The sequence below is a fragment of the Leptospirales bacterium genome, from assembly GCA_019694655.1.
Classification (GTDB): Bacteria; Spirochaetota; Leptospiria; order Leptospirales; family Leptonemataceae; genus SSF53.
In genome coordinates this window covers 616,522-674,192 of sequence record JAIBBN010000001.1, presented here as the reverse complement: position 1 = coordinate 674,192, position 57,671 = coordinate 616,522, and the positions used below count along the sequence as shown (strand labels likewise).

49 protein-coding genes (2 of these 49 only partly in view) are annotated in these 57,671 nt (G+C 59.8%); 18 read left to right on the top strand and 31 right to left on the bottom strand.

Going from position 1 to position 57,671, the window contains the following annotated elements:
* Positions 1 to 1,150: the 3' portion of a 4-alpha-glucanotransferase gene (gene malQ, locus K1X75_03175; GenBank protein ID MBX7057042.1), read on the top strand. The gene continues 1,124 nt to the left of window position 1, outside the view; the window shows 1,150 of its 2,274 coding nt (coding positions 1,125-2,274); its start codon lies beyond the left edge, outside the window; it ends in the stop codon at positions 1,148 to 1,150.
* 97 nt (positions 1,151 to 1,247) lie between these two features.
* Here malQ and K1X75_03170 read toward each other — a convergent pair whose 3' ends face one another.
* Together K1X75_03170 and fliN are read right to left on the bottom strand one after the other, a co-directional pair.
* The gene (locus K1X75_03170) at positions 1,248 to 2,093 is read right to left on the bottom strand and encodes a flagellin (protein ID MBX7057041.1); all 846 of its coding nucleotides are present in this window, start codon (positions 2,091 to 2,093) and stop codon (positions 1,248 to 1,250) included.
* Positions 2,094 to 2,316: 223 nt separating this feature from the next.
* The gene (gene fliN, locus K1X75_03165) at positions 2,317 to 2,883 is read right to left on the bottom strand and encodes a flagellar motor switch protein FliN (protein ID MBX7057040.1); all 567 of its coding nucleotides are present in this window, start codon (positions 2,881 to 2,883) and stop codon (positions 2,317 to 2,319) included.
* A 46-nt stretch (positions 2,884 to 2,929) separates the two neighbouring features.
* On the opposite strand from fliN, the gene K1X75_03160 reads away from it, so the two are divergent.
* On the top strand, positions 2,930 to 4,141 hold the full coding sequence (locus K1X75_03160) for a hypothetical protein (GenBank protein MBX7057039.1): 1,212 nt from the start codon (positions 2,930 to 2,932) through the stop codon (positions 4,139 to 4,141).
* A 58-nt stretch (positions 4,142 to 4,199) separates the two neighbouring features.
* Positions 4,200 to 5,480, top strand: a complete 1,281-nt coding sequence (locus K1X75_03155) for an AarF/ABC1/UbiB kinase family protein (GenBank protein MBX7057038.1) — start codon at positions 4,200 to 4,202, stop codon at positions 5,478 to 5,480.
* 27 nt (positions 5,481 to 5,507) lie between these two features.
* On the opposite strand, the gene rdgB is transcribed toward K1X75_03155, so the two are convergent.
* From rdgB to K1X75_03135, 4 genes are all read right to left on the bottom strand, one after another.
* Positions 5,508 to 6,161 (bottom strand): RdgB/HAM1 family non-canonical purine NTP pyrophosphatase, encoded by a 654-nt coding sequence (gene rdgB / locus K1X75_03150; protein ID MBX7057037.1) that lies wholly within the window; start codon positions 6,159 to 6,161, stop codon positions 5,508 to 5,510.
* Between the two features lie 7 nt (positions 6,162 to 6,168).
* A complete protein-coding gene (locus K1X75_03145) occupies positions 6,169 to 6,471 on the bottom strand; it encodes an STAS domain-containing protein (protein MBX7057036.1) in 303 nt (100 codons plus the stop codon).
* Between the two features lie 43 nt (positions 6,472 to 6,514).
* Positions 6,515 to 6,967 (bottom strand): hypothetical protein, encoded by a 453-nt coding sequence (locus K1X75_03140; GenBank protein MBX7057035.1) that lies wholly within the window; start codon positions 6,965 to 6,967, stop codon positions 6,515 to 6,517.
* Positions 6,968 to 7,322: 355 nt separating this feature from the next.
* Positions 7,323 to 8,372, bottom strand: coding sequence for a hypothetical protein (locus tag K1X75_03135; GenBank protein ID MBX7057034.1), 1,050 nt, complete (start codon positions 8,370 to 8,372; stop codon positions 7,323 to 7,325).
* A gap of 147 nt (positions 8,373 to 8,519) precedes the next feature.
* Between K1X75_03135 and K1X75_03130 the strand changes: the two genes are divergently transcribed.
* Positions 8,520 to 9,161 carry a flagellar filament outer layer protein FlaA gene (locus K1X75_03130; protein MBX7057033.1) on the top strand — a complete coding sequence of 214 codons (642 nt, stop codon included), beginning with the start codon at positions 8,520 to 8,522 and terminating at the stop codon, positions 9,159 to 9,161.
* A 20-nt stretch (positions 9,162 to 9,181) separates the two neighbouring features.
* On the opposite strand, the gene K1X75_03125 is transcribed toward K1X75_03130, so the two are convergent.
* From K1X75_03125 to recN, 12 genes are all read right to left on the bottom strand, one after another.
* Positions 9,182 to 10,093 (bottom strand): hypothetical protein, encoded by a 912-nt coding sequence (locus K1X75_03125; protein ID MBX7057032.1) that lies wholly within the window; start codon positions 10,091 to 10,093, stop codon positions 9,182 to 9,184.
* Between the two features lie 58 nt (positions 10,094 to 10,151).
* Positions 10,152 to 10,496 carry an STAS domain-containing protein gene (locus K1X75_03120; GenBank protein MBX7057031.1) on the bottom strand — a complete coding sequence of 115 codons (345 nt, stop codon included), beginning with the start codon at positions 10,494 to 10,496 and terminating at the stop codon, positions 10,152 to 10,154.
* Positions 10,497 to 10,561: 65 nt separating this feature from the next.
* Complete coding sequence (locus K1X75_03115) at positions 10,562 to 10,747, bottom strand: hypothetical protein (protein MBX7057030.1); 186 nt, start codon at positions 10,745 to 10,747, stop codon at positions 10,562 to 10,564.
* Positions 10,748 to 10,749: 2 nt separating this feature from the next.
* Positions 10,750 to 11,553: a pentapeptide repeat-containing protein gene (locus K1X75_03110; GenBank protein ID MBX7057029.1), complete on the bottom strand. Its 804-nt coding sequence runs from the start codon at positions 11,551 to 11,553 to the stop codon at positions 10,750 to 10,752.
* A gap of 74 nt (positions 11,554 to 11,627) precedes the next feature.
* A complete protein-coding gene (gene guaB, locus K1X75_03105; GenBank protein MBX7057028.1) occupies positions 11,628 to 13,208 on the bottom strand; it encodes an IMP dehydrogenase in 1,581 nt (526 codons plus the stop codon).
* Between the two features lie 237 nt (positions 13,209 to 13,445).
* A complete protein-coding gene (locus K1X75_03100) occupies positions 13,446 to 15,605 on the bottom strand; it encodes a cyclic nucleotide-binding domain-containing protein (protein MBX7057027.1) in 2,160 nt (719 codons plus the stop codon).
* Positions 15,606 to 15,755: 150 nt separating this feature from the next.
* Entirely contained in the window at positions 15,756 to 16,976 is a 1,221-nt protein-coding gene (locus tag K1X75_03095) for a CoA transferase (protein MBX7057026.1), read from the bottom strand.
* A gap of 31 nt (positions 16,977 to 17,007) precedes the next feature.
* Positions 17,008 to 18,435, bottom strand: a complete 1,428-nt coding sequence (locus K1X75_03090; protein MBX7057025.1) for an amino acid permease — start codon at positions 18,433 to 18,435, stop codon at positions 17,008 to 17,010.
* A gap of 84 nt (positions 18,436 to 18,519) precedes the next feature.
* A complete protein-coding gene (gene lpxK, locus K1X75_03085) occupies positions 18,520 to 19,563 on the bottom strand; it encodes a tetraacyldisaccharide 4'-kinase (GenBank protein ID MBX7057024.1) in 1,044 nt (347 codons plus the stop codon).
* On the bottom strand, positions 19,550 to 21,475 hold the full coding sequence (locus K1X75_03080) for an ABC transporter ATP-binding protein/permease (GenBank protein MBX7057023.1): 1,926 nt from the start codon (positions 21,473 to 21,475) through the stop codon (positions 19,550 to 19,552). The genes lpxK and K1X75_03080 overlap by 14 nt, the downstream gene beginning before the upstream one ends.
* Positions 21,476 to 21,498: 23 nt before the next feature.
* Positions 21,499 to 24,774, bottom strand: coding sequence for a BamA/TamA family outer membrane protein (locus tag K1X75_03075; protein ID MBX7057022.1), 3,276 nt, complete (start codon positions 24,772 to 24,774; stop codon positions 21,499 to 21,501).
* A gap of 29 nt (positions 24,775 to 24,803) precedes the next feature.
* Positions 24,804 to 26,561, bottom strand: a complete 1,758-nt coding sequence (recN, locus tag K1X75_03070) for a DNA repair protein RecN (protein ID MBX7057021.1) — start codon at positions 26,559 to 26,561, stop codon at positions 24,804 to 24,806.
* Between the two features lie 160 nt (positions 26,562 to 26,721).
* Here recN and K1X75_03065 point away from each other — a divergent pair, with 160 nt between their 5' ends.
* From K1X75_03065 to K1X75_03045, 5 genes are all read left to right on the top strand, one after another.
* Positions 26,722 to 27,288, top strand: a complete 567-nt coding sequence (locus tag K1X75_03065) for a hypothetical protein (protein ID MBX7057020.1) — start codon at positions 26,722 to 26,724, stop codon at positions 27,286 to 27,288.
* Positions 27,285 to 28,763, top strand: coding sequence for a hypothetical protein (locus K1X75_03060; GenBank protein MBX7057019.1), 1,479 nt, complete (start codon positions 27,285 to 27,287; stop codon positions 28,761 to 28,763). The genes K1X75_03065 and K1X75_03060 overlap by 4 nt, the downstream gene beginning before the upstream one ends.
* Positions 28,764 to 28,834: 71 nt before the next feature.
* On the top strand, positions 28,835 to 29,797 hold the full coding sequence (locus K1X75_03055) for a COX15/CtaA family protein (GenBank protein ID MBX7057018.1): 963 nt from the start codon (positions 28,835 to 28,837) through the stop codon (positions 29,795 to 29,797).
* Positions 29,778 to 30,665: a heme o synthase gene (cyoE, locus tag K1X75_03050; GenBank protein ID MBX7057017.1), complete on the top strand. Its 888-nt coding sequence runs from the start codon at positions 29,778 to 29,780 to the stop codon at positions 30,663 to 30,665. Before K1X75_03055 ends, cyoE begins: the two co-directional genes overlap by 20 nt.
* Positions 30,666 to 30,846: 181 nt before the next feature.
* Complete coding sequence (locus tag K1X75_03045) at positions 30,847 to 31,464, top strand: hypothetical protein (protein MBX7057016.1); 618 nt, start codon at positions 30,847 to 30,849, stop codon at positions 31,462 to 31,464.
* Here the strand turns inward: K1X75_03045 and K1X75_03040 are convergent.
* Positions 31,461 to 34,097, bottom strand: coding sequence for a SpoIIE family protein phosphatase (locus tag K1X75_03040; GenBank protein MBX7057015.1), 2,637 nt, complete (start codon positions 34,095 to 34,097; stop codon positions 31,461 to 31,463). The genes K1X75_03045 and K1X75_03040 overlap by 4 nt on opposite strands.
* A 130-nt stretch (positions 34,098 to 34,227) precedes the next feature.
* Between K1X75_03040 and K1X75_03035 the strand changes: the two genes are divergently transcribed.
* On the top strand, positions 34,228 to 34,869 hold the full coding sequence (locus K1X75_03035) for a DedA family protein (protein MBX7057014.1): 642 nt from the start codon (positions 34,228 to 34,230) through the stop codon (positions 34,867 to 34,869).
* On the opposite strand, the gene K1X75_03030 is transcribed toward K1X75_03035, so the two are convergent.
* From K1X75_03030 to sfsA, 4 genes are all read right to left on the bottom strand, one after another.
* The gene (locus K1X75_03030; GenBank protein ID MBX7057013.1) at positions 34,849 to 37,038 is read right to left on the bottom strand and encodes a SpoIIE family protein phosphatase; all 2,190 of its coding nucleotides are present in this window, start codon (positions 37,036 to 37,038) and stop codon (positions 34,849 to 34,851) included. The two genes, K1X75_03035 and K1X75_03030, sit on opposite strands and share 21 nt — an antisense overlap.
* A 63-nt stretch (positions 37,039 to 37,101) precedes the next feature.
* A complete protein-coding gene (locus K1X75_03025; protein ID MBX7057012.1) occupies positions 37,102 to 38,283 on the bottom strand; it encodes a hypothetical protein in 1,182 nt (393 codons plus the stop codon).
* Entirely contained in the window at positions 38,258 to 40,279 is a 2,022-nt protein-coding gene (locus tag K1X75_03020; protein ID MBX7057011.1) for a TonB-dependent receptor plug domain-containing protein, read from the bottom strand. The genes K1X75_03025 and K1X75_03020 overlap by 26 nt, the downstream gene beginning before the upstream one ends.
* A 270-nt stretch (positions 40,280 to 40,549) precedes the next feature.
* Complete coding sequence (sfsA, locus tag K1X75_03015; protein ID MBX7057010.1) at positions 40,550 to 41,248, bottom strand: DNA/RNA nuclease SfsA; 699 nt, start codon at positions 41,246 to 41,248, stop codon at positions 40,550 to 40,552.
* 45 nt (positions 41,249 to 41,293) lie between these two features.
* Here sfsA and K1X75_03010 point away from each other — a divergent pair, with 45 nt between their 5' ends.
* The gene (locus K1X75_03010; GenBank protein MBX7057009.1) at positions 41,294 to 42,253 is read left to right on the top strand and encodes a response regulator; all 960 of its coding nucleotides are present in this window, start codon (positions 41,294 to 41,296) and stop codon (positions 42,251 to 42,253) included.
* A 21-nt stretch (positions 42,254 to 42,274) separates the two neighbouring features.
* Here K1X75_03010 and K1X75_03005 read toward each other — a convergent pair whose 3' ends face one another.
* From K1X75_03005 to K1X75_02975, 7 genes are all read right to left on the bottom strand, one after another.
* On the bottom strand, positions 42,275 to 42,874 hold the full coding sequence (locus K1X75_03005; GenBank protein MBX7057008.1) for a rhomboid family intramembrane serine protease: 600 nt from the start codon (positions 42,872 to 42,874) through the stop codon (positions 42,275 to 42,277).
* Positions 42,875 to 42,937: 63 nt separating this feature from the next.
* Entirely contained in the window at positions 42,938 to 43,510 is a 573-nt protein-coding gene (locus K1X75_03000; protein MBX7057007.1) for a DNA-binding domain-containing protein, read from the bottom strand.
* Complete coding sequence (locus tag K1X75_02995; GenBank protein MBX7057006.1) at positions 43,500 to 44,327, bottom strand: DUF692 domain-containing protein; 828 nt, start codon at positions 44,325 to 44,327, stop codon at positions 43,500 to 43,502. The genes K1X75_03000 and K1X75_02995 overlap by 11 nt, the downstream gene beginning before the upstream one ends.
* A gap of 14 nt (positions 44,328 to 44,341) precedes the next feature.
* Complete coding sequence (locus K1X75_02990; protein ID MBX7057005.1) at positions 44,342 to 44,629, bottom strand: DUF2282 domain-containing protein; 288 nt, start codon at positions 44,627 to 44,629, stop codon at positions 44,342 to 44,344.
* Positions 44,630 to 44,733: 104 nt separating this feature from the next.
* Positions 44,734 to 45,429: a hypothetical protein gene (locus K1X75_02985; protein ID MBX7057004.1), complete on the bottom strand. Its 696-nt coding sequence runs from the start codon at positions 45,427 to 45,429 to the stop codon at positions 44,734 to 44,736.
* A 54-nt stretch (positions 45,430 to 45,483) separates the two neighbouring features.
* Positions 45,484 to 45,915, bottom strand: coding sequence for a hypothetical protein (locus K1X75_02980; GenBank protein ID MBX7057003.1), 432 nt, complete (start codon positions 45,913 to 45,915; stop codon positions 45,484 to 45,486).
* A gap of 14 nt (positions 45,916 to 45,929) precedes the next feature.
* Positions 45,930 to 49,259, bottom strand: a complete 3,330-nt coding sequence (locus K1X75_02975) for a SpoIIE family protein phosphatase (protein ID MBX7057002.1) — start codon at positions 49,257 to 49,259, stop codon at positions 45,930 to 45,932.
* A gap of 144 nt (positions 49,260 to 49,403) precedes the next feature.
* On the opposite strand from K1X75_02975, the gene K1X75_02970 reads away from it, so the two are divergent.
* From K1X75_02970 to K1X75_02960, 3 genes are all read left to right on the top strand, one after another.
* Positions 49,404 to 50,762, top strand: a complete 1,359-nt coding sequence (locus K1X75_02970) for a mercuric reductase (GenBank protein ID MBX7057001.1) — start codon at positions 49,404 to 49,406, stop codon at positions 50,760 to 50,762.
* A 389-nt stretch (positions 50,763 to 51,151) separates the two neighbouring features.
* On the top strand, positions 51,152 to 52,183 hold the full coding sequence (locus K1X75_02965; GenBank protein ID MBX7057000.1) for a hypothetical protein: 1,032 nt from the start codon (positions 51,152 to 51,154) through the stop codon (positions 52,181 to 52,183).
* A 274-nt stretch (positions 52,184 to 52,457) separates the two neighbouring features.
* Complete coding sequence (locus K1X75_02960; GenBank protein ID MBX7056999.1) at positions 52,458 to 52,595, top strand: M48 family metallopeptidase; 138 nt, start codon at positions 52,458 to 52,460, stop codon at positions 52,593 to 52,595.
* Positions 52,596 to 52,664: 69 nt separating this feature from the next.
* On the opposite strand, the gene K1X75_02955 is transcribed toward K1X75_02960, so the two are convergent.
* Positions 52,665 to 53,216 carry a hypothetical protein gene (locus tag K1X75_02955; GenBank protein ID MBX7056998.1) on the bottom strand — a complete coding sequence of 184 codons (552 nt, stop codon included), beginning with the start codon at positions 53,214 to 53,216 and terminating at the stop codon, positions 52,665 to 52,667.
* A gap of 1,286 nt (positions 53,217 to 54,502) precedes the next feature.
* On the opposite strand from K1X75_02955, the gene K1X75_02950 reads away from it, so the two are divergent.
* The 4 genes from K1X75_02950 to K1X75_02935 form a co-directional block, all read left to right on the top strand.
* The gene (locus K1X75_02950) at positions 54,503 to 54,859 is read left to right on the top strand and encodes a transposase (protein ID MBX7056997.1); all 357 of its coding nucleotides are present in this window, start codon (positions 54,503 to 54,505) and stop codon (positions 54,857 to 54,859) included.
* On the top strand, positions 54,778 to 55,623 hold the full coding sequence (locus tag K1X75_02945; protein ID MBX7056996.1) for an IS3 family transposase: 846 nt from the start codon (positions 54,778 to 54,780) through the stop codon (positions 55,621 to 55,623). The genes K1X75_02950 and K1X75_02945 overlap by 82 nt, the downstream gene beginning before the upstream one ends.
* Positions 55,624 to 55,713: 90 nt before the next feature.
* Positions 55,714 to 56,073, top strand: a complete 360-nt coding sequence (locus K1X75_02940) for a hypothetical protein (protein ID MBX7056995.1) — start codon at positions 55,714 to 55,716, stop codon at positions 56,071 to 56,073.
* 768 nt (positions 56,074 to 56,841) lie between these two features.
* Positions 56,842 to 57,671, top strand: the 5' end (the start) of a protein-coding gene (locus tag K1X75_02935) for a 2-oxoacid:acceptor oxidoreductase subunit alpha (GenBank protein MBX7056994.1). 1,057 nt of this gene lie beyond the right edge of the window; only the first 830 of its 1,887 coding nucleotides appear in the window; its start codon is at positions 56,842 to 56,844; the stop codon falls past the right edge of the window.

The following is a 57,671-nucleotide window of genomic DNA, read 5'->3' as shown; positions in this document are numbered from 1 at the left end:
TTTTGCGCGCGATCGTCGTTACGGCTTTCGACAGTGGCCCGCCGCCTACCAGCGGCCCGACGCCGAGGCGGTAGGCGCCTTCTCCGCACAGTATGCTGCGGAGATTGAGCTTTATGAGTACCTGCACTGGAATGCATCGTTGCAGTTTGAATCATGCGCCCGCCGCTGCAGCGAACAGGGTTCAGCCTTGATCGCCGATCTGGCCGTAGGCGTGGAGCCTGGCGGCGCTGATGTTTGGTCAAATCCAGATTGGTTCATCGACGGCGTCCATATTGGCGCGCCGCCCGATCCTTTTGCGGCGGAGGGCCAGAACTGGGGGCTGGCGCCGCTTTCGCCGCTGGCCCTGCGTCGCCAGTGCTGGCAGCCGGCCCTGGCTCTATTTCAAAACAACATGCCGCACCGCGGTTTTGCGCGCATCGATCACGTGATGGGCCTGGCCCGGCTGTATTGCACTCCGGCCGGCGAATCGGCGCGCGCCGGGGCCTACGTGCGCTACGACTTTGAGGCGATGCTGGCGGCGCTCAGTCTGGCCTGCGAGCGCCGCGAAGGCGGCGCAATCGGCGAAGACCTGGGCAATGCGCCAGACTGGCTGCGCGCTCGCCTGGTGCAGGCCGGCGTCTACTCCTGGAAGGTCTATTTCTTCGAACGCGCTGCCGATGGCGATTTTGCCAGTACACAGGACTACGCGCCTCGATCCGTTGCCACCTTGAATACGCACGATCTTGCTACACTGACTGGCTGGTGGACAGGGGACGATCTCGATGATCGACTGCGCCGCGGGTTGCTGAGTCCGGATCAGCACGAAGAGGAAAGACTGCAACGTAGCGACGAACGCGAACGCTTGCTGCGCAGTCTGGAACGCGAGGGTTTGCTGGACGAAGAGCGGCGGGCGCGCCTGGAGGATTGTGATCCTCATACTTTACTGCAGCTGGGCCTGGCCTTGCTGGCCAGATCGTCCTCCGAGCTGCGACTGATTTCGCTGCATGACCTGCTTTGCGAGGCCTTGCAGCCAAATCTGCCGGGCACGGTTGATCAGTATCCAAACTGGAAAATGCGTTACTCGAGCAGTGCAGCGGATGCGCTGCAGACGTCGGAGACAGTATTGCGCTTAAAGGAATTCAGCGAAAGCCGGGAACCCTCGGACGAATGACGGCCTGTTTCCCTGGGCCCGGGCCATAAAAAAAGCTCCGACCCGGAGGTCGGAGCTTTCAGAAGCCATGCTCTGATCGCGAAGATCAGACTGTTGCTTACCTGAGCAACTGCAGCACGGATTGTGGCCGCAAGTTGGCCTGGGCCAGCATCGCCGTTCCGGATTGAACGAGAATCTGGTTCTTGGTGAAGGCCACAGATTCTTCGGCCATGTCCGTATCGCGAATGCGAGACTCAGAGGCCTGTAGGTTTTCGTAAGCGACCATCAATCCCTTGGCGGTATGCTCGAGGCGATTGTAATATGCGCCAAGGTCTGCACGCTGCTTATTGATTCGCATCAATGCATCGTCCAGAACGCCGAGCGCTTCATTCGCGAACTCCGCTGTAGACAGGGTCAAAAGAGAACCGTCTGCGTGCTTCAGATTCAACGACTTGGCGGTCATCGTGGAGATGTACACGCGTTCGCGCTGATGCTGATTTGCGCCGACATGGAACCACATCGACGAGACGCGCGATCCGCGGGCAAAATCGCCTTGCAGCAGATTCATTTTATTGAATTCCGCCTGCGATGCGATGCGGTCGACTTCGTCGATGAGCTGAGAAACTTCCACCTGGATCATCTGGCGATCCTGGGCGGTGTAGATGCCGTTCGAGGATTGAACTCCCAGAACGCGAACTCGTTGCAGGATGTCAGCAACCTCTTGCAGATAGCCTTCCGTCGTCTGAATCAACGACATGCCATCTTCAGTGTTGCGGGCCGCCTGACGGAGACCGCGGATCTGAGCGCGCATCTTTTCGGATACGGCCAATCCCGAAGCGTCGTCGCCGGCGCGGTTGATCCGCATACCGGACGACAGTTTTTCCATGTTCCGATCAACGTCCCAATGCTGGAACTTCAGAACACGGTGCGAGTTAATCGCCGAAAGGTTATGGTTGATGATCATCCAGTTTCCTCCGTGAAACCGAGCTCACTCAATACGGGCGTCCATGCCCGTGCAGCCTGAGGCTACGTTTCATAATCGTGGAAAGGAGGCCTCGGTATGAGAGGGGGCGCCCATTTTTTGCCGCGCCGGTCGGCTTTTGCCGCTCGGCGGGAAGCGCAGATGGGAGCAGTTTTTTTCAGGCTTCGTCAAATTTTTCGCAGCGAGGCGTTAAGCTGCGAAGGCGCTACTTGAGCTTCCGGAATTGAGCCAGCGGATCGGCAATGAAGGAAATCTGAACGCCGAAGAATTCGTCCATTACCACCAGGCGGCCCCGGCCAAAAAAGCGATCGTTAACCAGCAGATCCACCTCATCGCCGACGTTCTTGTCCAGCTCGACAATCGATCCTTCGCCAAGCATCAACACGTCTTTGATGAACATCTGCGTGCGGCCAAGTTCTACGGTGAAGCGCAGCGATACATCAAGCAGCAGCTCTACGTTGTCGCTGCGGCCGCCGCCTTCGCCGCCGCCGGGGCTTGGGCCGCCCCCTCCCCCGCCACCGGGAGCTGCGGCGCGACGCGAAGGCGGCGGGCTAACAGCGCCGGCCAGCGCACTGAGGGCGTCGGCATCAAGGCCCATAGATGGAGAGTCTCCGCCGCCAAGCAGCGAATCAAGATTCAGGTCGCCCGCGCCGGAATCGCCGCCTCCGCCTGCGCCGCCGGAGGCCGGCGCATCGGGTGCAGGGGGGGCATCGCTCATTCCGAGCAGCTGATCTATCTCGTCCTGCGAGAGGCTTCCGCCGCTTTCCGCCATAGCTTGATTATCGACCGTGGCGCTGAGAGACCGATACAATACTGGAATGGCCGTACGCGCTCTGCCAGTCTGGCTTGCCGCAATTGGGGCAGCGACCAGAAATCTTGCTGCCAGGCTGTGGCATCGGCTCCGGGGCGCGGCGCTGCTGAGCATTCAGACGCTGCACTGGGGTCTCAGACAGCTTTTTGAGCGCGCCACAGACCGACCAACGCTGAGCATCACAGCGCCCGAAAATTTACGAATTCAGGGCGAGCGATGGCTGGGCGCAGCGCCGCTGCAATGGATCGCCCGGAGCAGCGAAGACGCCAGAAGCGTCACAGTGGCGGGACAGAGCGGCGACCTGCGCGCGGCGCCGGAGCGCTGGTTATTGGGAACGACCACCGCAATGGTGCAACGGGCGCTGCAGCGCGGATCCTGGCGCCAGCAGGGACGCCGACCGCCTGGCGCTGTTGAGCAGCTCGCGGCGCTATTCGACCCGCTGACGCTGAGCGCGGACTCTGGCGGCATGCTGCAGGCGGCAGCTCTGCTGCGCAGCTATGAACTGAGTCGAGGATTTCGACTGAGGCGCGCCGTTGCTTTTTCGCTGCAGTTAGGCGGCGCCCGGCTGGAAGAGCTGCTGCCGCCGCCGCTTTCCATTCCGCGCGTTGCCAGGCCAGATCAGCGTTTTCGCGCGTGGCTGACGCTGGCGCGCGACGGCGGAGAGTTACTACCAGGGGACGACAGCGCCGCCGAGCCAGGGGCCGAGAAGGCGGTTTGCTGGCTATTTCTGCCAGCCCTGTCGCTGCAGGGTAATGCGCTGCGCCCGGGCTACTACCTGCGCCCGCTTCCGCAGGCTACCAGCCCAAAGCCTGGCTTCAGCGCTCGCGGGCTGATCCTTCGGCTGGAGAATCCCGAGCGGCATCGCCTGGGTTTTTCTATGCTGGGCGGCGCTTCGCGGCGACGCAGTCCGCCCTCCTTTTTTTCCCGGGAGCTGTTCTTCTTTGCGCCGGACCTCGCCGAGGCTCGCCTGCGCAGCCTGCAATTTCAGCGAAGCGCTCCGCTGAATCGACTCTATCAGTTCACGCCGCCATCGCCGCAACAGGCCAGCCTTCTGAACCGCTGGCTGGCAGCCGCCGGCATTCCCGCGCCCCTGCAATGGGAATCACTGTGGTTTGCATCTTATCTGGACTTCCTGATTGTCTCCGCAGCGGAGCCTGCCCTCGCGGAGCAGGAAAGTCGAAGGCCGCCGGCCCGCCCCCGGCTTCCGGCCGGCGAATGATATTCGACATCATCGCCCAGCCCTTGATGATGGAGGCGTGAGCGACTTCTTCGAGACCATCGGCCAGGTCTGGCGCGGCGCAGTGCGCCTGGGCGAAACCGCCGGCGCTCTGGCCGGAACCGGATTGGAATGGCTGCTGGGCGATCGACCGCCGGCGCCTGCATTGTTGCGCAAGACCTTTGAACGTCTGGGCGCTACCTATATCAAGCTTGGCCAGTTCATTGCTTCGAGTCCATCGCTCTTCCCGCCCGAATACGTGAACGAGTTTCAGAAGTGCCTGGATCAGACCGCACCCATTCCCTTTCGAGTCGTGGAGCGCACGATTCAAGCAGAGCTGGGCCGTCCGCTGGCCGATTGCTTTGCCAGCATTGAACAAGAGCCGCTGGCCTCGGCCTCCATCGCTCAGGTCCACGCAGCGCGTCTGCACAATGGACTGGATGTGGTCCTCAAGGTGCAAAAGCCTGGAGTCTCCGACGTACTCAGCGCCGATTTGAACTTTCTCTATATCGCAGCTGCAATTCTGGAGCGGCTGGCGCCTGCTTTTGCACGGACCTCGCTTTCCGGCATCATTCAAGATGTTCAGGAAACCATGCTTCAAGAGTGCGATTTCCTGCTGGAGGCGCGCAACATTGAACTCTTTCGAGATTTTCTGGAACAGGCTGCTATTGATAGCGCCGCAGCGCCGCGCGTTTACCACGAATTCACAACCAGTCGCCTGCTGACCATGGAACGCTTTTTTGGTTCAGCATTGACCGATCTTGAGTCGCTGCGGCGCGTTTCGCCCAATCCAGAGGCCACGCTGATTTCTGCGCTCAATACGTGGTTTGCCAGCCTGACCATGTGCCAGTTCTTCCACGCCGACGTTCACGCCGGCAATCTTCTGGCGCTGGAGGATGGTCGCGTTGGGTTCATCGACTTTGGCATTGTCGGTCATATACGCCGCGAAACCTGGCTGGCCATGAATGATCTGATGCAGGCCATGAGCGCCGAGGACTACCGCGCAATGGCTGCGGCCCTGAGCGCAATCGGCGCCGCCGATGAGAAAGTCGATGTCGATCGCTTTGGCGCCGATCTGAAAGAAATGTTTTCTGGCCTGAACCGCATGGCGGAGGCGGCGCTGGCCAGCGGCATGCGCATGGCGCCCGACGAAGGCGAATTGAACCGCACCTTGATTCAGATGGTGGAGATTGGCGAGCGACACGGCATTCGCTTTCCCCGTGAATTTGCGCTGCTATTCAAACAAATTCTGTACTTCGATCGCTACATTCGCCTGCTGGCGCCAGAGATGGATCTCTTTGCCGACCCGCGCCTGGAGCGACTTCCACAGAGTCCCGGCTAGAGCGGCGCCACAACGCGGACCGTACTATCAATCTATTGCTGGAAATCCGCCGGCGCTATGCAGCTCGCGATCGAGGGCGCGCGCCAGGGCCAGCAGGGCCTTGCCGCGGTGACTGCGCTGATCCTTTTCTTCTGGACTGAGTTCGGCGTAGCTTCGTCCGCTTTCCGGATCCTGAAAGATTGAATCGTAGCCAAAGCCGCCCTCGCCGCGCTCCTCGGTAAGAATTTTACCTTCGGTGCTGGCTTCGAAGACAATGGGAGCGCGACCGGGAATGGCCAGGGCCAGAGCGCAGACAAAGTGCGCCTGCCTTCGCCCTTCCGGCACCGTCTGCAATTCGCTGAGCAGCAGCCGGCGACGTCCTGCATCATCCAGGCCCGGACCGCCATAGCGTGCGCTGCGTACGCCGGGCGCCCCGCCAAGCGCTTCCACCGCAAGCCCGCTATCATCGGCCAGCGTTGGAAGGCCGGAAGCCGCAGCAAAGGCCTCGGCTTTGAGAATGGCATTGCCGGCAAAATTTGGCGCCGCTTCGTCAACGACCAGTCGCAAGCCGCGCTCTTCTGGCGTATGGATCTGCAAACCTGCAGATCCCAGGATGCGGTTGAATTCGCGCAGTTTGCCGCTGTTGGCGCTGGCCAGAAGCACGCCCGACTTGCTCAATTCTTCTCGCAGATGGCGAAACAAAGCGGCCTCAATGTGTAGAAGCCTGAGCGGCTTCCTCGACGCTGCGATGGATGGGGAACACTCGATCGACCATGGTCAGGCGAAAAAGATCAAGCACCTCTCCAGGACGAATGATCAAGCGCACCTCGCCGTTCATTCTGGCGATCCTGCGCTTGACCGCGATCAGCACGCCCAGCGCCGAACTGCAGATATAGGCGACGCCGGACAGATCAATTACAAAGCTGCGCTCTTCGCCGCCGACCAATTCGTCGAGGGCTTTCTCCAGACGCTCGGTATCGCCCATCTGGATCTTGCCGGCCAGCGTGAGCACGATTGCTCGACCATGTTTACTTTTCTGCGGGGCGTCCATGCGTTCAATCGAATGCTTCTTCCCTGAGCAGCAAGCTCAGGATTGTAACAGTCAGCACGCCATTCTTTTTTAGTGCGGCGGCAGCGGCGTTGGCGGTCGCTCCGGTGGTAAATACGTCCTCCAGCAGCAGATAGCGTCGACAGTCCTGGAGCTGGCGACCCTTACAATCCAGGGTCCCGCGCAGCGCCAGGAAGCGATCGCCAAAATTGCGGCTGCTCTGGCGACCGCCGGAGCGTTTGCACAGATCGCCGCCACAGGGCAGGCCGAGGGCCTGCGCCAGGAAGCGCGCCGGATCCGCGCAGGGCTGGTACGCCCGCTTTTGCCAGCCCGCGCGCCCGGACTCGATCCAGCCAATCCTGTCAAAGCGCAGTTTCCCAAGCCGAGCCTGGATCGTTTGCAGACCGGGTTGGAAGGCGCGCCACGCGCCCCGGTCATTGTCGAATTTCCAGCGGTGCAAAAGACGCCTCCAGGCCGCACTCATTCGATACAGGCTCAGGTGAGAATCGAAACTGCGGACACGGCCATTGCAGAACTGGCATGAGCCGACGGTGACCGGCAGAAAACAGCGCCGGCAGCGGCCGGCGGACTGCAGCCGCTCCGCTTCCAGCAGCGGATGGCAGGAAATGCAGCAAACACTGCCCGGATCCACTTCAGCGTTGCATATGGCGCATTGCGGCGGATAGAAAATGGAAAGCGGCACAAAGACAGGCGTCGTCTGCTCGATCGCTGTACCCAAAAAAAACAGCCCGTCGGCCATTTCTGGCGGACGGGCTGCCTGAGCGCTGCAGCGGCCCCTGGCCGCTGCGATGCGCTTACTCTACGCTGGTGCGCAGTTCGGTGGTCGGCGGATTGTCGTCCACGATGAAGCGCAGACTGCGAACGTCGCTTTCGTTGCCAACCGCATCGATTGCCTTTGCCTCGATCGAATGCTCGCGCTCTGAATCAAAGAAGATCGCATCGGTGTAGGTTTGCCATTCTGGAGATCCATCCAGGCGAACGAGGATGGTCTGGATGCCGGAACCTACATCCGTCGCCTCGACGCGAAAGCCGGTGTTACGACGAGCATACTGACGATCGTCGACGCGATTCAAAGCCTGAGTTGGACGAATGTCCAGCGTGGGCCGGTCGGCGTCGACCTGTACCAGCAGGCTGCCCTGACTGCGATTGCCCAGATTGTCGACGGCTTCCCACTGAATGAGATGGGAGCCGCTTTGCGTCAACTGCACGGTCTCGCCGTTGTTGTAGGGCTTCAGTTCTGTGCTGTTGATCGAATAGCGGATTTGCTTTACGCCGGAGTATTCATCCGAGGCGCGCAGGGTAAAGGTATTGCCAGAGGGCGAGAAGCTGCGTCCGCCCTGGGCAATGAAGGCCCGCGCTGGCAGCATCAGGATGGTCGGACCGGAGTCATCGACAATGACCGAGTAGATATGATCTACTTCCCGGTTTCCGGCGCGGTCCACGGAGCGATAGGTAATGGTGTAAGGACCCTGTTCGCCCAGCGTAAAGGGCGCCGAATAGCGACGGAACTCGCCATTGTTCAGGCGGTACTCGATGTAGTCCAGATCGGAGATATTGTCACGGGCGCTGAGCACGAACTTCACAGTGGACGTGGCGTAGATCACGCTGGAGTCCGGGTTCTTCCAGAGTACTGGAGCAACCGAACTGGCCGGCGCGGTCCCACTTTCGGCCCCAGCGGGAGCGTTCGACGCCGGCGGCGTCTGGGTCTGTCCGCCGGCAGGGGCGGCGGATTCCGGTTCTTCACCCGGCGAGAGGGCGCCCTGGTTCCCGCCGGCCTGGGACAAGGCGGGCTGCAGTGCAGCCAGAGCTACCAGAAACGCGGCGATGCGCCACACTCGATTCATTCAGTCCTCCTGAAGGCCCCGGAAGGCCGGCCGCTCTGTCTGGAGCGCGGCGCAAAAATCAAACATAATCCGGGCAGGTCCAGAAAGCCAGGCAAAGCGCCCTATGTCAAGCCTGTCTGAAGCATGAGTTTCGTCCGATGTACTGACATGCGTTGGACAAAGTCTGCCGCCCTGATGTCCGTCGTTTTGACCCTGCCGCTTCTGGCACAATCCTCCGAAGCCCCGGAGGAACTTGCCATCATCGATCGCCAGCTCGTCATCGCCGACTTTGAATCAGAGGACGAGGGCTGGAAAATGCAGGTGCGACGCGCCGATGACGGTCGCGGACTTGCCACTCTCGGCGCACTCACGCCGCCGCCGGTGGCCGAAAGCGTCCGGACACTCTACGTTAGCTTTCAGGGCGGGGCTTCCGCCGGGTTTCGTCTGAGTCCGGCGGCGCCGATTGACATACACGGTCATGTCATAGGCATTTCGCTCTGGGCCTACGGCGCCGGTCGCCTGGACGAATTGTCGCTGCTGCTGAGAGACCGGCGCGGCGCGAGCGAACTGTGTCCGCTGGGCCGCCTGGATTTCCGCGGATGGCGCCAGCTGCACTGCCGGCCGCCGGCGACAATGGAACAGCGTCCGCAAGCGCTTTCATCGGCGCAAAGCAGCGGTCTGGAAATTCTGGCTATTGTGGTGCGCTTGCCGCCCGGATCGGGCTCGCAGCTAACGGAGTTCTCGCTGGACCGAATGACAGCGCAGGTGCGCGATCCACATCGCGGACCGCCGCCCGACTGGAATCTGTAGTCGAGGCCCAGCAGCGCGCTTCAATATTCGCTGAGGATTCGCCGCCGCTCTCCTTCGTATTCGGAGGGCGAAATCAGTCCGTCCTCCAGGGAACGATTGAGTTCGCGCAGGCGATCGGCAGCGCTGCGCTGCGGCGCCGCAGGCGCCGGAACATAGCTCTCTGGCTCGCTGCCTGAGGCCGGCGCGGCCGAGGTCGGCGTCTGCTGCGGATCGGCGGGGCTCTGCGTTGCAGCGGCGCCAGGCTCGGCAGCGGATGACGATTCCGCAGGCGCAAGCGACGGCGCGCCAAATACCAGCCAGGTGCGATGGTTGCGCCCATCAACGCTCTTGAACTGGAAGGAGCTGGCGCTCAATATCTCCAGATCGGGAAAGGCGCGATGGAAGCTGATCGGCGATACATCCGTCCACTCCGCGGAGTTCAGAGATTGGCCGCCTGGAATTGCCTCATGGATTTCGCCAAAGATCAAGTTGAGTCCGCTTTGATCCTGCCACAGCATTGCCGTAGTCCGGTACTCGCGGGAAGACACGGAGCGATCGGCATCGTAGCGCGAAGTGAAAAGCAAACGATAACCGGCCGGCAGAAGCTGTAACGATTCCAGCAAATAGGGGCTCAGGTATTCCAGCTCGCGATCCTGGAAAATCGGTCCTTCGGCGACGCTCCACGCCAGCTGCCGGCGATAGCGCAGTCCGCTCAGCAGTGCATGAAGTTGGGCGGCGTCGATCGGCGGCAGCGCCTGGGTGGGGCCGATCTTTGACTGCAAATCTGTATCTGGATAGTCTTCTTCAAATAGCCGGTAGGAAGCAAAGTTCTTGCGATAGACCAGCGCTTCGCGGGAGCTGAAGGGGGCGCAGCCGCTTCCTGCAAGCAGGACGAAGGGCAGGATGGCCAGAACCAAACTGCGGACGGCGCCAGGTGCAAAGCGGACGAACATATTCCCCATCAGCGTCGGCCAGGCTGTGGCTCATTCTTGAGAGCCAGAGGCCCTGCTTTCAGACTGCAAGTTCTGGAAATCGTTGCAGAGCCTCGGCGCCGTCGATCGGCTGAAAGATTTTGAACAGGCCGGCCAGCTTGAATACGGAATGCAGCGAACGACTCAGACCGTAGACCAGAAAGATTCCTTCACGCTCGCGCTGCGCATGGGCGCACTTCAGCAGGATGCCGACGCCCGAGCTATCTACGAAGCGAATACGGCTGAAATCGACCAGTACCGTCTGGTGGCTGTCGCGGATGGAGGCCTGAAAAGTCTCAAAAAAATCCGGCGCGTTCTCCATTTTCAGGTCGGCCAGCAGGCGCATGGAGAGGCGGTCTCCATCTTGTTTCAAGAGCTGCAGCATTTCCAGAGCCAGACCCAGGCTCGCCGGTCTGTGATGTCCGGGTCAATTCAGAATTTCAGGCAAGATCAATCGACAAGTTCGCCGCTGTCCACGCCTTCCAGCAGGTGCGGATGCCCTTCGCGGTCCATGTACTCAACCACCACGCCATCCGGGCGCGTTTCCTGTACTACGACCTGCTGACCCTGAAACACAAAAATGCCATTGTGCAGAAAGGTCTTGCGCATCAATTTCTTGCGATCACCGGGCGCCAGCTTCACGATCCTGCCTTTGACGCGGCCTTTTCTACATAGGCCTCTTTCCCGGATTGAACCATGCCCGCAAACAGCGCCGTATGGCGCGGATCAAGGCGCGTTCCAACATCGTACTGCGCCCCTTCAAACTGAGCGCCCTCCAGATCGGCGCCGCTCAGCTTGGCCCAGCGCAGATCGGAATTGCGCAGGTCCGCGCCGCGCAGGCTGGAGCCGTTGAGAAAGGCGCCGCGCAGTCGGACGCCGCTCAGATTGGCGCCGTCAAACTTGCAGCCCAGCAGATAGGCGTGACTCAAATCGGCGCCCGAGAAATCCACTCCAGAAAGGTCTTCGCCTTCCAGGATGACCTGATTCAACTTTGCGCCGCGCAGGTGCCCCTGCTCTGCCAGCAGCGCCAGTGCGCTGGCCTTGCTGACGCGGTCCTCGGGCCGAATGCCGGTCCCGTTCAGAAAATCCGCAGCCGCCTTTTGCAGGGCCTCGCAGGCCGATTGCGGATAGTTCTTGCGACGCTCCGGAAATTCGAAAAGCGCTTCAATATCCGCCGGCGAGATCCTTTCCGCCTCGGCGATGGTGCGTCCGCGAACCCAATCGGTAGCCATAGCCAGCGCCGCCAACCCAAAGCCGCAGCCCGTGGTGGTGTAGCTGGCGTCCACGACGCGCGCCGCTGGACCCTGGCCGTCGATCTTCAGGTAGAGACGGTAGCCGTCGCCGCAACCCGTGTTTCGATAGGAGGATACCACAGAGGCGTCCTCCATCTCACGATAGTTCAGTCGCTGATCGTTGATATTCTTGAAGCGTTCAAAATCCATATGCTTTGCTTGCGGTCAGTATAAGCCCAAATCCCTGCCAGGGCGAGCGGCGCGGCAGGGGCTCCTGATAGTTGTCAGCTCTTGGTCGACATCGATGGCGCCTGGTAGCTGTAGAGGCCGTGAACGGAGCCCTGGGCCTGGGCGCTCAGGCTGCGCCGTTCAAAGCGCAGACGACCGCTGTACAGCGCCTGATGCAGCGCGCCAACTGTGCGCACGCCCATATCCTGAAAACTCAGCTTCAATCCCTGCACCAGATAGGGAACAAAATTGAACATCGATCCTTTGTCGACCACCGCCCCGGAAACGCCCTGAGCGACTTTGATGTCCAGGTCCTCTGAGAAATAGCGCTTCTTGCCGCCGGCCTCCATGGCCTCCAGCGAGGCCATGCCGCGGTAGCGTTTCAGACGAACGCCGTTTTCATAGAAGTATTCGCCTGGAGCTTCATGGGTGCCGGCAAACATGGAGCCCATCATGGTGGTCGAAGCGCCAATGGCCAGGGCGTTGGCGATATCGCCGATGTTGGCAATGCCGCCGTCGGCAATCACTGGGACGCCGTAGCGCGCCGCAAACATCGCCGTGCGGTAGATGGCAGTGGCCTGAGCGCGACCGACCGCCATGGTATCCTGGGTAATGCAAATCGATCCCGGACCCATGCCAATGCGCAATGCATCGGCGCCGGCCTGAATCAAATTGAAGCACTGATCGGTGGTCACCACGTTGCCGGCAATCACCTCCACCTGCGGGTGGTTGCGTTTCAACCAGCGGATCATTTCCATCTGGTATCGAGAATTTCCCTGCGCCGAGTCGATCACCACGACATCGAGACCGACACGAATCAGCTCCTCCACACGATCGCGGGAATCGAGCTGAGTGGAAATGGCCGCTCCGCAACGCAGACGCTTCAGCTCGTCCTTCGAGGCAAAGGGAAATTCGCGATGCTTCTTGATGTCAGAGCGACAGATCAAGGCTGTCAACTGGCCGCGCTGATTGACGATGGGCAGCTTGCCCTTCTTGCTGTTCTTTAAGAGATCATTTGCGTCCTTGAGTTCCACGCCCTCGCTGGCGGTGATCAACTCGCGAGTCATGACCTGACCGAGCTTGATTGACTCATCCGACTCCAGATCAATGTCGCGATTGGTAACAATGCCAATCAGCCTGGAATTGCGCGTCCCATCCTCGGTGATGGGAATACCCGAAAAGCCAAAGCGCTCCTTAACGCGATACAGATCGGCGATGCTATTTTCCGGACCAAGCGTAATCGGATCGGTGATGAAGCCGTTCTTGAAGCGCTTCACGCGCTCCACAATTGCCGTCTGATCGGCGATGCTGTTGTTGTAGTGGACGATGCCCACGCCGCCCAGCAGAGCCATGGCAATGGCCATGCGGTCTTCAGTGACCGTATCCATTGGCGAGGAAACCATCGGACGCTTGATTCGAATGTTGCGCGTAAGCTGGGCGTCCAGCTCCACTTCCGTGGAGTGGAAGTCAATGAAGCCGGGGAGCACCAGGTAGTCGCGGTAGGTGATGCCCGTGGCGCCCTCAAAAAGCTCTTCGCCGCTGCAGCCGTCCAGAGGGGCGGGCTGACCCTCGGCCGCCGGATCGGCGGCGCTCAGGGCGTCATCCGGGGCCGTACGCAGCTCCCGCTCCCTCAGCATTCGCTCCTGTCCCGCCGTCAGCGCCATGGCCTCACCCCTTGATTGCCTTTCAGTATATGAAATGCTCGATTTGCTGCGCAGTCTACCGTTTCGCAAGTTAGCGACAGAATCCGTCAGGTCCCCCTCTGCGCCTGCCGCGGGCCAGCAAATTTGACTGAATCCGCCGCCAAAATGGCAGCGCGGGCGCGCCCCGCCCTCTGGCGGCGATGGACAGGCCTTGCGGGCGTTGGAATTGCTTCAGGCGCGACGCACGCTATCCAGCTGACGCAATTCCCGGCTGCGGCGCATCATCAGCTCGCGCATGCTGAAATTGAAAATCGGCGCCTGGTCAATGATCCGACGGATCTCGCCGCGGGCCACCTCCAGCACTTCGCCGTCGGACAGGGCGCTGACCGTTGCGTTGCGCACCGAGTCGTCGAGCGAACCATATTCGCCAAACATATCGCCGCCGCGCAGAACCTTGATCTCCCGGCCATCGTGGCGAACGCTGTATTCACCGGACAGGACAATGAAAAACTCTCCGTCGCTTTGCCCCTGCTTGACCAGGGTCTCGCCGGCGCCAACGCGCTTGCGCAGCGCATTGCGGGCGATACGATCCTTCACATTGTCTGAAAAATCGCTGAAGGGCCAGAAGCGTTCCAGTTCGGCCCGTGTTCTCCACAGCTGGCGCATTTCATCCGTGCGCTCCTCGGCCACCAGAAATTCATGAAAGAGCTTTTCTTCGAGAGCGCAGAGCGTTACCGGCGTTGCCGCTACAATCGAAGCGGAGCGCACTTTGTTTTGATCGAGCACCGCCATCTCGCCGACAAAATCGCCGGCATCCTTGCGCGCCTTCTCCGTCAATCGCTGGCCATCGTGGACCACCACGCTGCAGACGCCGCTGAGCAACACATAGATGATTCCCTTGGAACTTTCATTCTGCTTGAAGATGATATCGCCCGCATTGAAGGTCACAATCTTGAAATTGTTCATCAACGCCGTACTCCACTCCGAGGAGATGTCGCGAAAGCTGGCGCTGATGATATGCATGGTACGAATGATATGTGCGTCCTGACTGCCCGGGATGATATTGTAGCGTTTGCCGGCCACGGCATGGGAGAAGGTGGCGTCAAACTCCGGCGGCAACTTTTCCAGGTGCATGAAGACAATGCGATCCGATTGCGATTTCAATGCGTCCCGGGGATTGCCGTGCAAGATTCCCATGCCGCCGTCGGCAAAAAGAATATCATGGCGCTCCGTATAGCGATCCTTGAGCGCTCTGAACTTTTCAGGACGGACAACGCCCTGCTCCACCATTGCTTCAATATCGCTGAAGGCCTTGTTGTCGCCGATGAAAACGATGCTGCGGCTGGCGCCGCCCTCATGCATGCGGAAGGTGGCGCCAATGGTTGGAATCGAGTGCACCGTGTAGTGCGGCTCAATGGACACCCCGAAGAACTCGGTTGTCTCATAGGCTTTGACCTCCACAAAGTGGATCATCGCTGAGATTTCTTCGGCCGGCAGAAGCGTTTGCAATGAGAGCTTCATGATCGCCATCCAGAAGATCTCTCTGGTTGTGATCATGCTGACTTTGTTGGAGAGGCGCAAGAGCGGAAATATATTGCAGTGATCATCGTGGATGTGCGTCAAGAAGATCGAGCGGATCTCGGCAGCGGCAATGCCGCGGGCATTCAGCGCTTGATTCAGATAAGGCGGACAATCGATCAGCATGTGCTCGGAATTGTAGTGCAGAACCAGCGAGGAGCAGGGCTTATCGGCGATGAAGCCGGAGGCCCCGCCGGTCACCGTAACGCCAAAGCGCGCCGGCATGGTCACCGTAAAATCGTCGCGCAAATCGTAGGGCGCCTGTTGCGGCTCATCAAATCCGATGTCGATCGTATGGCCGCCGGCCTGAAAGCGGTCGCGGCCGCTGTGGGCAATCTGCAAGCCATCGGGAAGTTTGGCGATGCCATTGACGAAGGGTACAAAGTGGACAAAGTCGTCGATGGTCAGCTCGCGTCCGCTCTGGTCCTTGACCGCCAGAGCGCGAGATTCACGATAGAGTTCATCGAACCAGGGACTTTCGCCCAGCGCGTCGTATTCTTTGCGCGTCGGTCCAAGCAGCGTCAGTCGCAGCAGGCGACGATTGGCCTTTAGATGACCGGCCGTGCCGACGATGGTCAGCTTTTTTCCCTGCCGGAAGTTCCCATCAACGAATAGAAAATAGTAGAGCGGAAACTCCGTACAATTTTGTAGAACATCAAAACGGTAGGGGGTGTCGGGCAGCACGATGACCTGAGGGCTTCCCAGTCCGCGAAGCATAAGGTGCTTGATCACCTCCGGCGGACAGCCGAACAAAATGGTCCGATCTTCGTGCCTGAGTACGTTTACGCCTGGTGCGACCTCGATCAGTGACATCCCCTACCCTCGTTGTCTTCGACGGCGCAATAGCGCAGGCCGCCGGCGCCGCGGATGAATTTTTGCAGCGCGGCGTAAGTTGCGCCCTCATTGCTTATCGGCAGTCCTGACAGTCCTGGAAAAGCAAGCCTGACAGCCAGAAACGGTCGGCTAGATGGCGCGTCGACTGCGCAACTCAGCCCGCCGGCTGGCGTCGATGCCCAGCGACTCCAGCACCTCATCGGTATGCTGGCCGTGTCCAGGCGGCGCCTGACGGTAGGAGACGGGCGTATCCGAAAAGTGAAAGGGCGCTCCAATCATCAGGACTGGACCCAGCTGGGGGTGCTCGATTTCCACCACCATCTGGCGAGAGCGCAATTGTGGATCGGCAAAGGCCTCAGCCACGGAGTTTACCGGTCCCAGGCAACATTCGCTGTTCAAGAAGAGTTCCTGCCATTGATCGCGATCGCGTTGTGCAAAAATGGCCCGCAGTCGCGGAAAGAGGACAGCCAGACCCTCGGCATCGAGACGCAGTCCCTCAAGCAGCGCCTCCTCGCCGATCTGCCGCAGAAAGGCGCGAAAGAAGCGTTCTTCCAGCGCGGCCAGGATCACGTATTTTCCATCGCGACAGCGGTAGACATTGTAGTTGGGCAGCGCTCCGGAGAGCGTCATGCGACCGCGCTGCGGAGGCTGACCGCTGGCCAGAAACTCGCCGGCGTGCAGGCTCAGAAAACTGAAGGCGCCATCCAGCATGCTGACATCCACAAACTGGCCGCGACCGCTTTTTTGACGGGCGTACACGGCCGCGAGGATTCCCGACAGCGCAATCAATGCGCCTCCGCCAATGTCCGCCACTTGAAAACCGGGAAGCTCTGGCGGGCCGTCCGCCGGGCCGGTGATATCGAGCAGTCCGGCGTAGCCGATGTAATTGCCATCATGGCCGGCAAGGCGTGTGTAGGGACCGCTGGCGCCGTAGCCAGAAATAGCGCAATAGATCAGCCGCGGAAAACGCTCTTTGAGTTGTTCGTAGCCGATGCCCATTTCGGAAAGGGCGTCCGGTCGAAATCCTTCCAGCAAGATGTCCGCTGTTTCCAGCAAACGCAGCAGCACGGCGCGTCCTTCTTCGCGCTTCAAGTTCAGTGTGATGGCGCGCTTGTTGCGGTTGAGCATCAGGAACAGCCCGCTTTCCGAATTGTCGCCTTTGCTCAGGCGCGCGCCCATCAGACGCGTGAAGTCCGGAACGCGCGGATTTTCGACCTTGATAACATCGGCGCCCATGTCTCCCAGATACATGGAACACAAAGGACCAGGCAGCAGCAGCGAAAGATCCACGACGCGCAGTCCGCTGAGCGGCCCTTCGCCTGAATTGGTTGCGTTTTCCTGAGCATTCACGTCCTCAGGAAAGGAAGCGAGGCGGCGGCTGTCAATCCGGTACGATAGCCGTCTGTCGTCCGGCCAGCCAGCGATAGATGGAAGTCCAGACAAAGTATACCGGCACGCCGCCGGCGGCAATGAGCAGCGCCCAGAGACAGGAAGCGGGCGCCTCCAGGTAGCTGCCTACCATGGTGAAGACCGACAGGCCGATGAAAATTGCGGGGGCCAGCGGAAAGAACGGAGCGCGATAGGGACGCTCAGCGCGCGGGCGACGATAGCGGTCGATGACCAGACCAATCACGGTTAGCAGCGGAAAGATCATCAGGGCAAAGCCCATCAAGGTCATGATGGAGTCGTAGGTGCCGGTAAAGATATAAACCAGCGCCAGCGCCGCCTGAAAAAAGATGCTCACCACCGGAGTGCCAAAGCGCGGATTGATGCGTCGAGCATAGCTGAAGAAGAGATTGTCGCGAGCCATGGCAAAATATACCCGCGGCCCAATCATGATGTAAGCCGACATCGAAGAAAGCATCAATAGACAGAAGGCGACCTTGAATATCACCGAAATATTTGCGCCAAAGAGCCGTTCGGCGGCGATGGAGGCGACCAGGAAGCTGCCCGAAAACTCGCCGGCCGGCGCGGCCAGATAATACAGAATATTGAGCGCCACGTAGAGCAGAATGGTGCCCACCGTACCGATGATCATGGCTCGCGGCAGATTACGCTCGGGCTTTTCGATCTCTTCCGCAAGGTAGGTAGCGCTGTTCCAGCCAGAGTAGGCGTAGCCAACCCACAAAAGGCCAATGGCCAGCGCTGACCAGCCTGGCAAGGCCATGCCGCCCGTCGCCGACGCGGCTTCCGGGGCGACGCCCAATTGGCCGCTGCCGCCGCCAAGGGCGATGACTGCAAAGCCGCCGCACAAAAAAAGACCAATGATGAAAAGCTTGAGAACGGTTAAAAGATTTTGGACGAGGCTGCCGCTGCGTACGCCAAGGACATGAATGCCGCTGAACAGGATGATCAAAGAGGCGGCGTAGACGCGCTGGTAAACGGGCTCGGCAAAAATCTGCGCCAGCGCGCTGCCCGGCGCCACGGATTGGATCAACTGGTGCAGGTAGTCGCCGGATAGAATTGCGGTGCTGGCAGCGGGGGCCGCAAATCCGACGACAAAGCTGATCCAGCCCGAAAGGAAGGACCACATACGGCCAAACAGAGTGCGCAAGTAAACGTACTCGCCGCCCGCATGGGGCATCATTGCGCCCAGCTCTGCGTAACAAAGGGCGCCGCTCAAGGCCATCACCCCGCCGACCGCCCATAGCGCGATGACCAGCCACGGAGCGCCAACATCCGCCTGGATTTTACCGGTGTTCGCAAAAATTCCGGCGCCAATCATGTTCGCAACCAGGACAAGGCCAGCGGTGGCCAGACCGATCTGGCGGTGCAAATGAGCTGGACGTTTTGAGGAGACAGAATCCATCGGGGACGAAGGGAATCCCGGCAGCGAATTGGCCAAAGAGGGCCTGGTCAAGCATAAGATCGGCAAGGCAGCGTCAGGGCGCGATCACTTCGGAGCTTTCGCCGCACGAGTCTTCGCGCCCTTTTTCCGGCGATCGATGGCGCGCAGGATCTGTTCCATGCCTTTTCGTCGCAGGTGCAACTCCAGGCCAATGGAATGCAGCCTGCCCGTCAGGCCGGATTGTTCTACGCAGGCGGCTTCGATCCGCGCCATGTCTTTTTCGCTGGTGATCCAGTGCAGTTGTGGGTCGACACGATGCAGGGCCTGAAGATCCGCCACACTGTACCAGTGGTGGTCCCGAAAGCTGCGGCGTTGACTGAGCGTCAGTCCGGAGCGCTCCAGCGCAGCAAAGAATCCTTCGTTATTTCCCAGTCCGGCAAAGGCGCCAAAGCGAACGCCGCGCGGCGCGGCCGGCTGCAATCGTTTGCTGCGATGTTCACTTTCCAGCAGGGGGACTTGCGGCGCCAGGCGCCGCAGCAATTTGCACAATTCGTTGAGTTGCGCTCTGGCAACGAGATCGCAGCGCGTAAGAATGATCATATCGGCGCGCGCGGCAGCGCTCAACGGATCGCGGTAGCGTCCGCCAGGAATCAGACGCATGCGTTGCGGGTAGTCGGTGGCGTCGATCAACAGCAGTTCCAGATCGCGCGCCACCAGCGGATTCTGGAAGGCATCGTCGAGCAGCACATAGCGACGGTCGCCGGCAAAACGTTGCAGCAATTGCAAGCGATTCGGACCGGCGGCAACGCGCGCTCCGCTTTCAACCAGCAGCAAGGCTTCGTCGCCGCACTGGCGCGCCGATGCCAGACGCTGGCCGTCTTCGCCAGCCAGCAAACCGTGGTCTGCAATGCGCGCCCCGTAGCCGCGCAGTGCGATCAGACAATTTCGAGGACCAAGACGACGGGCCAGTGCAAAACTCAACGGGGTCTTGCCCACGCCGCCCGCAGAGAGATTGCCAATGGAAATGACCGTGCGCTCCGCAAAGCGCTGCTGGCGGCGCAGGCGCGAGGCGTAGACCCTGGCGTGAAGCCAGAGGTAAAGCTTCTCCAGTATTCCGCGCGAGGCCAGCAGCGGATCAGCCTGGGGCATTTTGCTCCGCAAACTGCATTTCATAGAGCCGCCGGTAGGGCCCGTCCGCGGCCAGCAGCTGCTCATGGCGCCCGCGCTGCACGATGCGACCTTGATCGAGCACCAGAATTTCATCGCAGCGAAAGATCGTCGAGAGTCGATGAGCGACGATAAAAGTGGTACGACCCTGTTCCAGACGTTCGATGGCCTGCTGCACCAGCCGCTCGCTTTCGTTGTCAAGATTGGAGGTTGCTTCGTCCAGCACCAGGATCGGCGGATCCTGAATCAAAGCCCTGGCGATGGCCAGGCGCTGGCGCTGTCCTCCAGACAGCATCACGCCGCGTTCGCCGATGGGCGTATCATAGCCCTGCGGCAATCGCTGGATGAATTCATCGGCGTTGGCGGCCTGCGCAGCGGCCTGGATCTGTTCGAGGCTGGCGTCGGGATGACCGTAGGCAATGTTCTCGCGAATCGTAGCGTGGAATAGAAATACATCCTGGCTGACCAGGCCAATGCCAGTGCGCAGCGAGCGCAGTTCGTACTCGCGCAAGTCTACGCCATCAATCAATATCTGCCCCTCGCCTGGATCATAGAAGCGCGGCAGCAGATCCATCATGGTTGACTTGCCGGCGCCAGAAGCGCCGGCAAGGGCGATGGCCGCGCCGCGCGGCGTTCGAAAGCTTATGTTCTGGATGGCTGCGCGCTCCGCGCCGGGATAACGAAAGCCCACGTTGCGAAACTCAATGCAATCCTGGACGCCGCTAAAGGGCCGCGGTTGCGAGGCTTCGCTGACGCCGCTTTGCGCATCCAGCATATCGAATACCCGATTGGCGGCAACCACCGCCCCGGCAAGAAGGTTGGTCAAAACACTGAGCTGCTTGATCGGTCCCATCAAGAAAATGAGCGTTATGAAAAAGGCCATGAACTGGCCCTTATTCAGCGCGCCGAGTTCAATCTTCCAGGCGCCCCACGCCAGAAATCCGGTTACAACCAGCGTTGCCGTGATTTCGGTCAGGGCCGGTCCAACCTGGTGGTAGTAGTGTCCGCGAAATGTATTTTCGTAGAGCTTCTCGTTGATCTGGCGAAAGCGCGAGCGTTCAAATTCTTCCATAGAAAACGCCCGAATGACGCGAATGCCGCTGATCACCTCCTGGATGTGTCCGCCCAGCTCGGCAAGGCGTTCCTGTTGGCCGCGCGCCGCGCGGCGAATCCGCGCCGCAAAGCGCGACACCGGCGCCGTCAGGATCGGAACGCCAATCAGCGTGATCAAAAGCAACTGCCAGTCTATGTAGGCCAGCAGAGCGAGATGGGTAATCACATAAAAGATGTCGATCATCGCCTCATTGAATTCTACGGACAGCGACTTTCCGATGAGCTCGACATCGTTGACGACGCGACTCATCAGAATTCCAGTACGCTCCTGTCCAAAGGTTTCCATTCCCACGCGCGTCAGGTTCCCGTAGAGTTCGAGACGCAAATCGCGCACCGCCAGCAGACCCGCGGTCCCGGAGAGATAGATGGCGGCGGTTATGCAGAGCACTTTCAGGAGATGAACCGGAAAAACCATCAGGCAGAGAGTAATGATCGTATCGCGCGCGGATTTGCCGGCGAAGTACTGGTTGATGCGCACTTTGATATCCGTAATATGTGCGCGTGCGATTTCAAAATTTGCGGCGGCGCGACCTTCCAGCCACAGCTGGTGGTTGGCGCGCTCGGCGGCGCCCAGCTCAAAGAGCGACGTTTCCGTCTCGCCGCCCATGGCATTGAAGATGGGCACAAACGCCGTCAGCGAAAACAGATTGGCCAGTGAAACAATCAAGGCCAGCGCCGCGCCGCCAAGCAAACGCAAGCGCCTGCGGGCCAGGTAGTGAAAAAGCCGGCGAATGATGCGTCGACGATCGGCGGCGCTTAGATTCTGGTCCGCTGCAGCCATAGCTTTTCCCGCTCCGATGCCTGCTAGAAGCGCTGGTCGCCAATTCCAAAAACGAACTGAAATTCATCGTCGCCGGGGATGGGCCGCAGTCGGCCGTGGCTGTAGTAGAGCTTCTGGGCCACAAAAAGTCGCAGCGGCAGAACCGGAATCTGGACGCGCAGGCCAAAGCCCCAGGAATAGAGCGCTCGATCCAGAGCCACGTTGCGAGCGCTGAATACCGAACGATAGGGATCGTTCCAGTCGGTAAAGGAATCAAAATGCCAGCGACGGGTCCAGAAGACGCTTGGGTCGCGGGTGTCATTGAGCAGCACGATCAACGGATCGCTGCTGGCGCGCAGCAGGTTGGTCTGCTGCTCATAGGTCTCGATGGCGGTCTTATCGTCGCCAATGTACTCGCCAACGTTGTTGTAGAGCGCTCCGCCGTCGAAGAAGGCCACCAGCCAGAGAATCGAAGGTTCAATGGGAAAGCGCAGTTCTACGCCGCCAAGCAGCTGGTGGCTGCCGCCGCTTTGCCAGATGCGCGGAAACTTGGAGTCGGTGAAGTCGTACCCGCGCAGTTGGTTGTAGCCGCCCAGGAAGAGCCGATCCTCCGCTTCGATGAAGGGGTTGCGCGACTTATCCTGACTGCCGCTGGCCGGGGCCGTCTCGTGCGTAAAGATGCCGCGCAATCGCAGTTCCTGCACGACTCGCCAGCGTTTCAGAATGTTTTTGCGAAACAGACCGCCAAAGGTATAGTCGAACCACCAGAAATAGTAGCTGGTGCTGATCGAGTAGCGATTGAAATGGTCCTGGCCGCCAAGCAATCCCCCGACCGTTTCGATGGCGGAGTTCAGTCGAAAGCCTTCCGTCGGATTGAAGACGTTGTCCACCGTGTTGTAGACCACGCCGTTGGTGAGACTGGACTTGAATTGCCAGCCCAGAGCTACATCGCTGAGCACCTGGTCGTTGGATAGCGAAGTTGGTCGCGAAGCGGTCGACCACGATGGCGAGTAGATGTGGTAGTGCGCCCAGTTGACCAGGAAGGAATGGGAGATGCCGATTTCCAGACCGAAGCGGTTGCGTTCAAAACTTGCCGGTTCAAACAGATCGTTGGCGTCAAAGCTGATCGGCAGCGGGCTGGCATCTTCAAATACAATGGACTGATAGAAGGCGCCCAGGCGCAGGGCCCAGGGCTGGGGAAAGCTGCGGTAACACTCCTCCTCGCGGGCGACAAAACCGCGGATCAAAGCGCGTGAACGAGCTTTCACACGGTCCAGGGCCTCAACACTGCGATCGCCGCCAGCCTCCTCGACATAGCTGCGCATCAGGACGCCAATTTCCGTAAACTCGTTCTGGAACGAATCGGCGACCACCAGCAGGTGCACCAGATCGCTGGCGCCGTCAATATCCTTGAGCTTGTTTCGCCAGAAGGAACCGGTGTTGTCGGCGCAGGACTCGTAGAACCAGGGATCGCTCCACTCCATGCCAAGCGTGCGGCGGTTGGGCCCGTATTCCAGTCGGCCGGAAATTCGCTGTCCGGTTCCGTTGAGGTTGTTTTCGCCAACCTCGGTAAAGATGGAAAAACCCGACTGTGTGCCATAGCCGCCGCCAAGGCTGATCGTACCCGTGGGCTGCTCCTCGACGTCGATGATCAGGTTCATGCGATCATCCGCCGAACCGGGTCGCATTTGAAGGTTTACTTCTTTAAAGTATCCCAGGTTGATCAATTTTTCGCGGCTGCGATTGACCAGCGCCGAGTTGAATAGCTGGCCTTCTTTCATCAACAGCTCGCGACGGATCACATACTCCTGGGTCTTCTGATTGCCTTTAATGATAATGTTTTCAATATACGCCAGGCCATTTTCGCGGACTATGAAGTGGATATGCCGGAAGGTGCGGCCGGCAAGTTCCGGATTGGACAGCGCCTCGCGCATGGCCGGGAGATTCATCCAGCTGGCCTCGCGACCACAGGCGTCTTGCACTCCGCGCGGCAAGCACTCCTCGTAACGACGGACCGTGGCCTCGTCCAGTTTGAAGCTTAAGGTAGCCGGCTGTATTTGGGCAAAGACGTAGCCCTGGGAGGAATAGGCCTCCTGCAGGTAGCCGCGATCGCGAAAGAGCTTTCCTTCATCAAAAATTTCGCCTACGTCGTCGTTGTTGTACTCAAGCCCGATCAGCAACTGCTCGGGCTTGAAGATCGGTCGCAGCTGATTTTCCGGATCGGTGATTGTTCGCTCTGGAGGGTTTAGCTCCTGGTTGAGCGCCGTGCGGTCATGCTCCAGGCTGTAGCCGCCAAAAAATCGAATCTCGCCTTCGTTCAGTTTGTAAGTAATGATGACTACCCGCCCGTCTTCGGGACGGGACGGAGTGCGCCAGCGGATTTCGTAGCCTGTGCCCTGGGGGTCGATTTCTGCATCCAGGTAGCCGCGACTCTTGGCAAAAGCCAGAATCTTGAATTTGTCTTCCTCGAATTTGGCTTCGTCGAAAACGCCGTCTTCCAGAAAGCTCTCTTCTTTCAACTCCAATGCATCGCGAATCTCTTCTGGGTCCAGGTTCCGCGGGCCGATAATATTGATCCGGGAAATGGGGATGCTCTGACCCTCATCAACAACAAAGCTGACGTCGATGCGATTGGCGCCGGAAGCCTCGCCGATGCGATAGAAAACCTCTGCCAGCAGGTAGCCCTCGCCGCGGTATTTGCGCTGGATAGCCGCCGCCGCTTCCTTGATTCGCTGCAAATTGAAAACATCGCCCTCCCGAACCCCGGCGACGGTGCGCAAATCCTGGACTGGTATTTCGTCAACGCCCAGGTATTGTACCAGCCGGATGCGAGGCAGTTCCACCACGTCAAAAAAAAGCTCCACGCCGCCATCGCTGCTCAAACGGGCGCGCATCACAACATCGCTGAAGAAGCCGGTCTGAAACAGGGCGCGAACATCGCGGTTGTAATTTGACTCTTCCAGGTTCTCGCCAACCTGCGAACTCAGCAGCGGCAACAGGTCATCGATTGAAACGTTTCGCAGGCCTCGAAACTCGATGTCGCGGATTGGCTTTCCGACAAAACGGGCGTCCTGGGAAAAGAGCGGGAGAATCGAGACGCAAAGAGCCAGCAGCAGAGCAAGAGGCGCCCAGCGACGGAGGTGCGGCCGGTTTCGGAGCAGGCTTCTGAGTCGATGACCGGGGTTCAATGCGCCTGAATCGCCTGAGTTGGAGTTGCGCCGAAGCGCAGAATTAGTCCACAAACTCAGCGGCAAATCGCCCGTCAGCTTGAAAAAACAGCGGCGCAGCGGGCCAGAAGCGGCCGCATCGCCTTCTGCCACAGTTGCGCGCGGGGGCGGGCGCGCCAGCGCTACGCGCTCCGGCCAGCGCGCGCCTGCCTCAAATGCGGCTGCTGCAGAAGCTCCCTGGCATGGGCCAGAACGGTCTGACTGGCGCCATCGCTGCCAAGCATTCGCGCCATTTCGCGGATTCGCTCCTCGCCTTCCAGACGCAGCATTTGCGATTGTGTCCGCCCGGCATTCTCGCTTTTCCAGAGGCGGTAGTGATGCGAAGCCACGCTGGCAATCTGATGCAGGTGCGTAACCACCAGCGCCTGCCCGCCCTCGGCAAGCATCCGCAGACGCTGGCCGATCGCATGTGCTATTTCCCCGCCTACGCCGGCGTCGACTTCGTCAAAGACAACGCTGGGGGTGGGTCGGTGTGCAAAGAAGATCGTTTTCAGCGCCAGTGTGATGCGCGAAAGTTCGCCGCCGCTGGCGACCTTGCGCAAGGGATGCAGATTCTCGCCCGCATTGGCGGAGAGCAGAAATTCAACGCGATCCAGACCCTTTTCGCAGACCACAAAACGTCCGCGTCCGAGCGCCGATTGCGATTCTCCTTCGCCAGGCGACTCGCCGGCGGAAGCCACCTCGCGGCGTATCGATATAACAATCCGCGCCCCCGGCATTCCCAGCAGGCCAAGTTCCTGGGCCAGTTGCTCCTCCAGTGCGGGCGCCACCGAGCGACGGCGCAGTGAAAGCTCTTCGCACAGTTCAAGCAGCTCGGACTCGACGACGCCCAGTTCCGCCTTCATCAGCGCCAGATCCTCGGCGCTGATCTCTATGGCCGCGAGTTCGCGCAGGTAGCGATCGCGCGTTTCCAGCAAGGCGCTTGTGCTTCCGCCATATTTCTTTTGCAAGCGCTGGTAGTGCGCCAGGCGCTCCTCAATGTCCTCCAGGCGCTCCGGTGAAAATTGCAGCCGTTCACGCATGGCGCGCAAGAAATCGGCAATTGCCTCCAGGTTGTAGCGGGCCTCAGCGGCGACAGCCACACGTTCCTGCAATTCCGGCAGAATTGCAAGGTGGGCGCTGAGCGCTGATTCCACGCGTACCAGCAGGTCAATCGCCGAGGCGTCCCGCTCCCGCAGATCTTCATAGGCCTGGCAGAGATCGCGAAAGAGCTTGCCGCTGTTTTGAATCAAGGCTCGCTCGTTTTGCAATTCATCGAATTGGCCGGCGCGCGGATCAAGTTCGTCGATTTCGCCAATGGCAAATTTTAGAAATTCAATGCGTTGCTGGCGTTCGCCTGCCTCGAGGGCATTGGAACGCAGACGATTGCGCAGCAGGCTGTAGCGTTGAAAGCGCTCCGCCACCTGATCGCGCAAATCGGCAACCGCGGCAAAAAGATCCAGGCTTTCCAGATGGGTTTCGGGATCCAGAATGCGCTGGTGCTCGTGCTGGCCGTGGATTTCCACCAGACGGCTGCTGAAGTTGCGCAAGACGGAGAGCGAGGTATTCTGTCCGTTGATGGCAACCCGGGAGCGCCCATCGGCGCTGATTTCCCGTCGCAGTTCAAGTGCGCCGTCGCGTGGCGGAAAACCGCGCGCCTGCAAATCATGGCGCAGGTCCGGAAGTCGGCTCAGGTCGAACAAAGCATGAACGCAGGCCCGCGCGGCGCCGTTGCGCACCAGGCCCCCTCCGGCCTTTCCGCCCAGTACCGCTTCGATGGCCGTGAGCAGCAGAGTCTTGCCGGCGCCGGTTTCACCGGTGATGACGTTCAAGCCGCGGCCAGGTCTGATACGCAGCTCTTCAATGATTCCAAAATTCTCGATTCTGAGTTCCTGGAGCATGACGCCAGAATATACTATACATACGTTACGCAACTATAAATTTACGCATTCGGGGAAAGATCTCTGGCGGCGGGACAGTAGCAGGCGAGGCGCGACACTCATTTGACAGGGCGCATCGGTTGTCGGCGCCTGCATCGTGCGCCAGGGGATCGCCCAAAGCTTGCTCGACTGGCGCGCCCGGCGTCGCAGTCAGCTCAACCAGAGCTTTCTATTTTCAAGCGCCGAATACCGGCTGGAATTCTTTCGTCCGCGCCGACGCTGGATTCTGCTGCGACTTGGCCTGGCGGCGCTGGGCTTTGCGCTGCTGGAAGTCGCCTCCCCGCTGGCCGCGCGGGGGCTCGAAATTCTCTACGCGACGCTGCAGTTTTCAGAGGTATTTCAGATCGATCCGCCGGGGGCCTGGCTGACGCTCTGGGCCGCGCGGTTGATCCTGGCCCTGCTCTATGCCAGCTTCGTCGCGCCTGTGGTTGCCGGCGAAATCTCCTGCTGGCGCCTCTGTGTCTGCCTTGTAGCCCAACGCCAGGAATTGTTCCTGTTTGATGGCGGATTTCTGCGCCGTCGACTGCAGAGCCTTCGACTGCAGGATGTCCAGCGGCGCAGCGTAACCCAGACCTGGCTGCAACGATGGCTGAAGGAAGGCGACGTGACGCTGCAATGCGACGGCTTTCTCTACCAGCTGCGCAGGATCTACCAGCCCGGCGAATTGCTGCGCCGACTGCAGCCATGAAGGATCGACATTTTGCGGCGCTTGCTGCTTTGCTGGCCTGCGCTTACGCCCTCCTGCAACTGCGCTATCTGCAGAGCTTCCTGGACTACGATCAGTTTGTCTATCTCAGGAACATGCTGGCGAGCTACCGTCTTCCCTTTTATAATCCACACCACCTGCACTTTGAGATGGGCGGCGTCTGGTTTCACAAGCTGCTGCAGACATGGACTGCGCAGAGCGTGTTTGACGACTTTACGTTTCACCAGCGCTTGCGTTCCATACTTGCTGCAACTTGCGGCGTTTTTTTCAGCGCCCTCTACCTGCGCCGGGCGTGCCAATCGGCTGCCATGGCTTTGCTGGGAGCAGCCTGTGGAGCGATGGCCCACGGCTATCTGCATTATGCGGCCAAGGTAGACACTGCTATTTTTCCGGTGGCGTGGCTGCCGCTATGCCTGTGGCATGCAGATCGTCTCTATCGTAATGAAAGCCATACTTTTCTGGGCGCCGCTTTCCTTGGGCTGCTGCTGGCCATCGGCGCACTGCTGCACCAGGCGCTGCTGCTGGCAGCGCCGGCGCTGCTGCTGGCCTGGCTGGCCCCGCTGCCAGCAAGGCTTCGCTGGCGGGCGCTGAGCATTGAGCGCTGCAATGCCGACAACACTCTGAACATCCGCTGGCGGCGTCGATTGCTGGCGGCAGCGCTCAGCGCCTTCTGCCTGCTGGCTGGAGTCTCTGGCGCCTACTACTGCGCCGGACGCATCCACTACAACCTGCCGCTGGACCAGCCCAACATTGCACAGGTGCGCGGTACAACCTGGAACGGCTACACTCTGCAAACCTGGTTCTTTGCTTACCTGAACAAGGAGAGTCCCTTTCGTCCGCAGCAGTGGAACTGGCGGCCATTGATGATGGCCCGCGGCTTCAGCGATGCGCTGCTTTCTCCGCCCGGACCGCTGCCGCGCTACCGGCGAGAGGGTCCGGCGCCTTTTGCATTTGCAGCGCCGCTCGATCGGCAACGCCTGCCCTACAATCTGCTGGCAATCTTCACGCTGCTCGTAGCAGCCTTGCAACTGCTGCTGTGGCGCAGCTGCTGGCGGCGCTTTGGGCGCAGCTGGCTGGCGCTCTGCTTGCTGCTGCCTTCATTCCTGTTTTTCGCGGGCGCCATCGAACCATTTTACTTTGAGTTCTGGCTGCTCTTTTGCGCCGTCGCAATCTGGATCAGCGCCCTCTGCCTTGCCTGCCTTCAAGAACTGGCGCGCAAATTGCGACTCGGCGCGCTGAGCGCCGCGCCCGGCGCTGCGTTGCTGGCGGCCGCGCTCCTTCTATCCATCCACAACCTGCGCTACTCGCTTCTGCCGCACGCCGGAGCAATCTACAGCGAAGGCCTCGATCGACGACGGCCCGAACAAGTGCGCTACTTCAGCTCCGAAGCGATTTACCGAATGCGTCGAAGCGATCACATCCGCGCCTTTGGGCCGACGCCCGGCCAGGATCGCTGAATTGCGGTGCGCCCCTTTTCCTGGCTGACGCCGCTCTGCCCTCAGCGACAACGGTCCTGATCCGCTCAAGCATGGAACAGAATAGACCACAGGAATCCAAACGACTGCGACGCATGCGCACAGTGGTGGAAGTTGCCATCGTATTCTCGCTCTTGACCATGGCCCTTGGTCCGCTGGTGCGCGCTGAAGACGCTGGTCTGGCCTGCCCGGATTGGCCGCTTTGCCACGGCAAGGTAGCGCCCTGGGGCCGCGACTACAAGGTGGCCCTTGAGGTGGTGCACCGCTATTTCGGCTTTTTCTCCGGGCTGGCCATGCTCGCCGCGCTGAGCCTCACGTTGCGCTGGCCAGAGATTCGCCGGCGTTTGCTGTGGCCGATGATTCTGGCCACGATTCATTTTCTCCTGCAGGTTCTACTGGGAATGTGGACGATCACCGAGCAGCTCGACGCTTACGTGGTCAAATCGCATCTGCTGAATGCCGTTCTCTTTCTGGCCTACCTGGTCTACTGTCGACAGAAGCTCTTGCGCCTGCTTCGACCGGAGGCGGCAGGAGTTGGCGACCGGCTGTCGATGATCGCCGCCGGCATTTTTGTCGGCGCAGTGTTCATCCAGATTTTTCTGGGCGGCCGCGTCAGCGCCAATCAAGCCGGTCTGGTTTGCCCGGCCTTCCCGGCCTGTTACTATGAGGATGTAGCCCGCGGCGATGGCGGGGTAACGCAAACTCCAGTCTATTTGCCGCCCATGATTGGCGCAACGGAAAAGCATCTCAGCCATCGCTTTGGCGCCTACGCCTTGCTGATCCTGGCTATTGTACTCATTGTCCAGTCGGAATGGCGCCGCTGGCCGCCGCGACAGGCCAAAATGGCGTGGTTTATACTCAGCGCGATCCTGCTGCAAATTCTGATCGGGGCCTTGAATGTATTGCACTATGTGCCGGTAACGATCACCGTGCTGCACTCGATTGTCGCCTATATCATTTTCCTTGGAGCCTGGATGCTCTGGTTGGAGATGCGCCTTGAACGAAGCCCGGCTTGATCTGCGCGCGTTCTACCGGCTGCTCAAGCCGGGACTTGGACTGTCGATTCTGATAACTGTGGCCCCTGGATTGCTGCTGGGCGCGCGCATTCCCTCCCTGCAGACCATTATCCTGACGATGCTGGGAACCTACCTCACGGCGCTATCCTCCTTTGTTTACAACCAGATCCTTGAAGTTCGAACGGATGCGCTGATGGAACGCACCAGGCTGCGCCCGTTGCCGGCTGGCTTGATTGCGCGCGAGGCGGCTTATGTGCTTGGTTCGACAATGCTCGGACTGGGACTGGCAATACTCTGGACTTTTGTGCATCCGCTGGCTGCGATCATTGCCGTCGGTTCATTCTTTTACTATGTATTCATCTACACCTGGCTGCTCAAGCCGCGAACGTCCTTGAACACGGTACTGGGCGGCGTCGCCGGCGCAGTTGGCCCGCTGATTGGCGAGGCCGCCGCCCGCGGAACCATCAGCATCAACGGCCTCTACCTGTTCTTGCTGCTGTTCATCTGGCAGCCGCCTCATTTCTGGTGTCTTGGTCTGCGTTATCGCGAGGATTACGAGCGCGCGGGCTTCCCGATCCTTCCGGTTGCGCGCGGTCCGCAGGCTACGCTGCGCCAGATGCGCATCTATCAGTTCGCTCTCTTGCTGGTCATACTGCTGGGCTGGATTCCAATGCAAATTGCCGGACCGATATTTGCGATTCCCTCGTTGCTGGTCGGCGGCCTGACTCTCATCTTGATGTTTCGACTGCGGCCGGCAGGCGGACCGGCGCCGCTGGGCGTATTTTTTGTTACCATCACTCACATGCTGGTATGGCACCTGGCCATGGCCATTGAACTCTTTCTGCGTCTGCAGCGTCTGTCGGGCTGAAACGAAATTCAGACGCCAGGAGCTTTTCTGGGCGCCCTGCATTCTGGCCCTTCGTTTTTGACGGCGACTTGCCTGCTTTTCAGGCGCCGGAGGCCTCCAGGTTCAGGCACGCATTTTGCTTGGATCTTACCAGGGACGCGCCCTAAAGACTGCGCTGGCGCAGTCGCCGTGGAGGAATGGCATGTTGATCTACGCTCAACCCTATCAGCGCAATACAGGCCGGCTCAATGTCAGACTCTCGCGCAATGAAAACGGCGACTATCTGCTGACCGCCGAAAATATGCACGATGCGCCGGAGATCCTCTACCGGCTTTGCGCGGTGCTCTACCACCACGGCTGGGATATCCTGCACGCCGACATCTGCACCCTGTCCAATCTGCAGATTCAGGACCGATTTGTGATACGACCTGGCGCCTCCGTTGGCAAGATCGACGACCTGAAGATCGAACACATGATGGATGACTTCGAACGCTTGTTGTTCGAGCGCATCTCCGTGCTGGACTATTTGCAAAGCCGCGGCGACGCGCCGCAACGCAACGCCAGCGGCGGCGGACTGGTGGAATTTGATCTGGATGATTCCCTGCCGCGCATCACTGTCCACGGCCGCGACCGTCGCGGCCTGCTGCTGGCCCTGGCGCAAATTCTATCGATGATGGAGATTGATATTCTCGAAGCGCTGATTGACACCGCGGCCGATGGGCAGGTCCGCAATACCTTTGTGGTCAATCCCAGCGATAAGCGCTTTCGCGGCCTCCACTTCCGGGATAAGCTCAGCGACGCCTTGCGGCAACTTCTCTAGCGCGCCTGGAAGGAACGCTGAATCTGCTGCACCGCCTGATGCTCAGGCGCGATTTGCAGCGCACGCTCCAAAAGAGAGCTGGCGCGACGGGAATCGCCGCAGCGTCGACAGGAATCGGCCAGCAATGCCAGCGCCGCTCCATCCAGCGGTCGACGCAAACGCAGCCGCTCGCCCAGCTCCACTGCCAGCTGGAAGTCGCCGGCCAGACGGGCCGCCTGTGAGGCGCGATAGAGAGCGTCGCTATCGGCAGGCTGCATTTGCAGCGCCGCCATTGCGTGCTGCAACGCCTCCTTGCCCTGGCGCAAGCGCAGCGCACAATCGGCGGCGATCAGCAGAGCCTCGCGCGGCAAATCCAGCCCGGATTTTCGAGCCGATTGCAGCGCTTCGGCGGCTGCCGCAAAGTCGCGAAGCTGCCACAAGCGTCGCGCTTCGGCAATCGCTTTCGTCCAGCTGTCGTCGAATGTCGTCCGCGATGCTGCGCTCCAATCTTCACAATAGCTCAAGCGCAGCAGCGTCAGATCGTCGGTCAGAATGCCGCGCCGCACCAGCCCATCGTGAATGCCGCGCAAATCCCCGCCTGCTTCGGCAACAATCTGCCGAAACAGATCCATGTCCTCATTGATGATGCGTCGACCTTGTTCGTCGTTGGCGATATGCAAATCATCGCGTCCGTCGGAGCCCATGATCAAGATATCATCCGGTTCCAGGGCGAAGGTCGCCACCATCGGCGCCAGATCGGCGTGCTCAACCCCCAGCTTGCGCAACAGCTGGCTTTCCAGTCCAAGGTACTCGACGACGCCCTTGCGCAGCAGCGCCGGCCGCGGATGCTCGGCATTGATATAGTAGAAAGCGCCGCTGCGTTGCTCGGTGAGCGATAGGAAGGCGGAGACCAGCATCCTACCGTCGAAAGAAACAAAGATATCTTGAAGTTCAAGAAGGCAATCCATCAGCCAGCGCTCCGGCGACTTGCGCTGGTAGTCCGCGTGGTGCTGGGTGCGCATGATCATCGACTTGAAGGCCGTGCCCAGCACCAGCGCGCCGCCTGCGCCTTGAATGGACTTGCCCATTGCGTCGGCGTTGATGGCCGCCGTATAGCGCTGGCCGCCGAGGCTGATATCATGGGCGGCGCACAGATCGCCGCCAATCTCAGCCTGCCAGTGACGGAAACGAAAGCGCTTCTTCTGCCGCACCAGGAACTCGACGCGGACGCGCGGGTCGATGGCCGTATTTTCGCCAAGCGGCTGCAGAAGCAGCGAGGTTAGAAAGTAGTCCCCGTCTTGCTGGACCTTGAGCGAATTCACTTCAGAGAGCGTTTCCTGCAGCTGTCTGGTGCGATCAGCGACTTTCTTTTCCAGATTCTGGTTCAGGTCCTCGACTTCACGGTGCAGACGCAGAAAACGATTGGATAGTATAATGGCGACCATGAAGATGAAGGCGCTGAACAGGTAGCCAAAGATCGGACGCATGGCAAGGACGCCAAAGGATATCAGTTGATCGGTCAAGACGCCGACAAACAGAGCGATGAAGCCGCCCAGCATCAAACGGGCGTCGCTGTCGCCGCGGACCGCCTTGAAAACCAGGATCGATGCCATGGCAATATTCAAGAGCGGCCAGGCAACCGGCACGATCAGGACGCTCTGCACTTTCCACCAGGCGTCGGGATCGTCATTCAGCAGCGTGTAGCCAAGCGCCGCGGCGCAAAGCAGCGACCCCGCAATCGCGCCGCCGTCCAGCCAGCGACGGAATTGCCAGACGCGCAAATCAAAGTAGCTGCGTAAGAAGAGATAGAACAGCGGACCAAGCGTATACAAGCAGACGAATTCGGCGCGTTTCAAGCTCAGAAAACTCAAGCCGCTCTGGTATTTGATCTGCTCCTTGAGCAGCTGGAAAACTACCACCGTGAAGCAAAAGAGCGCGAACAAAAAGTTTTCGCGCTCCTGGCGGCGACGCACAAACAAGAAAAGAAAGTAGAGTCCAACAACAAAGTAAGCGACTGCAAAGGAAATGACGAGCAGCAAACGCCGCTGGCTGGCCTGGTAAATCAGCTCCGTCGGACCAAATTGCAAGCCGCCCTGATCGAAACCGACATACGCTGCATTGTAGCCCTGGATATGCACCAGCAAGGTGTTGATCTGTCCGCCGCGAACCAGCGATTCGGGAATCGCATAGGTTCGCTCGCGATCGTAGGCGGAGGCAACGCGCGCCCCCCACGCTCCGCTCTGCCCGATGAGCGTTCCGTTCCAGTAAACTCGGTCGCGATCATTGATACGACTCAAATGAATTGAGAGTTGTGGCGCCGGACCTGCCGGCAAAAGGATTTCACGTCGCAGCCAGAGTTCGGGCAAGGCCTGGTCTTTTATCTCACTGGCCAGTTCGGCGTAGTCGCTGGCGTAAGACGGCACCCGAAAAGGATGCCAGCCGTCCTCCGGGAAAAGCGAGTCGGTCAGATCAGCCGGCGGCGTCGCACGGACCAGCCAGTCTGCGCCGACTCCAGCGCTGTCCAGATCAAGCGTATGACGGTAGTTGGAAAGCAGCGCCGGCGCGGGGCGATTCGACGGACTGCCTGGCGCCGCAAACAGTGCGCCTGCCGTCAGCAGCTGGGCAATGCCAGCAACCAGCTTGAGCCTTCGCATGCCAGATTCCCGGAAGCGCCGCCAAGACTGGCAATGACTTTACTGATGGTTCTGCAAGCGGCAAGGCTTGACGCATCAGCTTCGAGGTTCAACTTCGTCGCGATTCGATTTTGGACGACTGCTTCGAAATATGGTTACAGAATACTTGAACGCCTTTTTGATCAGCCTGGATGGTCCGCCAGCGTACCTGGCAATCTTTGGCAGTCTATTGGCTTCGGGCCTTGGCGTGCCAGTTCCAGAAGATGTCAGTCTCTTTGCGGCGGCGCTGCTTGCCTACTACGGCAAAGCGGATGTGCACCTGATGGTAGCAGTATCCTTTGCCGGCGTAATGATTGGCGACTCCTTTGTTTTCTGGATGGGCGCGCGCTACGGGCAGCGCCTTCTGACCATTCCCTTTTTTCGCAAGCTGCTGCATCCAGAGCGCTTTGCGCGCGTACAGGAAAGCTTTCACAAGCACGGTCAGAAGATTCTTTTTGCTGCGCGCTTCATGCCCGGGCTGCGCACCCCGACCTTCTTTTCCGCAGGCATGATGGGCATTCCCTACTGGCGCCTCTTGCTTTACGATGGCGGCGCGGCAACCATCAGCGTGCCTGCCATTGTCTATATTGTCTGGATATTTGGCGACCAATTCCACCAGGTGATCCAGCGCGTAAAAACTGCGGAGTCATTTATCATTGGCGCTGTGATTCTGGCAGCGCTCTTTTTTGTCCTTCGAGCCTGGCGCAAAGCGCGCGCCGAAAAGCAGCAAAAATCAAGCGACGTCTCGCAGTAGCTCCGCCGCCAGAATAGCGACATCATCCTCGCGCGGCGCGCTTCCGGCAAAGCTGCGCACCTGTTCCAGCAGCGCATCGACCATCCGTTCGAGGTCGACTGCCGCCAGGGCCGCAGCGCTGCGCGCCACGCGCTGCTCGCCAAATAGTTCGCGAGCGGCATTGAATTGCTCGAAGAGCCCATCGGAAAAGAGCAGCAGACGGTCTCCGGGCTGCAGGGGGTACTGTCGGGCGCCATAGGCGGCATCGGAGCTTACGCCCACTATGATGCCCGTCTTTTCCAGCGCAATGGTCTGTTCCCCGCGCAGCAAGAGCTGCGTGGGATGACCGGCGGAAAGGAAGTTCAACTGTCTTTGCTTTAGATCAATGTCCGCCAGGACACAGGTAAAGAAGGCCCCCAGCGCGGCGAATTTTTGTCGGTAGTTCTCATTCAAGGCGGCCAGCAGGGCCTCGGGGGACTGCTCGCTGCGTTTCAGACTTTCGTATTCGCCCTTGATGGCCATGGTAATCAGCGCCGCCCGCACGCCGTGGCCTGTAGCATCGGCCAGGAAAAGCCGGTATCGATCCGGCCCGATCTTACAGATATCATAGAGGTCCCCGCCTACCTCGGCCTGCGGATGATAGCGGACCGCAAACTGAATGCCGGGATCGCTGACCGGCGCCGGCAGGGTTTGCTCCTGAATCTTCCGCGCCAGGTTCATGTCGCGGCGAATTCCTTCCAGGGCGTCCTGCAATTCGCGCGTCTTTTCCTGTACCATTTCTTCCAGTCGTGCAGCGTAACCCTGCAGCTGACTTCTGGCTTCGCGCACCGAGTGTACCATTCCGTTGAAAGAGCCGGTGACGCGGCCAATTTCGTCGCGAGCGCTAACGGCAATGTGAACGCCCAGATCGCCGCGATCCACGCGCCGCACTCCCTCCAGCAGACGCATCAGCGGCGACAGCAGGCCGCGTTGAAAGAAGGCCGGAGTGATCAGCAACGCCGCCGCCGCGGCCAGCAGCAGCGCCACAATAAAGCGCATCGCCGGCCGATGTTCATATTCTTCGCGCAGATCCACATAACGCAGGCCCGCCTCGCAGAGCTCCGGGCGACAGCGCCGGTCGTCCGGCGCACAATGCGAGGGACAGGCGACAGCGCCGGCCAGATAGATCTGCCGCGGGTCGTTCCAATCGGCAGAGACATAGCAGTATTGCTGGGCGCAGGGAAGTCGCGGCGGAAGCAGCTGTCGGGCGTCGCCAAACAAAAGACGACCGTCGGCGGCGCGCCGAGCATAGTCAGGCAGCGTCCGCTCGTTGCCGTCGCGCCAGAATGCCAGCGGCGTACTGGCAAAACGATCGCTGATGCGCTGGGCGCTGGCGCGTTCGTAGTCGGGCGAAAGAAAATAGAAAAGTCCACAGGTCAAAAAAGCCAGCAGGGCCAGCATGATCGACGAAAGCCGGGCGCGCAGCGTTGAGGGGATGGCCGCATTGTTGAAGTAGGCGTCAAAGGCAAAGAGCGCAATGCCAATGCAGCCCATGGAGAGCAAGAAGCGGTAGCTGCTTACGCCCAGCAAACCTTGCAGGTAGGCCACATAGGCGACGACCAACGAAAGTTGCGCGGCGCTGATCCAGGCGAAGTAGCGCAAACTGCGGGCGCGCGTCACCGCGCCGCTGAGTCTGGCGCTGCGTGCGCGACGGACAAAAACTACCAGGGAGCAGGCGATGCCCAGCAATTGCAAGATTCCCGAGACGGCGGTGGCCGCGGATTGGCCCTGCAGACGATAGACTCCCCATTCAGAATGGAAGACGACAGGGAAAGCGTGCATCTCCGCCAGGGTCCAGGCGTAGTCAAGCAAGGCGATCAGTAGAAAGATGCGCGGCAGCCAGCGCGCTTCGACGCTACGCATTCGAAAGGGATAAGCGTAGGCAAAGCGAAGCCAGAAAACCGGCGCCAGAACAAAAATGCTGTGGACATGGACAGAGTAGGCGGCGCGCGGATCAAGCCAGGAAAGATACGCCACCCAGCCCGCCGACCAGATGGCAATGATTGCAAAGTAGAGAACCAGGCTGCGCGTCGATTGCCTGGCGCTGCGCTGCGAACTCAGCAGGTAAGCGCAAAAATAGACAGCAAGCAGAAAGACAGCAAAGAAATAGACGGCGTGACGGCTGAACAGTAGCACAAGGGATCTCGGCATGGAGCCTGATGCGCGCCGCCCATACTGGCAATACCAATTCGGCCAGAAGAAGCCGGCGCGCGCTCAGGGAACATAGACCAGGTCCAGCGGTCGCAGACCAACATTGATCGGCGCCGGCGTGATCGGACGGTCGCCGCTGTTGGTGTCAAAGAGGACCACGCCAGGGCTGGCAAAACTGGCGATGGCCGCTGCCAGTACGCCGCTATCGGTCAAAAGCAAGCCGGCTACGTAGCCGCCAGTGGACGGGAAATAGGCCAGCTGACTGACAAATTGCCCGTTGGAGGGATTGAAGCGCTGGATGGAATGCGAGAAGTCGGCGTAGGACACCAGCGCATAGCCCTGTTGATCGTTGCTGATTGCAACGTCAACGATGTCGCCGCCTGCCGCGCTTTCGGAGTACAGCAATTGGGGAAAAAAGCTGCGCGTTGAAAGATCAAATGCGACCACGCCGCCATCCAGGCGAAAGTTGAAGCCAAAATAACCCGGCGCAGCAACATAGAGTACGGGTCGACCCTGCAGCTGGGCGCGACGGAGCTTGCTGAAGGGATTGAGCGCCGGCATTCGGTACTCGGCAACCGGCATCAAACTGGCGGCGTCAATCTCCACCAGCGAAGAGTAATCGGTTGGGGGTCGGACAAATACGGGATCATTCTGGTTGAGACGCTGCACGCTTACAAACAGGCGGCCTGCCTCGTAGTACAGAGAATCCAGTTCGGGAATGCCATCAAAGGGATCGGCAAAGGCGGCCAGCGAGATGCGCGAGAGGATCAGACCGGCGGAGGGATGAACCGCCAGCACCTCGCTGCTTCGATACAGCGAAACAAAGGCAAGCGAAGGCGAGACTACGGCGATATCATGCGGATTGGCCCCCGCGCCGACGGAGAACTCCGCCTCGGTTTGGTAGAAGAGCGCCGGATTCAGCACCTGAATATTGTCGCGATTGAGCCGGTTCACAATGTAGACGCGACCATCGAAGGAGCGAGCCACCGCGTCGGAATGAATGGAAGTGAAGCCGGGCAGCGGAGCGCCCTCCAGGGTCATTGTTGAAAAGCGTCCGGCCGCGCCCAGATCGCTGGAGACCACGCCAATGCGATTGCCGCCCGCGCCGCCCGCCAGAAAATCAAAGAGCGTAGGCGGCGGAATGTCGCTCAATGGCCCGCAGCCAGGCAAGATCGATGACAGAAACAGCAGGCTGCAAAGCGGCAGCCTGCGGCGCAGATCAAAAGCGATACTGTAGCGAAGCATAGTAACTCCTTCCGGGCAGCGGATAGTTGACCAGATCGGCAACGCGCGTATTTTGAACATTGCGCACCTCGAAGTTGGCCAGCAGTTCTTCCTTTTCCTGGGCTGCGCCCAGAATCGACCAGCCGAGGACAAAGTTGTAAATCCAGCGGCCGGGCAGATAGCTGAAGGGCTCGTTGGTGCGATCGCGATACACGGCGCCAACAAAGGTCGCCTCCAGCGTAATTTCAAAGGGCGAAGGCAAAAGCGTAAGTCCGCTTTGCAGTTCGTGCAGCGGCCGCAGCGGCAGGTATTTGCCGCGCAGATAAGCTACCGAGCTGGCATTGATGGCGCGCTGATACGTATAGTTTGCATAGAATCGAAAGCTTTCCTTGCGCTCGATACGCAGCGAGGACTCCAGTCCGCGGAAGTCCGCGGCATCCACATTCTCGGCGCGCAGGCTGAACTGCGAATTGGGCGTCAGCAAGATCAGGTCGCGCACGCTGCGGTGGAAAGCGGCGACCGAAAGCTCGGCCAGCCAGAGGCTCTGCTGCCATTGTACAAAGGGCCCCAGCTCCGCGCTGCGCGACTGCTCCGGGCGAAGCGTCGCATTGCCCAGAATGCTGCCGCGTTCGCCAAAAAGTTCAAGGAACAGCGGCATCCTTCGACCGCGCTCCGCCGCGCCGCGCAGCTCAACACGCAGCGCCTCTCCGCGCCAGAGGGCCAGTGCTGCGCCCAGACGCAGGCTGTCGTATTCCAGCTTGCGTCGTTCGGCGCCAATTGGATTGAGGTTGCGGATATTCTGGGCGGCGTCCTGAAAACGGTCCAGCGTGCGACGCCACTCGTAGGCCGGCGTCAAGCGCAGCCTGGCATTGAAGAATTCGAAGAGGTCCTCCAGGCGAGCAAGGCTCGTATGCCGGGTGCGCGTCGGAAATTTTTGCAGTCGCTGATCGTAACGGTTGCGCTGGTCGGCATGGTAGATCTCGCGTTCGATCGATAAGTACAACTTTATTGTTTGGTAGTATTCAGGAAGGTAGAGCCAGGGCTCCACAATCCAGCCGAAATGCTGTAGCCGCGCTTCGCTTCCGCCGCCGGGTCCGGCAATTTCCTGCTGCGGGTCCTCAAAGTCCGTCTGGTATTCCGTATAATAGAGGCGACTTTGCAGTCGCAGGGCCTCCAGTCCCAGTCCGCGCCAGTCGGCGGCCAGGCCGCTGGTATTGCGAAAGGAGGCGAGGTTGGCCGCCGTGGTCTGAGCGCTGGCCGGGCCCGGCGCGCCGTTCTTGCGGTAGCTCAGATCGTTCAGCGCCGTCCACTGTGCGCCGAGGGCATCAAAGCCCAGATTGATAGTTGCATACAGCGAACGATAGCCGGCATTGCGGCGCTGGTCTTCAAAATCATCGAAGTAGTTCAGGTTGGGGGTGCCATTGTCATTGTGGAAGGGGTAGTCCTGGTCGGAACGGGCCACACGCGCCGAGGCCGCGTAACGCAGCGTTTCGCCGCCCCAGGCGCCGCCAGCCAGCGCGTAGCTGCCAAAGGAACCGCCCTCGGCGCGCAAACGGCCGCCCGATACGCCGCCGGCATGGCGCGTAACCAGATTCACAGCGCCGCCAATGGGCGAGCCGGGATATTCGCCGCCGCGAAAAACCTCGACGCGTTCGAAAGCGTCCAGGTTGAAGTCGGCCAGATTCACCTCGCCGCTGACGGCGTTATTGAGCGGAATGCCATCTATGTAGAAGTTTACTTGATTGGGATTGGCGCCGCGAATGGAAAGCGTCTCGTAGGCGCCCTCGCCGCCATAGCGTCGCACGCGCAGACCGGCCTGACCATCGAGAGCCTCGCCCAGGCTGGCGTGGGCGCGACGCACCTGATCGGTTTCGATGACGGTCGCAGCCGAGGAACGCAGCTGCGGATCGTCATCGCTGCGCGGCGCCGTAACTTCAACTGGATCGGTAAGCGTCGAGTCTTCGGCCAGCGCCAGACCTGGCAAAGCCAGAAGCAGGCCAAGACTGGCAAGCCACACGAATGATTGCGATTGCATCTCCCCTCTGTTGCGAGCGAACTGCCCGGAAATCTCCCGGGCCCCCTCGCCTGCTAAGAGCGCGAGATGCGGCGCGTCTGTACGCGAGACGCGATCCGCGGGGAAGATCTGGCTACGACGCCGAATAGAACGGCATCTTACAGTTGCGCGTCAGCGGGGGAATTGCCAGCCATGCCGGCGCACCCCACTTCCTCCCTGGAGATGTCGCCAACGCTGTTGGCAGCGCCCTTGCAGTCAAGCGCGTGCAGCGGTCTACAGCTCTATTTGCACCGGGCCTGCCAGGCGAAGGCGGCGCGCGCCCAGCTGCAGGCGATAAGCGCGCACTTCGACTCCGGCCGCAGCTGCAAGACGCAATGCGCGAGCGTAGGCCGGATCAATTGTTTCCGCCGCACGCAGCAAACGACCATCGCTGCGTTGAATCAAGAACAGCAAGATGGCGCGCGCCCCGCGAGCGTGCAAGGCGCTCATTTCACTCAGGTGCCTTCGAGCGCGCGCGCTGGGCGCATCCGGAAAGTAATATACGCCGCCCTCGCACATTGAGACGCTCTTTACTTCGAGGTAGCACGGTCGGCCATTGAGTCGCAAAGCAAAGTCCAGTCGACTGTGCGCCGATACCTGCACCTCGCTCTTCAGCATGGTCACAGCGCCCAGTTCCCTGAGGCGCCCCTGCTGCAAGGCCTCGCGCACGGCAAAATTTGCCTGGTGTGTTTTGACGCCAATCCAGCATCGGCCGTTGTGCACTTGCTCCAGCGTGTAGCGCAACTTGCGCTTTGAATTTGGGCCGCTATCTGAGATGCGTGCGCGCCAGCCTTCGCCCAGGCAGGTGCGCATGCTGCCAGGGTTAGCACAAAAAACCGTTTGCGTGCTTCCATCCGGCAGGCGCACATCGGCCAGAAAGCGTTTGTAGCGCCGCAAGAGCAGCGCTTCGGTCAAAGGCGCGGAGTAGTACACAAGACAGGACGCGGAGAATCAAGCGCGGCGCCAATCGCTTCGCGATTGACCGGACGCTGCAATCTCTTGCTCTGCGCCATGCAGGCCCCGGTAGCGCTGGTAGACGACGATCCTTCCATCGTTGGCTTGATCACGCGCCTGCTGGAGAGCCGCTACCGCAACCTGCCCATCCTGCAACTGGGAACGCTTGGCGAGGCGCGTCGTCATCTGCTGGAGCTTGATCCGGCGCCCTGCTTGCTGATTCTTGACTGGACGCTGCCTGACGGCGAAGGGGTGTCGCTGCTGCGCGAGCTGAAGGCTAACACACGCGGACGACTGATGCCAGTAATCATGCTGACGGCGCACAGCGAGGCGGAGTTTGTTCGCCAGGGAATTGCCGCCGGCGCCTTTTACTATCTGACCAAGCCGGTGCAGCCGCCGCTGCTGCTGGCCACGGTCGGCGCCGCCTTTGATCAATTTCGCGCCCTGCAACAATCGGCGGAAGAGATTGATGAACTGCGTATGGCAGTGTTGGATATGGAACGCGGCGAGTTTCGGGTGCAGAGACCGCCAGAAGCGCTGCGCCTCAGTCGCTGGTTGAGTCATCTGGAAAGCGATCCGGCGCGACTGCGCTTTGGCTTAATGGAGCTGCTCACCAACGCCATTGAACACGGCAACCTGGAGATCAGCTACCAGCAAAAGAGTTCGCTGCTGCGCAGCAACGAACTGGATGACTTTCTGCAGGCGCGACTGGAGGAAGCGCCTTACAGTCAGCGCTACGCAACGCTGCGATTCTGGCGCGAGGGTCCCAATAAGCTTTTCGAAATCGAGGATATGGGTCAGGGATTCGACCATCGCCCCTACCTGACGCTCTCTGCCGACCGCGCCTTTGATCTGCACGGCCGCGGCATTGCCCTGGCCCGCGAGCACTCCTTTGCCGCTCTGGATTACCAGGGCGCCGGCAATATCGTTCGCGCCACAAGTCTGGGCGGCGGCCAGCCGCTCGCAGCAAGCGACGCCCTTTAGCCCAAGAGCGCTGGCAATATACTAGAACAGATTGAGCATGCGCTGGAGCAACCTGGCAGGCGAGCCCGGATCGGTCACGATGGCGGCGACAATGCCAGTGATGGCCCCGCCAAAATGCGCTTCGTGACTGATGCCGTCGCCGCCGCGCTTCATCATGTAGTAGGTCAGCGCCAGATAAAGCAACGCATAGATCGGCCCCGGAATGGGCAGCGGAACGAACATGAAATAGATATTCATCTGGGGCTGAAACAATATCGAAGCGAAGATAATGCCGCTGACCGCGCCGCTGGCCCCCAGACAACTGTAGCGCGGATCTTTGTGACGTACAATATAAACCAGAATCGAGCCGCCCACGCCTGCCACCAGGTAGAGAATGACGGCGGCGATATCGCCCATCGCCTGCGCCGTCAGCGGAGCAAAAAAATAGAAGGAAAGCATATTGAACACAAAGTGCGCCCAGTTGGCATGGGTGAACATGGACAGAAAGACGCCTTCCCAGTTGCGCCCCTGCGCCGTTTCATAGGGAATGAACAAGGCGCGTCGGTCGCCGCGCTGCAGGGCCTCGAAGCCCCAGAGCGTGATGCCAAGGTTCACAGCGATGATCAAGAGCGTGGAAATCATTGGCGCAAATTTCAGCGGCGTCGTGCGCCTGTCAAGACGGCGCGAGGTGCAGGCTGTGAGGACTCAGGAAACGCGACGCCAGTAGATGCGCGGCCCCTCTGGCTGACGCACGATGCGCACAGTGCAGGCGGCCTGGGGATCGGGCGCCGCATCGACGCCGCCGCCCAGGGCATACTCGCGCAGCTCGGCGGCGTTGCTGGAAAACTGCAGCTCCAGGGTCTCGCCGTCTGCGGCAAATTGCATCTGGTAAGAGAGCGATTCCAGCTGCGCCACATCCAGCAGCCAGCGCGGACGTTGGGCGGAGAGTTCGGCGGCCAGAAAGGAAACAAAGGGAGCGCCACAAAGCGGCAGCTCGGCAAAACCTGCGGCATTTTCGGCGGCAAAGCGGCGAATCAAGGCATCCAGTTCAACGGCGCCCAGCAGGGCGCGCAATGCCGGGAATTGTTCGGCCAGGCTGCGACCAATGGCGCGCTGCGCGCCATTGATGTAAATCTGCAGCCGACGGCGCAACTCTTCGTCGGAAAGCCCGGCGCCAAGCGCGCTGCGCAGCTCGGGCGAAATGTTGCGCAGCGCCAGGGGCGCATCCACGGACGAGATCAGCGCCATGAATTCGCGTTGAAAATCATCAAGCCGCATGCTCAACCATCAGGGCGCGCGCCTGTTGCAATTCGCCAAGCAGCTCCTCAAGCGGCGGCAGGTTCTGATCGCGCTCCAGGCACAGGGGCCGCGGACCAATGCGCTCAAGGGCCGCTTGCCAGAGCTTCCAGACCGCGCCGTCCACGGGCGCTCCATGGCTATCGACGAGCAGTCCGTCAAGATCCTGATAGCCGGCGATATGATACATGGCAACTGAAGCGGCGTCCAGACAGTCCAGAATCTGCCGCGGATCCTCGCCAAAATTGTGGAAATTCACAAACAAATTATTGATATCCAACAACAATCGGGCGCCGCTGCGCCGGGCGCAGGCTGCCAGGAATTGGCCCTCGCCCATTTCGCCCACGGGCCGCAGACAGGCGCTGACATTCTCCAGGATCAGGGGCGCGCCCAGCCACTCCTGGGCCTGGGCCACGCGGCCGCTTACGCGCTTTAGACTCTCTTCCGTAGCCGGCAGCGGCAACAGTTCATGGCTGAAGCGTCCGGCGGCCGCCGTCCAGCAGAGGTGCGCCGATACTTGCGTCGCCTGCAGGCGGCGCATCATGTCGGCGATGCGCAGCAGGCGTTCGCGGTCCAGAGGCATGGCCCCGCCAATATCCAGACCCGTGCAGTGAAAGGCCAGGTTGTAACGCTGGCGCAGTTCATCCAGCGCCAGCCATTGTCGACGTTCGCCGTCGGCAAAATTGTCGATCAGAATCTCCAGCCACTGCGGACGACGTTCATCGCCCTCGTCCGCCAGTTGCAAAAGTTCATCAAAGTATTCGGAGCGAAAGCCCAGGCCAACGCCGCTGAGGGCCACGGCCGTAACAATCCTTAGATCACGCGCCCGCCAGCAATCTTTTCGCAAAGACCCTTGGGTACGCTGATCCATTCGCCGGCAACATTGTCGGCGCTTGCCTGGCCGGAACAGCTGTGGGCGCTGGTGCTGCAGTCGTTCTTTCCGGCGCGCGCTACGCCGGCGCAGCGTTCTGTACCCTGCCACTCGCTGGCCTCGGGATGGCCGCCGTTTGAGGGAGAACAAAAGGCAAGACTTCCGCCAAGTGCGCTGCTGACCAGCGCCGCCGCTGCCACCCGTTTGGTCCAATTGCTCGATCCTGCCATCGTTTCCTCCAGCCCGCGCAATGCGGCGCTGCGGGACAGGAGACGGCAGCAGCCGCTCCGTTGCAGCAAAAAAATGCGCTGCTCAGGGCGCCAGGCCGCAAGCCCTACCTGGCAAGCATCTCCTTGCCCTGCGCCGAAAGCAAATCCTGGATCTGCTCAGAATCAAAGCAGTAGACGGGCGCGTTCTCGGCCAGCCCCTGCTGCGGCGCCAGCGCCAGGCAGAGGCCAGAACTTTGCAGCAGCAGCGCAGCATTGGCCGACGCCGCACTCTCCGCCTCGCCCATGGCCTGCAAAGCGCGACTGCGCAGCGTCGCCAGCGCCGCTCCGTCGCGCAGCAATTCGGTCGGCGCAATCTGCCGCTGATCGCTCAAGGACCAGAGCGCTCCGTCAAGATGGATCTCAGGCTGTGAACAATCGGCGCAGTGAATGGATACCACTGCAATGCTCAACCAGCGGCCAGGGGCCAGTCTGATTCCGTATGCAATACTCAACTTTCCATAGCTTGCCCCGGCGTGCAGCTTGAGCGGCTGTAAAGCATTGCGGTCCACCCAGGCGTTGATTGACTGGCGCAACGCATCGGAATCAGCCTCGCGCACCCACGGAAAGGCCACGTCGTAGTATGCATCTTCCTGAATTACCTGCTTGCGTTCGATCCATAACTGGCCGCTGGGATCGCGATGTTCTTGAAAATCGCGTTGCAGGCTGCGCCGTCCGGAAGGGACCGGCGCGCCCGGTTCATTGTGGCTGGAACAGAGCGCCAGTTGCAGTAACAGGATTGTAATGATTGTTCGCAGCAGCATGGCGGGCTTGCGCGACTGCGCGCCGATCGCCCGCCCTGTCAATCGCTTCCGCTATTAGCGGGAGGCGGCGCCGCCGCGCACAAAGCCAAAGAACCACAGTCCGGTTGCGGCCAGGGTGGGCAGCACCACCAGGAAGGTCAGCGCAACAAATACGACGTTGTTGACTGGATCAGCGTCAAAGTCAATGCCGTGCACTCCCGGGAAGGCCTTGATCGCCGTGATCAGCCAGTTGCTGAAGTTGGCCAGCACCAGCAGGTTGCCGATCAAGCGCAGCGTCTTCAGTTCATACTTCAAGTGTGCCAGCGAGAGCGCATAGCCAAAGAGCATGAAAGCGCCCAGAATGGCGTTGAGGTGCGAGCCAAGCATGATACGGCCGTCGGCCGGAATTTTGTGCGTCATCCCCGCCGAGACCAGTATGCCGGTGAGCATGCCCAGAAAGAGCAACAGTGCGCCTGCTTTCAATTGCGATTGTTTCAATGTATCCATAACTCCCCCAGAAATTATGGCCCGAGCCCTGCGTCCTGAGATAGGACGTCAATCACGACAAAAGAAAAATCATCCGCCAGATGGACAGTATCACCGGTCCAATTCAAGACAGTATCAAAGAGCTGCGCGGCAAACTGCTCGGCGTCCAGGGCCAGGGATTGACGCAGCAGTTGTTCCAGACGCTCCTCGCCAAACATCTCATCGCCGCTGTTGATAGCTTCGGTGACGCCATCTGTATAGAGGACAATACGGTCGCCGGGCGCCAGATCGACCTGCGCCAGCTGCAGATCAATTTCGGGAAATACAGCCAGCAAGGCGCCCGCCGGTTTAAGACGCAGGAGCTCGCCGTCGGCGGCGCGGAGCAAGTAGACCGGCGGATGGGCGGCATTGGACAGCAGCAATTTGCTTCGCGTCCGGTCGATCCAGGCAAAGGCCGCCGTCACAAACTCTGATCCGGTGTTGCGCAGCAGCGCTTGATTCATATTGTACAGCAATGCATCCGGCGCGCCAAACTCCTGCTGAAAAAACCACAGCGTGACCTTGAGCATTGATACGACCAGCGCTGCCGGCACGCCGTGGCCCGAAACATCAGCGACAATGCAGCCAATGCCGCCGTCATCGGTCGGACAGAAGTCGTAAAAATCGCCAGCCAGACCGGTCATTGGCTGGTAGCGTGCGGCGATGCGCAGGCCAGGCGTTGGCGGCAGCGCGCGCGGCAGGAGCGATTGCTGAATTTGATGCGCTACCGCCAGCTCGCCCTGCAACATGGCCAGGTGCGATTGCGATGCTGCAGCGCGCTTCAACTCCAGTAGCGTGCGCACGCGCGCCTGCAATTCCTGGGCGTCGAAAGGCTTCACCAGATAGTCGTTGGCCCCGCTTTCCAGGCCAGTCACCAGATCGCTGACGCGATTTCGCGCCGTCAAAAGTATGACTGGCAGTTCGGTTGTAGAAAAGGATTCGCGTACAATGCGGCAAACCTCATAGCCGGAAAGCCGCGGCATCATCACATCGAGCAAAATGAGATCGAAGTTTGCTTCTTGCAGCGCGGCCAGCGCCTCCTGACCGCTGGCGCACTCGCGCACCAGGTACTGGGACATGGAGAGATGATTGCGCAGCACCTGCAGGTTGACGGGATCATCATCAACAATCAGGATATGAGCGGGCCGCTCCTCGGCAAGGACAGCCTCGCGAGGCGCACTCTCGGCCGGCGCTACAGCGCTGGCCGCCGACTCTGCCGCCGCCTCATGGACCGACGGCGCGCCTTCGGCTGGCGCAATCGATGGCAGAAGACGCAGATGCTGCGCCGCGCTTGCTTCTTCGGCGGCGGCGCTGGAGAGCTCGGCGGCTTCCACAGCCGGCAATGTAAAACGAAATTCGCTTCCGCCTTCGGCGCGCCGATGCGCAGAAATCTTTCCGCCGTGCAGTTCCACCAGACTGCGCGTGATGGAAAGCCCGAGGCCGGCGCCGCCGTATTCGCGACCGATGGACCCATCGGCCTGCGTGAAAGAATCAAAGATCGACTCCAGACGATCTTCGGGCAGGCCAATGCCGGTATCAAGCACGCTGATGCGAATCATCGCTGGCTGTTCTGGATCGCGTCCTGCTTCAATGCGCACTTCGCCGCTGGCGGTGAACTTGATGGCATTGCCAATCAGATTGAGCAGAATCTGTTCCAGTCGATCTTCGTCGGCATCAACATAGAGACCCGGCGCCTGATTGACCAGCCGCAGCTGGCGCGCTCCCACCAGTCCCTGGGAAAGCGCCAGTGCGACATCAATGGCCGATGCAATGTCCACTGGACGACGGCGCAATTCCAGATCGCGGTTGCGCAGCCGCGAGAAATCCAGGATGTCATCGACCAGACTGGCCAGACGACGACCGCTGTCGCTGATCAACTGCAGATTGCGCCGCATCACGGCGCTGGTTTCGCCGGCGGCGCCGCCCAGCAGCGAATCGGAAATGCCAACGATGCCATGCAAGGGCGTGCGCAATTCGTGCGAGGTGTTGGCCAGGAATTCATCCTTCAACTGGTCCAGGCGCTGCAGCTCGACGTTACGCTGCTGCATCTGCAGCGAGAGCTTTTCTGCGGTATTGTAAGCGCGAGCAAAGAGCCGGCTGAGCATGTAGGCCTGGGAGAAGATGAAAACAAACAGGCCAAGCGGCAAGATGTAGGCGCTGTGTATGATCAGTCGCGAGGCCAGAAAGTCATTGATAATGGTAGCGATAAAAAAGAGCAGCCCCAGCAGCGAGAACAGCGCTCCCTCCTGGCGACGGGCGGAGGCCAGGATCAGGGCGGTGATCAGCCAGAGGAAAACGATCAGCAGGCTGATGAAATAGTAAGGAAAGATTGGAATGAAGCTGCGCGAGGGCAGGACCAGCAGGGCCACAATGCAGGGCAGCGCCGTTAGCGAGGAAAAGAGAATCAGCGAGCGCTTGAGTCGACCGCCAAAGAGCAGCGCCACAAAAGCGGCAAAGAGCGGGCCGCCGACGTAGACCAGAAAATGGTCGATCATCTTGTAGTGTTCGTAGGACAGATCGTGCAGGAAGCGGTGGATGGTTGTCTCGCCGGTAACCGGAATGCGCAGCGCCATGTCCAGGCAGAAGAGTCCAAAAAGCAGCGCCGGCAAATCGCTGCGCCGGCTCACAAACAATCCAATGTGGTAGACCGCGGCCAGAATCAGAGCGCCGAACAGGAGGTAGTCGGAAAGCAGTTTGCCCTCGCGGCGCGATACAATCTGCGCCGCCGGCCCCAGATCGATGCTCTCCCAGATGCCTGCTGAATCATTGGCGTAGTTCGATGTATGATAGAGCAAGCGCAGCTGCGCAGCTGGCGTAGGCGGCAGCGCAATCAGCTGGACGCTTACCTGCGGCCGGGCGCGACTTTCATCCAGCGCGGGATTTCCGCTCTCTCCGACCTCCTGCCCGTTGGCGTAGAGTCGCATCGCCGTATCCACCTGACGCTGGTAGAGCATCAGGCCCTCGCTGTGCGGCGGAAGCAAAATGGTCAGCGCGTAGCTGGCGGCGCCAAAGGGCGGCCGCTTCTTTTCCGAATCGACCCAGCTATTTGGAACTTCAACGAACTCGCCGCCCTCAAGTGCAAGGCCCCTTGCGTCCTGCGCTGGGTCCAGCAGTCGGTTGAAATAGAAATGCCACTGCCCGTCCAGCCTGACCGGCCCCTCGTCGGCAAAGTCCCAATGGCGCAAATCGAGCACGCCATTCACAGCGCGCGGCGCTGTCCGCGGCGCACCCCCCTTGCCGCAGCTTCCGGCGCCCAGCGCAAGGCAGAGCAGCAGCGCCGCCAGCCAGCTCGTCGTATTGAAGTGGGAGTGGAAAAAGGACCTCATGGCAGCAAGCCGATGCGCAGGGCGCGATTGTTGAGCCATGCATTCGATCTCGTCAAGCGAATGAGCCGCGCTTTCGACCATGGCTTTTAACACTTCTTTGAAACCCTTCGCCGCTGTCTGCGTCCCTTGATGCGGAGCTCAAACATGAAACACTACGATCATATTTTGATAGGAACCGGACAGGCCAGCACGACAATCCTGCCGCCGCTGCTGGCCAGCGGTCAGAAGATTGCGGTGATCGAGGGCGCCTCGGTAGGCGGAACCTGCGTCAACAACGGCTGCACGCCGACCAAGACGCTGGTGGCCAGCGCACGCGTGGCGCAGCTGATCCGGCGCGCAGCGGAATATGGCGTCCACGCTGGCTCGCCACAGATCGATTTTGGGGCGGTGATGGCGCGGGTCAACGGCATCCGCCATGGCAATCGCGATCGGCTAACTGAATGGATGAAATCGGAGGCAAATATCGACTTCTATGCCGGCTGGGCCAGCTTCAGCGGCGAGCGACGCGTGAAGGTTGGCGATCAGGAAATGGAAGGCGAGCGCATCTATATTCACGTTGGCGCTTCGCCGCGTCTGCTGGATATTCCAGGTCTCGCCCAGAGCGGCGTCATGACCAACATCGAACTTCTGGAGTTGAAAGAGCTTCCCGAGCACCTGCTGATTCTGGGCGGCAGTTACATCGGTCTGGAGTTTGGCCAGGTCTTTCGTCGACTGGGTTCAAAGGTTACGGTGCTGGAGGCTGCGCCACAGATTACGCCGCGCGAGGATGACGACATCTGCACACAGGTGCGCAGCATGCTGGAGGAAGAAGGCATGGTCATCCACAGCGGCGTCAAGATTCAGTCGGTGCAGGGAACCTCGCCAATCGAGATCCGTTATGAGCACGGCGGCAGCAGCCAGACCATCAGCGGCTCGCATCTGCTGGCGGCCGTCGGTCGCAGTCCAAATACCGCAAAGTTGAATCTGGCGGCGGCCGGCGTGCGTTGCAATGCTCAGGGCTTTATCGAGACCGATGAATATCTCCAGACCAGCGCGCCTGGCATCTTTGCCCTGGGCGACGTCAATGGCCGCGGCGCCTTCACACACACCGCCGTGCACGACGGCCAGGTAATGATCGCTAACTGGCAGGGCCGCCAAACGAAAGTCAGCGATCGTCAGCCAATCTTTGCCATGTTCACCGATCCGCCGCTGGCGCGCATTGGCCTGAATGAAAAGGACGCACAGGCGCGCGGCATTGCCTACCGACTGGCGCAGCGGCCCATGGAGCGCATCAACCGCGCACGCGAGATGGGCGAAACTAAAGGTTCCATTAAGATTCTGGTAGAGAAGAACAGCGAACGATTTCTGGGCGCGACCATTCTGGGCGTCGGCGGCGACGAGATCATCAACCACTTTGCACCCTATCTCTATGCCGGACTGACCGTCAAAGAGATGCAGCGCGCCGTGCTTGTGCATCCCACCGTCAGCGAGCTATTGCCGTTTATACTGGAGACCCTGGCTTAGGCCAGGGGCGGCGGGCGGGCGCCCTGACCGGCGCGGCCTGCCGGTAAATCGGTCCGGCGCTTTTCCGGGCGCGTCCCTCGCGCGGGGGCGCGGTCGTCATCTTGAATTCCGCAGACGATCTGCGGAATTGCCTGTCCTCCCGGATGCTTCGCCGCGGTCGGAGGCCATGCCTGTCCCGCACGCGAATCTACTCCGTCCTTTTACTCTACTCTCCGCTGCCGGCAATCCGGCCGGCCTGCAGGTCCGATTAAAGAGCATGCGCAGTTTTTTTGTGCGCATGAATTCTTAAACATTCAAGAGTATTGCTTCAGTTGTGCAAGAGAAAATTGAAGTTTACTCTTCTGTCAGATGCGGAATAACTCGCGGAAGCTGCCCTCTGTGTAGCGTTCGTGAAAGTTTCACGTTTCCCCGGAGAGACTGCTCTCGCTTTCGCATATTTTCCCGCCACGGCAACTGAAACCGTCATTGCTTCGTGCAACAATCGCGCATTGCTGGCAGCCAATCGCGTGCTCAGGCAGGCGCTCTATTCGTTTAAGGGCGCCAAACAGCGACTGGCCAGGGCCAGGATTGTAAGCAGGGCGCAGCGGCTCTCCGGCAGTGTGCGAGCCCTGTACCTCCGGTCGCTCGGCATCTGTTCGCAGCAGATTCGCCCCGGGCAGCGCCGCATCGAAGCCTGCAAATCCTCGATCTACCAACTCTGTCGCGCACTCGGTCTTTCCCGGGTATTCAGGAGCTTCCGTCGCAAGCATCCAATCGGAATTCGCGCAGGCAGGTCCGGAGAAATCCTGCATACCGATGTCACGCGCATGTTCTTGAGCGATCACCGCATGGTACATGTGCATGTCCTGATGGACAACTTCTCCAGATGCATTCTGGCTGCCGTAGCCACCTTCCCGGCATCCGCCACGCTGTGGCGCTCGATCTTCGAAGGCGTTCTTGACCGCCACACCGATATTCTTCCCTCGTCCTTTGATCTCATCGTCGACGACGGCTCCGAGAACAAAGGAGAACTTGCTGAACTGGCCGACAGCGCTCCCGATCGTGTTCGTCGGCTGGCGGCCCAGAAGGACATCACCTTCTCGAACTCGATGGCCGAAGCCATAAATCGAATTCTGAAAGGTCAGTACATTCAGGAGCGCGTATTCACAACCCTGGCTGGATTCCAGGAAGCCGTAGATGAAGCGGTTAAGGACTACAATAACCGTTGCCACGGGTCCCTTCACGGCACGCGACCTCTGCCGGCATTTCACGGCGAAATTCCCGATCGCCACCGCTTCGCTGCCAGAATTGTAGCAGCGCGCGCTCTGCGCATCGAAGAGAACTCGAAATTCAACTGCAAGGCCTGTAAGTCCGGTGAGAACTCCGCAGTGACCGTCGCATTGCCGGAGTTGAACGCCGGCGAAGGCCAGATCGGCGGATAGACAGGCGGCTTCGCCGCCTGTTCTGGTCTTTGAGTAAGCCCTGGTCATACTCTGGAAATACCGTACGCATTTGCGTACGGTCTCCCTGCAACTCGTCGTAGACGCAGCCGGGCGACCTCCACGCTTTGAAATCCTGAATCGGCCAGGAACGCTCCGCCATAAGCTCCACTCCATTCCGCAAGCATATTGGCTCCAAGCCCGGAGAGCATTTCAATAGCAATATTTTGTGATGCCACACTCTCTGGAAAAGATCTCGTTGAATATGTCATCATTCATGATGATGACGCATCTTCTTGAACCGACCCATAACGAGCGGTTTATTGCACTTCTCAGCCAACACTATCCGACCAGTATCGAAGCCCGCGCTGAAATCAATGCGTTGCCGCTTGCACCCGAAATCTGGAAAGAATAGCCTGTATTGCGCAATTGCAGCCGCGCAAGCGCTTCAGTCTGCAGCCAAAGAGCTGCAAATCTATCGAGCCTACTGGCAGATCGACCCCGTGCAGGTGAGCGACTGGCAATCCGTTCCGGCGACACAGGCCCGTCCAGTGGGACAGAGCGCCGCAGTCGTTCCGCCGCAGTCGGTTGCGGTTTCAAATCCATCTTGAACAGCATTGCAATTGCCGGGCGATATTGTTGCGCAAGTAACAGCAACGTTGGTAACGGAGGACGAGCCGACGGTCCCTGTGTTGTTGGCAATTGTGCAGCGGCGCGTGTTGGCAACGCTACAAGTAGAGGGCGCTACGAAATTGGGCTGGCTGGTGAATATAACCGAGTAGCTGCTGCCGGAAGTCACGTTGCGGGCCAGCACAAAGGCGCCGAGAGTGGAAACAGCGACGTTGGTTGTCGTCCCGCCATTGCTGAGCCTGAGACCATAGGAGCCGGTCAAATCGCCGGTCGTGGTTCCGCCAATCGAGATGCCGCCGGATAGCGCGGCCAGAGCCGCCAGGATTGCAACATCCGAATCGGAAGAGTCCTCGCCGCCCAATAGCGCAGTGCAGCTACTGATTTGAAACAGTAGGATTGTGGCCACAAGGTATCGCATTCTATCCGCCCCCTCTATTCTCCCTGGCATCGCGCGGCCGGCGCTGACGTCAAGCTGGCGTCGGGTGGCAAACGCGATTCTCGTCCTGTGCATTCGCAGGGTATGTTTGTGGCGATGGATATTGGCCGCGATCGCTTTCCAGATCGATGGAACGAATCTTGATACCTGGAGCCGCCATCTGGCTACTGGTGATCTATGGGCCTCCAGCTTTGTGGCTACGACTGCTCTCTATTGCCTGCCAACCGCCCGCTTTGAGTCCGAGGTACGTTCATTCGATTGTGACTGTGCAAGTAGCCTCCTTCGTCGGAAAAGCCCAGGATGGCCGTTAATCTTGCAGCTGAAACTATAGTGCTTCAAAGTTTCGAAGCGAACGACCGGCATCGTCTAGCCGCTGATTGAAGCCAGGCTAAGGAATAAGTTCCTCGCTCAAGATTGCCTCTTGCCATGCTGGAGGCCCGCTGCGGCGCATTGCATCAGGTCAGCGACACCCGGCCGACAGCGGAGAACCATCGCAACAACGGTTGCCGCATACGCCGCCGTGGCGACTGCAACAACCCCGTTTCCAAAGGCGGCTGTTTACAAGGTCGGAGTAGCCACTTACTGAGATCTGTGGCGCGATTGGTTGTACGGCAGCTACGCTAAGGGCCGCAAGCGCCAGCAGGATGTTTGCCTTCATTGATTCACCTCTACTTTTTGCTCCAATGGGGCGAGGGGCCGTCCACAATGGGGGCATTCAAATACCATGGCTTCCTGTCGTTGTCCTGCGCTGGGCTGGCGTGCAAACGCCGCTGCAAGTATTCCCGTCGGCAGCGCGAAGACTCCGATTCCAGGTATCGAAGCCCGCGCCGCCAGAATTCGAGCCTTACAGTCGCAAGATAGACGTCGCCATATCCCATTGTTGTCAGCGTGGCAACGCCCCGCCACATCGATTTCGGAAAACTGGCAAGGCTTCTGCGTGGGCGTCGCGCTCGACAAAATACATCAAACCGGAGCATATGAATGAGCAGTGTGCTACATTTAGATTAGGATATTGCTCCCAGGCGCAGCGCAGCGAGCAGCCACAATTCCGCTAAAAACTCAAACTGTAGCGCTGCAGCAAATAGGCCGCTACTGGCGAAGTCACGCTCAAACTTTGCGTCTGGGTCAGGTTCCCATCGCTGGAACGATTGTAAACGCACATGGTTGCTCCGGCGATGGCCGGCGCATAGACGAATAATCTGGTCCGGCCCCCTGAAACTGGAGGACAGCCAAAAAGGGAGCAAGGAGATTGACCTGTGATCAAAAGGCGGAATTTTTCACGCGAATTCAAGAAGAGGATCGTCTTGGAGGTTGTATCGGGATTGAGCCCGATGACTTGGATAGCCCGAAGGGAGGGCATCGCCGCCGCTACGATTTCGAATTGGCGCGATGAACTTAATACCGGGACTTTCCGCTCGGAGCATAGAACCGAGATCGAGTTGCGCAAGCGCATCAAGGAGCTGGAAGGGGCGTTGGCGGACATCGCCCTGGAGAATCATATTCTAAAAAAAACGGAAGAACTTTCCAGAGAATTGCAGCGAAACGGGAGCTGGTCCGGCGCCATCTCGCCGCTGAGTTCGGGATCGAAAAAAGCTGCAAAGCGCTCGGGCTGAGCGTATCCACCTTTTACTATCAAAGCCGCCCGGCGAAACAGGCGATTTCGGATGCTGCTTTGCTGCGCCGAATCGAACAAATCCTGTTGCGACTTCCCGCCTCCGGCTATCGTTCCTTTACGCGGATTCTTCGCCGTAAGATCCGCGTAAACAAGAAGCGGGTCTATCGGATCATGAGCGAAAATGCTCTGATTCCCCGGAAAAAGCGGAAGTCTGATGGGAAAAAGAAGAGCGGCGGCGGCCGGCGCCATCCAAACCTGCTCCGCTCCGCAAAGATCAAGAATCCCGGCCAGGCGCTGGTCGGCGACATCACTTCCTATCTGGTCGATGGACAGAAGCGCCATCTCGCCACTTTGAAGGACCATTGCTCGCGGCGGATCGTCGGTCGCGCTGCATCGGATCGAATTGACACGGAACTTGTACTGCGGGCCCTCATTGATGCCAGGCGCCGTCGCCGGAGTCTCCGCGGCTGCATTCACCACACCGACCGCGATTCGGTGTATCGCTTCGCGAGGTATCAGGCGACGCTGAAACGCTTCGGGATGCGCTGTTCAATGATCGAGAGAAGCGTCTACGAGAATGCAAGCGCTGAGTCCTTTAACAAGACCGTAAAATATGAGGAGATTAATCTTTCCGATTACGCCAGCCCGGCGGAAGCTGATCGCGCCGTCTTCCTCTTCATCCGCCGCTACAACCATTACCGCCCACACTCAAGCCTGAACGGAATGACCCCTGTCGAATTCGAAAAACTCTGTAGAACTTAATTAAATTCGCTTTCCAGTTTCAAGGGGCCGGACCAGAGTTATTGACATAAGGTACAGGCGCTATTTTTATCCCTAAGGGCGAGCAGAACCATGGACATTCAGGATGTGAAACGCGTATTCTATGAAGCCGTTGCCGATCGAGTTGACCAATGGACCAGTCTAGCGGCTAACCTTCGCCTAAACGCCAATACTGGCTGGTTAGAGGATCCAGCACGGTTCGGAAAGATCGCACACTTTTTGGGCGACGAAAAGCTAAAGAGCGAATTTGAAGTTTATATTGGTGAAATCCTGAATATGGCCGTTCACTCAATTTTTGTAATTATCGACAATGGATCAGGGGATACGCCAGACTTACAGCTTAACCTCGTTGAGAAATCGGCCGGATCATTTAACGGCAATTTGCACGAAGAGTATATAGAACACCTTTTTGCCACTCGCAGAATGAAATAGTCTCCGCTGCGTAGCAGGCTACTGAAAAGTAGGCAATGCAGAGTCCACGACGGCTCCAGGGAAAAGCGCTCACAGATGCGCACGCTGCGGCCAGAGTGTCTGGCGGGGTCAACTAGAGCGGGCGCGAGACGGTGAAGCCGCGTCTCGCCCTTGTGCACAGGTAGCCCAATGGTGATTATTTTACACTTCAGCCTGCAGAATTCCAAAATGATAGCCGCGCTTCCGCGGCAGGGATGCGCAGCATTGCAAGCGCGAGCGCAGCAAGACCCGCACGCAGGACTGACCGGGCGCGGAGGCGATTCTGGGGTGGCACAAAGTAATTTCAGAGTGTTCTGCGTGCGGGGCCGAAGCGACAGCGAAGTGCGCAGCAGCCCGGCGCCGCTGGCCGAGCGCTAAGCGAGGCCAGGAAGTGCTGGATATAACGACCATCGAGCGGCGGACGCCCGTAGAATGAGCGGCGCAACGCGCCGCCGGAAGCGAGACCCTGGCTCGCTTCCGGGAGAAAGGCCAGAACGATAGTCTGGCCGAAGCTCAGCGCGGAAGAGTCCCCTGCTCGCACGCGACCATGGAGGTCGCGTGTGCAAGCGACTCGGGCAGGGACGCCTGTGTCGCTTGCCAGGGGACTCTGAAGCGCCATCCGCCCTCGCCCGCCCGCCAGCCGGCGCCTTTTCTGGGGCGGGGAATTCGGTTGCCCCTGCCAATCGCTGCAAAAACTCGGGCAGATAGGCCTGCGGGCCCTGCTGCTCGCCCTATTATAGAGAGGAATCCATGAGTTCAGGCGCCAGCCCGGTGCACAGCCAGAACGAACGCCAGGTCAAGCACGAGACCATTGAAAGCGCCATAGTCCGTTTTGCCGGGGACTCCGGCGACGGCATGCAAATCACCGGCGCTCAGTTCACCACCACCACCGGCGTAGCCGGCAACGACCTGATGACCTTTCCCGATTTCCCGGCGGAGATCCGCGCGCCGGTGGGCACCCTGGGCGGGGTCTCCGGCTTTCAGATCCACTTTTCCAGCCGCGACATCCACACCCCGGGCGACCTGATTGATGTGCTGGTGGCGATGAACCCGGCGGCGCTGAAGGTCAACCTCAAGGACTTGCGTCCGGGCGGCGTTTTGCTGGTCAACACCGACGCCTTTGATGAGCGCAATCTGAGCCGCGTCGGCTACAGCTCCAATCCGCTGGAGGATCCGGCGGTGGCCGAGAAGTACCAGCTGATTCGCGCGCCCATCACGAAGCTGACGCGCACTGCGCTGGAAGGCCTGGAGCTGCAGCAAAACCACATGGATCGCTGTAAGAACTTCTTTGCCCTGGGCGTGGCCTACTGGCTCTACCAGCGCGATCCGGAAACGACCACGCACTGGATCAAAGACAAATTTAAGAAAAACGAAACGTTTGTAGAGGCGAACCTTCGCGCGCTGCGCGCCGGCTACAATTTTGCCGAAGCCAGCGAACTGTTCACCTCCCGCTACGAGGTGCGCGACGCCCATTTTGAGCCCGGCCTCTACCGCAACATCAACGGCGCCACGGCCATCGCCCTTGGCCTGATTGCCGGGGCCGATCGCGCCGGTCTGGAACTGCTCTACGCCGGCTATCC

Excerpts from the sequence above, each read along its gene's own strand:
- K1X75_03170 (MBX7057041.1), bottom strand. The coding sequence starts at position 2,093 with ATGATCATCAACCATAACCTTTCGGCGATTAACTCGCACCGTGTTCTG.
- fliN (MBX7057040.1), bottom strand. The coding sequence starts at position 2,883 with ATGGCGGAAAGCGGCGGAAGCCTCTCGCAGGACGAGATAGATCAGCTG.
- K1X75_03160 (MBX7057039.1), top strand. The coding sequence starts at position 2,930 with ATGGCCGTACGCGCTCTGCCAGTCTGGCTTGCCGCAATTGGGGCAGCG.
- K1X75_03135 (MBX7057034.1), bottom strand. The coding sequence starts at position 8,372 with ATGAATCGAGTGTGGCGCATCGCCGCGTTTCTGGTAGCTCTGGCTGCA.
- K1X75_03130 (MBX7057033.1), top strand. The coding sequence starts at position 8,520 with ATGCGTTGGACAAAGTCTGCCGCCCTGATGTCCGTCGTTTTGACCCTG.
- K1X75_03125 (MBX7057032.1), bottom strand. The coding sequence starts at position 10,093 with ATGTTCGTCCGCTTTGCACCTGGCGCCGTCCGCAGTTTGGTTCTGGCC.
- K1X75_03120 (MBX7057031.1), bottom strand. The coding sequence starts at position 10,496 with ATGCTGCAGCTCTTGAAACAAGATGGAGACCGCCTCTCCATGCGCCTG.
- K1X75_03110 (MBX7057029.1), bottom strand. The coding sequence starts at position 11,553 with ATGGATTTTGAACGCTTCAAGAATATCAACGATCAGCGACTGAACTAT.
- guaB (MBX7057028.1), bottom strand. The coding sequence starts at position 13,208 with ATGCTGAGGGAGCGGGAGCTGCGTACGGCCCCGGATGACGCCCTGAGC.
- K1X75_03100 (MBX7057027.1), bottom strand. The coding sequence starts at position 15,605 with ATGTCACTGATCGAGGTCGCACCAGGCGTAAACGTACTCAGGCACGAA.
- K1X75_03090 (MBX7057025.1), bottom strand. The coding sequence starts at position 18,435 with ATGGATTCTGTCTCCTCAAAACGTCCAGCTCATTTGCACCGCCAGATC.
- lpxK (MBX7057024.1), bottom strand. The coding sequence starts at position 19,563 with ATGCCCCAGGCTGATCCGCTGCTGGCCTCGCGCGGAATACTGGAGAAG.
- K1X75_03080 (MBX7057023.1), bottom strand. The coding sequence starts at position 21,475 with ATGGCTGCAGCGGACCAGAATCTAAGCGCCGCCGATCGTCGACGCATC.
- recN (MBX7057021.1), bottom strand. The coding sequence starts at position 26,561 with ATGCTCCAGGAACTCAGAATCGAGAATTTTGGAATCATTGAAGAGCTG.
- K1X75_03060 (MBX7057019.1), top strand. The coding sequence starts at position 27,285 with ATGAAGGATCGACATTTTGCGGCGCTTGCTGCTTTGCTGGCCTGCGCT.
- K1X75_03055 (MBX7057018.1), top strand. The coding sequence starts at position 28,835 with ATGGAACAGAATAGACCACAGGAATCCAAACGACTGCGACGCATGCGC.
- K1X75_03045 (MBX7057016.1), top strand. The coding sequence starts at position 30,847 with ATGTTGATCTACGCTCAACCCTATCAGCGCAATACAGGCCGGCTCAAT.
- K1X75_03040 (MBX7057015.1), bottom strand. The coding sequence starts at position 34,097 with ATGCGAAGGCTCAAGCTGGTTGCTGGCATTGCCCAGCTGCTGACGGCA.
- K1X75_03035 (MBX7057014.1), top strand. The coding sequence starts at position 34,228 with ATGGTTACAGAATACTTGAACGCCTTTTTGATCAGCCTGGATGGTCCG.
- K1X75_03030 (MBX7057013.1), bottom strand. The coding sequence starts at position 37,038 with ATGCCGAGATCCCTTGTGCTACTGTTCAGCCGTCACGCCGTCTATTTC.
- K1X75_03025 (MBX7057012.1), bottom strand. The coding sequence starts at position 38,283 with ATGCTTCGCTACAGTATCGCTTTTGATCTGCGCCGCAGGCTGCCGCTT.
- K1X75_03005 (MBX7057008.1), bottom strand. The coding sequence starts at position 42,874 with ATGATTTCCACGCTCTTGATCATCGCTGTGAACCTTGGCATCACGCTC.
- K1X75_03000 (MBX7057007.1), bottom strand. The coding sequence starts at position 43,510 with ATGCGGCTTGATGATTTTCAACGCGAATTCATGGCGCTGATCTCGTCC.
- K1X75_02990 (MBX7057005.1), bottom strand. The coding sequence starts at position 44,629 with ATGGCAGGATCGAGCAATTGGACCAAACGGGTGGCAGCGGCGGCGCTG.
- K1X75_02985 (MBX7057004.1), bottom strand. The coding sequence starts at position 45,429 with ATGCTGCTGCGAACAATCATTACAATCCTGTTACTGCAACTGGCGCTC.
- K1X75_02980 (MBX7057003.1), bottom strand. The coding sequence starts at position 45,915 with ATGGATACATTGAAACAATCGCAATTGAAAGCAGGCGCACTGTTGCTC.
- K1X75_02975 (MBX7057002.1), bottom strand. The coding sequence starts at position 49,259 with ATGAGGTCCTTTTTCCACTCCCACTTCAATACGACGAGCTGGCTGGCG.
- K1X75_02970 (MBX7057001.1), top strand. The coding sequence starts at position 49,404 with ATGAAACACTACGATCATATTTTGATAGGAACCGGACAGGCCAGCACG.
- K1X75_02960 (MBX7056999.1), top strand. The coding sequence starts at position 52,458 with ATGATGATGACGCATCTTCTTGAACCGACCCATAACGAGCGGTTTATT.
- K1X75_02940 (MBX7056995.1), top strand. The coding sequence starts at position 55,714 with ATGGACATTCAGGATGTGAAACGCGTATTCTATGAAGCCGTTGCCGAT.